Origin of the sequence: Roseburia yibonii (assembly GCF_014297335.1) — a bacterium.
Lineage (GTDB): Bacteria > Bacillota > Clostridia > Lachnospirales > Lachnospiraceae > Roseburia_D > Roseburia_D yibonii.
This window is the reverse complement of the sequence record NZ_JACOQH010000006.1, coordinates 115,344-169,874: the sequence shown is the minus strand read 5'-3', so window position 1 is coordinate 169,874 and position 54,531 is coordinate 115,344. Positions and strand designations below refer to the sequence as shown.

Below are 54,531 nucleotides of genomic sequence, written 5' to 3'. Positions count from 1 at the left end.
CTGTAGCTTGTCGATCGGTTTGTACATTGTTTTAGTCCCTCGTATGCTCAAAATCTGTAAAAAACTGCAAGAAAAACGATTTGTTTTCGTCAAAATCCTTGCTATCATTATACCAGAAAGTGGGGCAAAAGTCAGTAAAATCAAGTGTTTGCGGCTTGATCAGCAGACACTAAATAATTCTTCCTCGGAAAATGTCTCAAGTGCTTCCATCACCTTTTTATGGGAATCCTTAAATCTGGCAAGCGCTTCCTCTTCCGTGATCTTCTGACATCTCCTGTAGAAGATCATATTCATGTCGCCATAGGTTTTCCAGTTATATCCCTCCATCAAAAAAGGCTTATTGCTTCCGTTCTCCCGGTTCCTGATCCACTCCAGAAGCAAAAGGTGCCATTCGTTTAAATGCATCAGCACATCCCTGAGATTTTTATCACGCCTCCAGTGCGCTTCCTTTTTCTTCTCATCCGTTGAAAAATCATACGCCGTCTCTTTTTCCGCGTCTGTCCGGTTTTCGATCATGGCAAGAAGCTTTTCATAACCCGTATTCGCTGCTGTAATCAAATCTTTTTTATTCTTCGGTCTTGGCATAATTCTCTCCTTATATCCAGTCTGTTTTTATGATACTTTTCACTTACCGAATGATCATACCACTCTAAACACGACAGCTACATGTCATGTTTGTTGTGAAAAATCATCTATGCATCTTTTACTATTCTGCACAAATTCTATTCTATTTTCTGTTCTTCGCCATCCTGCTGCTGAAGATAAAACATTGCCTTTTGAGTTTCAATCTCTGCTTTCAGTTCTTCTTTTGTCGGCAGATACAATTTATATTTTGAAGCAAATAACTGTTCATTGCCATGCATAACAGAATAACGGGCAATATCATCATCTGTATCGGAGCAAAGTACAATACCGATTGTCGGATTATCGCCCTCACTGCGTTTTAATTCATCATACATCCGGATATACATATCCATCTGTCCTACATCTTGATGCGTTATCTTCTCTGTTTTCAGGTCAATAAGAACAAAGCACTTCAGTATGTAATTGTAAAACACAAGGTCAATATAATAGTCCTGCTTCTCCGTATGGATATGCTGCTGCCTTGCAACAAAAGCATAGCCTTTTCCAAGCTCTTTTTTCTGTGTCCCCAGCATACGGTAATAATACTGAGAAGAAATGTTCCTCTGTAAAGTACGGACACTCCAAGCCTGTTCTGCGGCTTCTTTCTCATACCAGTCACGAGCTTCAGGGTCTTTGACCTGTAATAATGTTCTATAATGCGACCACGAAAGCAGAATACCGGATTGTCTACACGCCGTGTCGACAATTTCAGGAAAGGTTTTATAAAACTTCAGACAATGATATAAATTACTTCTATCATATCCTTTTCCTGCATATCTTCATCGACTCTTTTAGTCATCTGTCTGTACTGTTCTTTTACCATTCAACTACTGTACCTTCTGATGATTGATATACGCATTGAACTCTTTAAAGCTGATACCGACCGGCACTTCATAAAACTGTGTGGTCGGACTTTTTTTCCCGCCGCGCAATTCGACATAATAATCTTCGATTGTCTTTAACGCCTCTTCCTCTGTCGCATATTCATAGATCCCCTTCTTTTCCGGATTCGGATGCTCCAGATGATAGATTTTTCCGTCTCTTTCAAACAGCACAAAGCAATGCATATGTTCGTCTTCTTCCAGATTTCCATAATCATCCGGTTCGTAAATTCTGCAACAGTACATCTTGCTCTTTATCTGTATCTTATCCAGCAGAAAATGCATGACAGCGACCTGTTCTATGCAGGTTCCTATTTTTTGTTTCATGCTTTCTTCCACAGACATGGTCCGATACTGCTTTCGAAAATCCTTCATTTCTCTTATGTGTCTGTTTCCCTCGGTATCCAGCCAGCCATACTCCACATTTTCTTCCATCCAGTTAAAAATATCTTCCGGACATGTTATCTCATCTGTTTTTTCCATTATACATCGCTCCCCAAAATAATTTTTAAAAGCATTTTATCCAGCATGATCGTCCGGTTCCATGGATTGATGATCACGCCGCTTATCCCATTTTCTGAAACTGCTGCCGTAAAGAGCTCCTCCATGTCGCTTAAAAATGTTGACATCACGCTTCCGGAGCCTTTTACTTCTTCCTCAAAGCTGGTAAACGCCGTCCACCAGGTCTGTCCGTCCTCGGTCGTAACCGCCTGTACCAGGAACTGTCCGCCACCCGCCGGTGGTTCGACCGCCAAAATGAGCTGCCCTTTTTCGTTCATGCGTCTGCGGATCACCGTCAGGGTATGCGCTAACATCTCCTCGGACGGTTCTTTTTGTAATGCCGCAACCGCGCTTTCTATCTTCTCATTTCCCTGCAGTCCTTCATCTGTTTTTTTATTTTTTTCGTCACTCATCTGTCGTTCTCCTTCTGAAAGAAAAAAAGTGTTCAAAGCCTCACCTTTCACACATTCTGTGATGTGCCGTATCTGCGGCGGTGCTTTGAACACCCGATATCGCTGCTTTTTGGCAGAGATCTCATTTTTCGACTTTTTTATTTGTTTATCGTATCATACGAAAAAGAACGATGTCAATACTGCGCTCACATCCGCAGACGGATCCAATGCTAACATGCACTTTTTATGCCCTCTCGCAGTAGATCCGGATCGCTTCTGCCGCGAAATCTGCCGTTCCATCTCCTCCGGCATGATCGATGTTCTTTTTAAACTCGCCATCTGCCGCATACATCTGTCCAAGTCCAGCTAAGATTTCATTCGTGCAGTGGTAAAAATGCTCTGAAATATAATCCTGAAGTTTTTTCACCTGTGCCTGCGGTTTATTCTCATCCGCAGCCATTTCCTTCATTCCGCCAAACTCCACAAAAAGCTCCAACAGTCCATGCATAACGACATTTTCCTCTTTCGCGCTTCTGTGTCCGTTCTTTTTTTCATATTCCTGATAGGCGGGTGTGTCGCCCCACTGCGCTTTCGCTCTTTCTTTATATTCCTCGATCTTTTTGGTATCAAATGCTGTAAAATCCATCTTGATTTCTCCTTTTTCCTTTACTTCACGGGCAAAAGAAATCAGCTGTTCCAGATGTTCCTTTTTTAACAGAAGCAGTTCGATCTGCTGATCCAATGCTTTTTCCCTGTCAAAACCGGGACTGGATAAAATCTTCGCGATTTCCTTTAAGGGGAATTCCAGCTCTTTTAACAGTAAAATCTGCTGCAGCGTTTCCAGGGCTGTATCGTCATACAGTCTGTAACCGGATGCTGTGTACCCCGAGGGTGCCAGCAATCCCATCTTGTCGTAATATTGCAGAGCGCGTATACTCACTCCGGTCAGTTTACTTACCTCATTTACTGTTCTCATCTCTGGTTTCCTCCTTCCGTGTAAGTACAGGATAGTCTATGACGTAACGTAGGAGTCAATAGATTTTTTCACATTTTTCTATTTTTCTTAATCTTCGATTTCTCCGTTCTTATGGCGCACAAAGAAATGCTTTGTCTCTTTTACGACCACACCGCTTAACGCAAACAACGCGATCATGTTTGGCAGAGCCATCAGCCCGTTAAAGATATCCGCGATCGTCCATACCGCGCTTACGGTCATATACGGTCCGATAAATACGGCAAGGATATAGATCCAGCGGAATGCTTTGACGCATCCCATCTTTCCGCCGCTCAAATACTCAAGACAGCGTTCACTGTAGTAATCCCATCCAAGGATCGTGGTAAACGCGAAAAATACCAGACACAGCATCAGTACAAAGGAGGATACCTCCGCCGGAAACGGAAGCCCGTGCTGGAATGCGTAAGTTGTAACCTGCACGCCTTCCAGTCCTTCCACCTGCCACGCTCCGGTGAGCACAATGGAAAGTCCGGTCAGGGTACAGATCACGATCGTGTCAATAAATGTTCCGGTCATGCTGACCAGTCCCTGACGCACCGGTTCCTTGGTCTGAGCTGCTGCCGCTGCGATCGGGGCACTTCCGAGTCCCGCCTCATTGGAAAAGATACCTCGCGCAACACCTTTTTGCATTGCTACGATCATACTTCCGACCGCACCACCGGTCACTGCCTTCGGTGAAAATGCTGCCTTTACGATCACTGCAAACGCCGCCGGCACCTCCGTGATATTGCAGATCACAAGTACCAGTACGAATACAACATAGATCACCGCCATAAACGGCACAACGATCTGACTTACACTTGCGATACGCTTTACGCCGCCGATCAGCACCGCTGCCACGCAGAAGGAAAGCACCAGTGACGCAATGACCACCGACCAGGAATAGGATCCGAGAAATGGCAGGATCTTCACGCTGTGCGCATTGTTTGGATCAAAGAAATTATTGACCGCGCTCGAAATTCCGTTTACCTGGCTGAACGTTCCGATTCCGAAAAGTCCTACACATACGCCAAAAAACGCAAATATTTTCGCAAGCCATTTCCATTTCGGACCCATGCCCTGCTCAATATAATAAAACGGTCCGCCGAGGCTGTGTCCGTCCTCCGCGACCACTCTGTACTTGACTGCCAGAAGGCCTTCGGAATATTTGGTCGCCATCCCGAAAAATGCTGCCACTACCATCCAGAAAAGCGCACCCGGTCCGCCTGCTCCGACCGCAGTTGCCACACCGACGATATTTCCGGTACCGATCGTGGCACTGAGTGCGGTACAAAGCGCACCAAAGCTTGAAATCTCACCGTCGCCGCCCTCTTCGTTTTTTACCATCCATTTGAGCGCCAGCGGAAGCTTCCGTATCTGAAGAAGTCCAAGTCTTACCGTAAGCAGGATTCCACCTGCCATGATAAGCACCATAAGCGGTACGCCCCAGACAAAATTATCCACTACACCGAGAAAATGATTGATCGTTTCCCACATAAAACTGCTCCTGCCTCTCTTTTTCTTTTGTCTTCCATATGAAATTTTCTAAAACTCCTGAAAAAGATGCAGGACTGCATCACTGACTTTAAGATAGAATGTTAGATATTCTTCTCTGTCCTGTTGCCTGAGAGATTCATACGATCCGTATGTTGCACCTTCGGCCCCCGGTATACGGGCGTCTCCAGAGAGTCGATCCATTTACAGTTGCACCGGTTTTCCGGCACCTGAGAGTTTTACTCCTTCGGTAGACAATGTCATTTTCCTGCAAACTTCATCTCGAAAATATACATATACTTTATAACAAGTTTTACCATGTATGACGTTTTACGTCAATAGGTTTTCATAACCCAGATCCAAGTGATCCAAGTCCGGCAATATCCAGCCTGTATATGGTATTATCCAGTTTTGTATTATCCAGAAACATGATCATATAAATCGGCATATATACCCTTTTATCATTTACTTCTATATTTCCCTCAGAAAAAATATATGCCTCCGAAATATTATAGTCCGCATTTTTTAAAACATTGTTTAACGCAGAATGCCGCTTATAATCCTTCCCTGACTTAATTTCTAACGGAACTGCCTTTCCATCAAGTTCCACAACAAAATCGAGTTCTCCCTGCTTCTTACTGTTGAAATAATATTCCCTGTGTCCTTTTGTCAACAATTCCTGTGCAACAACATTTTCAAAAAGTGCTCCATTATTGATGGATCTGTCCTTGTTCAGGATTGAAATTTTGACCTGATTCGAATAGCAGCTTGTAAGCAGTCCGACATCAGAAAAGAACAATTTAAACAAATTTCGGTTTTCGTTTATCACAAGCGGAAGTTTCGGTTCACTGACGTTATAGACAGGAATCACCACTCCGGCATCTTTCAGCCACAGGAAATCATTCGCTACTCTGTCATAGCTGATTCCCTTTTCTATACTGTTCAGTTGAAAACGCTTATTTTTCTGATCCAGCTGCCCTGGCATCGCATCATAAATTTCCCGGAGTTTCAGTTTATATCTCACTTCATATTTTGAAAAATCTTTCTTATATAAACGGATTATTTTTTCATGTACCTGCGCCACTTTTGCCAGATCATTTGTTTTCACATAGGTATCTACCGCCTCAGGCATTCCTCCGATGATCAGATACAGATAAAATACATCTAACATCTTTGTATGCACATAGTCATCAATCGGAATTCTATTCTTAAAATTATTCTCTAACAGTTCAAGAATATCTGTCCCAACACCTACCGCCCTTGCAAATTCTTTAAAACCAAGCGGATACATATCATATATTCTCATATATCCTACCGGTGCCGAACGAAGATCATTTAATTCCACGCCAAGCAGTGAACCGCTCATAATATAGCGAAAGCTTCCTTCTTCTACAAGAAATTTTATTCTGGTAACAATATCCTTAAACTCCTGAATTTCATCCAGAAAGATAATTGTTTTTCCCTTTTCAAGCGTTTTCCCGGCAACAAGGCTCAATCTCATTAATAATTCCTTTGCATTCTTGGCTCCGGAAAATATCTCTATAAGCTCAGGCTGCTCAATAAAATTAAGTTCAAGATAAGGATACTCATTTTCTTTTAAGCATTGCCGGATCAGATATGTCTTTCCTATCTGTCGCGCGCCTGTAAGCAAAAAAGCGTCTTTTCCATTAGAAAGCCATTCCTTAACTGCTGATTTTGCAGATCTTTCAATCATTTCTTTCACCTCTGCTCTATATTATGCGACTTTTCCAACCCGATTATACATTAATTTTTCAACTTTTCCAACCTGTTTTTCATTACTTTTTGCAACTTTTCCAACCCATTTTTCATGTTTTTTTGCAACTTTTCCAACCTCAACTTTTATCTTCACACAAACAATCTTGCAAATATTCCATTTCTGTCCCGTCACCGCTCATTCAGCGAAATAATGCTCTGACGCATAGTAAAACTCCTCATTGAACCGGTGCGCCGCCCGTTTACTTACCTCCCACCCGGGTCTTAGCATATCAAACGCATGTATATCCATGTCATAAATATCGATCCGGGCCGAAATGCCACATTTTTTCAAATTTTCTATATACGTTTTGGTTTCTGCCAAAAACGGCTCTCCGGTCCCGACAAAGGTATACGCCGGCGGAAGATCGCAGTAATCGGTCTGTCTTGCCGGTGACGCATACGGTGACACGTCCGTCTTTGCCCTGTCCCATTTTATGGACACATGGGTAACGTCAATGCCCGCAGTTTTTCTCATCCGAGTGACTCCTTATCTTTCCGTATTTCCACAAAACTATTCTTCCAGTCGATATATTTCAGACGGGAATTCCACACTTCCATCATGTTTCGCATAAGTAGATTTCCGGTCAAACGTAAGTCCCAGGTGCTGCATGACTTTTGCACTTGCAATATTTTCTGCCGCGCATTCCGCTTCAAAGATATGTGCCCCGTGCTTTTCCCTTACAAAATCCATGATCGCCCGTGCCGCCTCGGTCGCGTATCCCTTTCCCCAGTCATCAAACCGGATATTATAAGCCAAACTCCAGATATCTGTCTCAGGATCCCGGAAAAATCCAACGGTCCCAACCGCATGACCATCTGTTTTTTCATGCAGGATCGTAATATAAGAATCCTCGGAACTCTGATCCAGACCTTCCAGCCATGGGATCATGTCCTCCGACTTCTCCAATACATTGTGCAGCAGGTATTTGTTGACCCTTGCGTCCCCGCTCCATGCAAATGCCTCTTTATAATCCGCAGGTGTGATCCGGCGGATCGTCAGCCTTTTCGTTTCTAACATCTTACGTCTCCTCCACTGCCGTTTTATTCCGCCTTTACTGCCCAGCGCATCTTTGTGGAACGCGCTCTGCCGTTTTTTACACATTCCTGTGCGGATGGCCGCACCACATCTTTGGCGTAATCCGCATAAATACCGGCTTTATAGCCTTCTTTTAACGCGCGCTTTACTAACTTGTCCTCGCCGGAATGAAAGGTCAGGATCGCCACACGTCCGCCCGGCCGCAGCGCATCCGGCAGTTTTTCCATAAATTCATACAAAACCTCAAATTCCCGGTTCACATCGATCCGAAGTGCCTGAAATGTCCGCTGACAGGTCTTCTTTATGGTATCCTTCTTTTCCTTTTCCGGCAGAAAATCCAGTGTTTTCTCGATCACCGCCCGCAGTTTTGTTGTCGTGTCGATGCGGTTGCCTTTCCGGATCTCGTCTGTGATCGCTTTCGCGAGTTCCTCACAGTACGGTTCATCCGAATTTTCATAAAGCATGCCCGCAAGTTCTTCCCTTGTGATCGTATCGAGGCGTTCCGCCGCGCTGATCCCCGCCTCCTGATTCAGACGCAGATCCAACGGTCCATCCACTTTAAACGAAAAACCGCGCTTCGGATTGTCGATCTGCATGGAAGACACGCCAAGATCCGCCAGAATAAAATCAAAGCCGCCGACTTCCTTTGCGATCTCATCGATCGTGCAGAAATTTTGCAGGCGAACGGTAAGTATCTCTTCGCCAAAGCCCAGGTCCGCCAGTCGTTTTTTCGTCTTTGCGGATTCCTCCGGGTCAACATCCGTCGCGTAGATGTGTCCCTGTCCTTCAAGGCGCTCAAGCATGGCCTTCGTATGTCCGCCGTAGCCAAGCGTCGCGTCAAATCCGATCTCACCCGGTTTGATCTGCAGAAAATCCAGGATCTCTTTTACCATGATCGAAATGTGCATGCCCGCCGGTGTATTGCCCTTTTCAATGACATGCGCGATCGTGTCCCCGTATTTTTCCGGCTGCAGTTCCTTATATTTTTCCTCAAATTTCTTTGGATATTTTCCTTTATAATGTACACGCCTCTTGTGCGTGGTCTGTGTCTCCTGTTCCATCTGCCTGCTTCTCCTTTTTCCTTATCAAGTGACGTCATTATACCATTTTACCGCTGTTTCGTATACTGCATTTCCCGGATCATGCGGTTTGCTTTTCGTATTTCCTGAAAAAAGGACACATAATAAACGATGGCTCCGATCACATACGGCACCGTGACAGAGAAAAACAGATCCAGATACCCGCTTTTTGTGATCTCTGTAAGCCCCAGTCTGTCCGCAAGGAAAACACAGCCAAGCACCAGCCCGATGACTACAAGATACTGCCCGATAATGACCGGGATCAGCGGAAACTCCTGCAGTTTTCCATAGGAATCTAACACAGCAGTCGCAAGACACGCGATCAGAAACATGATCAGAAAATTGGTTCCATACGATCCGTCCAGCCGCCCCGTCACATTTTCCAGGATCACCTTCCCAAGCACCAGACATGTATACACGACACAGACCGTTTTGAGATAACTCTTTATTTTTTCTTTTCCCGGCTTCATTCTATTTTCCCCGCTTTCTTACAATATTCCCCGAGCTTCTGATAAAATGCTTTCTTATAAGCCCGATTCATGATAATCTCTTCCTCATTGCAAAGCTGCAGCCGTATCCGTGCATTGATGTCACTCGTAATGCTCTTTACTTTTCCGATATTGACTGCCATCGACTTTGTCGTCCGGACGAACCCGTATCTGCCATATGCATCCACGACCTCCTGCAGACCGCTATCGAGCTGCCAGACTTCGTTTTCCAGATACACATAGAGCCGCCGGTCTACCACCTCGAGATAAAACACATCCTCCGGTGCTATGAGCCGCGACTCATTTTCCTGTCTCCCAAGCAGCAGACTTTTTCCGCCGAGGAGCCGTTCGACCTCCTGCGCCTCAGCATCCATCGTCCGGTAATGCAGTTCCACATAATTTTCCGCAAGTTTCTCTTCTCTGGTCTTTTTAAATTTCATCTTCCGATTCCTTTAATTCTTTTTTCGTTTCCTGATCCCATCCACGATCCGGCTCACTACTGATATTATAACAAAAAGACCGGTATAATTGATAAAAATATCGCGATACGCATGTTTTGCAAGCGGATCGATAAACCCGCTTAAAAACACGAGAAAAAACACCAGTCCCATTGTTGGCACATAAATCACCAGTGCCTTTAAGAACGGCTGCCGGATCGGCAGGCTGCATGCGAGAAGCCAGGCCATGATCCCGATCAGCACGATCACCGCCCGGGTCAGTTCATGCCAGTTTCCGCTCGGATCCTCATAGATCCCATTTGCGAGATATAACACACTGTTTAAGATCGTTACCACCGTATAGATGACGCAGTAAAGAACTGCTGCCTTTTTTATTTTCTGTTTCATTTCTGATACCATCCTCTCTTCTCTTTTTAAGAATTGCCTTTAACGGTATCATAGAAGCGCAGTTCCCTTTGCGCAACCTCTGACTGCGCAACCTGCATGTTACGATGTCCATGTTGCAGCGGCGGGCGTCAAACGGAAACCTGTACAGGCATGGCATCCATTTGCCCCATCGCCATGACACATGACACAAAAATCGCGCAGACCATCACATCAGGCTTGCGCGATTTTTCAAAAGAAGGATCCGGCCTTATGCCAGGAACTTCTCAAGGTTTTCATTTAATTTATTTGCCAGTTCTGTAAGATCGGACGTTAAGGACGCAAGACCTTCCATCTCGGCAACCATCTGCTCTGTCATGCTCTCCGCATTCTCAGAAACTGCCGCACTGTCCTCCGCAGAGTCTGCAAGACCTGCGATCAGCTGTGACATGTTTTCTTTTGCCTGTGTCATGTCTCCGACATTCTTTTGCATATCGGATTCTTTGCGGTTTACATTGATAATACTCTCGCTCAGTTCGTCGAAAATTTTCTTTGTCTGATCTACGCTTGTCTCCTGGGCCTTTAATGTGTCACCGATCATAGCCATGGCACTTACGATTCCCTCGGTCTTGTTGACCAGTTCCTGAATATTTTCACCGATCTGCGCCGCAGAGTTGTTTGACTGTTCCGCCAGCTTCTGGATCTGCTGCGCAACAACCGCAAATCCCTTGCCCGCATCTCCGGCTCTTGCCGCCTCGATACTTGCATTTAACGCGAGCAGGTTCGTTTCTTCCGCGATGTCTGTAATGTATTCCGTCACGCTCTTGATCTGCTGAACAGACTCATTGGTGACTGCCACCTGAGCGCTGATATCTTTTGCGGTCTCCTGCGAAACTTTGCTGCTCTCCAAAAGTCCCTCTAAGATACGCTGGCTTTCTTTTGCGGAGCGCTCCATCTCATTGGACAGCTCATCAATATCCTTGATCTGATCCAGCATAAGGTTGATCGCCTGATTCGACATTTCCACATCTTTTGTCGCGTTCTTTGTCTCGTCTCTCTGTACATTTGCCGTGGTGTTGATCTTCTCAACATTGGAGCTTGTCTCTTTCGCCGCGGAAATAACCTGATCTGACGTGACATTTAAGCGTTCTACCGCTTCTTTTAATTTGACGGTGCCAAGCTGCGTCTCGGATAAAAGTTCTGATATCTTGATCCGCAGTTTTTCGGTTCCCTGTGCAAGTTCCCCGAACTCGTCCATTCTCTTTGTTTTGATCAGACGGTCATCCGAAAGATCACCCATGGAAACTTTGAGCAGGACACGTCTCACATCGTGCAGCACTTTGGTCAGCGCGCCGATGTACCAGAAAATGAAGATGATAACCGCAAGTAAGATCACTAAGGAAACCGCAACACTGATAAAGATATAACGGTTTACAACCTGGTTTAATTCATCTGCCGACTGGGATGCCATGATCGCGCCGATCACGCTTCCGTCGCTGGACTGTGTGATCGGGATAATATAGGCATGGCACATTTTGTCATCAATGACAATGTTTTTGTACCAGAGCTCCGCGCCCTGCGCCAGGGTATAGTTTTTGATATTGTCGCCCGCCTGCATTCCCATCCATCTCGCATTGTCCTCATTGGTGATGGAGGTCATAACTGCCGTATCCTTATAAAAGAATGTAATATCGACGCCGGTCTTTTCTTTTAAGCCGTCTACGATAAAGGTTTCCGTGGAAACATCAAAGTTCATTCCACGCCAGACATTTCCATCGTCTTTTAACGCGTAATCGCCGTATCCCTGACTGTCGTAGAGATTTAACGCCGCGATCGCGCTGGAATGCAAACTGTTTTTGGTCTCCTTATACATACCGTCTTTAAACTGTATCAGACCGATCACCACAGAAATAACGGTAAGAAGTACTAACGGCACACAACACAAGGTCAGCATCTTCTGCTTAAATCTGAACTTTGCCTTCATTCCGATCTCCTCCTTACATTGCGTCTTTTGTGATTACGGTAACACCGGTATCTGTCTTTGTATTTGTATCCGTATATTCTCCTTCTAATGCCTGGATCGCGATCTCCAATCCGTCATGTCCCATTACTTCCGGATTCTGCTGCATGGTTGCGTAAACAACGCCATCCGATACCAGAGAAAGAACTGCGTCCGAAGTATCAAAACCAACGACATTGCTCTCAGTACCGGCATCCTTTAACGCGTCACCGATCGCTACGGTCGTTCCCTCATTTGTACCGAAGAATCCTACATAACCGCTGCCCAGTCCGTCTGTGACTGCTGCTGCGACTTTGCTCGCATCATCCTCCATGTATACCGTATCCGCCAGTGTGTAACCGGTTCCCTCAAACGCCTCACGGAATCCCTGTTCTCTGGCAACACACGATGCGGTATCCTGTGTTACGCCCATGATGCCGATCGTACCGCTCTCAATACCATTGTCCTTTAAATCCTGTATCATGGTTTCTCCTGCGGTCTGTCCTGCTTTTTCATTATCGGTAGCAAGCGCTGTCACACAGTCAAAGCTTGCGGCACTGTCCACATATACGATCTTGCAGCCGGCATCCGCTGCCGCCTTTAAGCTGTCATTGACACCATCCGCGCTGTTTGCCGCGATCAAGATCGCATTCGCTCCATTTGCCACCGCTTCATCGATACATGCGCTCTGCAGTGCATCATCATGTGAATCCGGTCCGATCCATTTATAAGTAATATTTCCGATCTCTTTTGCTGCTGCCTGGCATCCGTTATCGATGGACTGCCAGTAACTGTCTGTCAGATCCATCGTGATCAGATAGACGGTATAACTGTTTCCAGAGGTTGTTGTCTTTGACGCATCATCGGATTTTGCCGTATCGTTCGTCTGCGCGTCACTTGCCGTACTTGCTTCCGCGGCAGCTGAAGCCATCGGTTCATCCGGCATAATGATCTCCGGTGTTGTCGTTGCACCGCATCCCATCAGCATAGTTCCTACACATATTCCGCAAAGTATTGCCAATTTTTTTCTCATCTGTATTGCCCCCTTTACTTTTCGTATATTATACACTATTTGGTCTGGAACTGTCAAAATTTTGCAAAAATGGTGTATATTTTGCAAGAATCATTGTATATTTTTTCACATTGAAAGCAGGAGCATATAACATGCTGTCCCCGCGATGATACTTATGAATGTGTTATATTTCCATTTATAGCTGAGTGCAACCACTGCCACCGCGATCAGCTGGCAGATCCCCTTGCCTCCAAAATCGGTACGGACATCCTTTAAACAGTATACGATGAGCGCCGGGAAATGATCCTTCGCCTTCTCCCACTGATCGATGAAAATGATCACAAACAGCGCTGTCATGCAAAAATCAATGCCCTCCAGTTCAAACGGAATGAGCGATCCGAGCACACCGCCCGCCACGGCTCCGATCATCCAGTAGCATCTCGAAAATAGCGCGACAAAAGACAGGCTGTAAAATAAGTCCCTTCATTCTCATTTTTATTATACAATGCTTTCATTTGATGTCCATCAATGAAGCGATAGTGCACTTTTTTTAATTTTTTTCGCAGGTTTTTACTCTCTGTTTTTCAAAAATTCTGCCGGAACGATCTTGCCGAGCCGCCTTACCAAAAGGTAATTGATGATAAAATATAACACTAAGATCGCCACATAGATGTCGGCGTAGATCTGCCAGGACAGACCAAGATCCAGACCGCAGGCAACATTGGACACCAGGTACGGGTACATCGCATTCATCACGATCTTGGAAACCGGAAGGCAGATCGCCGCTCCCACCGCGACCATATAAAAATTCCCATTCAGATAAAGTTTCTTTAATTCTTTCCCGCGGTAACCAAATACCATAAGAAGTGATATTCCATAGGACGACCGGTCGATCATGACTTTCATCATCAGATACATGACCACGAAAAATATGAACGCAGACACGCCGATCATCATGTAGATCATAGGCATCATCATCCTGGTAAATACGCCAGACGCTTTTTCGACCTCTGCCCGTGTCGTGGTCGCATAGAGTTTTCCGGCATCGATGGAGAGCGCATGGTCGGAAAAGACCACATTGTAATATTCCTTGTCCTCCCCGAACAGCTCCCGCATCTGTTCAATGTCCATAAACACATAAAATCCAGGTGTATACTTTGTGATGCCTGCCACTTCAAACGCATAATCCATATCGGTATCTTCGTCCTGCAAGACGAACACATCGCCCTCTTTCAGTCCATATTTCTGTGCCATGGCTGACGCGAGCACAACTTTATTTTTTTCATCCGGCACTGTCACATCAAAATATGGGTTATTTTCCTCGAGCCCAAGTACCGTGACATCCAGATTGTATCCCAGAACCTCTTTTTTTAAGGTTTTCGCGTATGCCGCCTCACCGCCATCCGGGACTGTCTCATCCGGATATTTGTAGGTGTACATGTACTCGTATTTTGTATCCTCGATGCTTCCGGTTCTGACATGTTCGCAAAGCGCATAGCAGTCCACGCCGATCATTAAGATCAGCAGTGAAATGAACATCCCGAGGATGACCGCAAATCCGCTCCGGTATTCACGCAGCATCTGACGGATGCGGAACCGGCTCACAAAGCCCATATTTCCAAGGTCGAGATTTTTGATCCTGCTCTCTTTCTGCTCTTTTTTCAACATTGCGAGCACCGGTCTGGAAAGATGTTTCCAGATGGCCAGACAGTTGACAATAACCGCGACCAGACTCGGCATGATCAGGCTGTATACCAGAAGATACGACGGGAATACGACCGGCATCTGTGGTACGGAAAAATAGTTATAGCAGTCCTGCATCTGTACCGGAACGCCCCACTTGCTGAATCCGATCACCGTACCGATGAGCCCGGATAAAAAGGTCACCATTACCGGAAGCGAAAGGTAATGAAAGATCAGATCTTTTCTCGTCACGCCAAGCGCATAGAGCGCTCCGATCACGCTGCTCTCCTTTTCGATCCCATGGATGATAAACACGGAGATCACATAGGTGAACAGGATCATGATGATGACACCTGCGACCAGTCCCGCGAATTTGTTGATCTGCTGATCGTCCGCCGCCGCACCGATTCTCGGATTTTCATCAGCGGAAAGGAAAAATGTGAGGTTGTTCGTTTCTACCTTAAAATAAGTATCAAACAGTTCGTCGGACTGCTCTTTTAATTCCGAGATCCCGTCTTTTAACTCGGTACTCCCGTCCGCAGTCTCTCCCACCGCGTCAGTATAGCTGACAACTCCATCCTTATAGGATTTTAATGCCTTTAACTCATCCCGTATGGAGTTCAATTTCAGACGAAACAGCGCATTGTCTGAATCCGCCTTCATATCTTCTAACACTTCTTCAAAATTATCCTCGGTCAGTGTCTTTGGCAGACCATACGGCAAAAGCCCGCTGTTTGCCTCTTTAAGAAACGCGTCAAAGATCTCGCCCGCGCCATCGGTAAGATCCTCATTGTGCGCTGACAGCTCCACAAGCGCGTCGTTTAATTCTTCCGCACCCGTAAAAAGATCCTGGATGCCGTTTTCCATATCCTCTTTTTTCCCTGCGGTTCTGTCCCAGTACTCTGTAAAATACGGATCCTCCACTTCCTCTGGTGTAAACGCAAGCTTCTTTACCTTTTCTTTGAATACGTCATCCGTCATTTTCCCATTTAACCGGTAAGCATACTGATACTGTTCCGCCTTTTCGCTCTGCCCGGATCTTTGCAGTGTCTCATAGGCATCCGCCGTTACAAATGCCGTGCCAAACTGACTGCTCTCTACACTGCTGTCCGACAGATTGCGGTATGGCGCGTCATAATCCGGTGTGGAACCGATGCCCACCACCTGATAGGAAGTTCCCGCGATCTTTATCTTATCTCCTACATGGATCTCATTTTCCTCACAGTATCTTTTTTCCAGAACCACTTCCCCGGCTTTTTTTGCCAGATTTCCATCATCCAGTTCCACCAGATCGATGTTCTCGCGGTTTTTAAATACCCGGAGCGTCCCCTTTTTCCCTTGCGAAAAGTCCAGATAACAGATAGGCTCTATGTCCACACCCTTTTCTCCCAGTTTGTCCAGTTCGGATGCGGTGAGCGGTACAAACACGCCAAATTCCCCATCTTCCAGATGATTTTTTTCGGCAATGGATGCCGTCTGTTCAATGATAGTCTCGGCAGCGCCAACCAGGCTAACGATCAGATACATGCCCAAAATGATAAGGACACCAAGCGCCAGATACCGGAACAGATTTTCTTTCAGATCCCGGATGATCCTTTTTCGTAAAATCTTCTGCATATTACAAATCCTCCAATTCTGCTGCCGGGATCCGTGTCTCGTTGCAGTATTCCCGGCTGATCTGTCCATCTTTTATCATAATGACCCGGTGTACCATGTTTTTGATGGAATTGTTATGCGTGACGATGAGCATGGTCGTGCCGTACTTCCGGTTGATCTCCTCAAGCAGTATCAGAATGTCTCTCGATGTTTTAGAATCCAGCGCTCCGGTCGGTTCATCACAGAGCAGGAGCTTCGGATTTTTGATCAATGCCCTTGCGATCGCGCAGCGCTGCTGCTGTCCACCGGAAAGCTGCGCCGGGAACTTGTTCTGATGCTCGGTGAGCCCCAGTGTCTCCAAAAGGTCGGAAAGTGAAAGCGGCTGATCTGTCAGATACTCACACACCTGGATATTTTCCTTTACGGTCAGATTCGGCACAAGATTATAAAACTGAAAAATGAATCCAAGATTTGCCCTGCGGTATTCCGACAGCTCGTTTTGCTTTAATCCGACGATCTCTGTCCCGTCCACGCAGATAGAACCGGACTCGACCGTATCCAGACCGCCAACACAGTTTAAAAATGTTGATTTTCCGGAACCGCCGGTTCCCTGGATGACGCACATCTCACCCTTTTCTACTCCTGTTGAGATTCCTTTCAGCACCTGCATGTAGCTGCCCTTTTCACCATAACTTTTTTTCAGATTTTTCACTTCTAAGTACATAACATCCTCCTCATTCCCTTATTTATAAAAATTCTCATTAACATAACAGCGTTATGTTGGCTTCAAAAAATTTCAGGCATGTTCAAAATCCGAACGCTCTGCCTGATCTTTTTCTTGTTGCCACTGTTATTTCGCAAACAGTGCCACCCAGCCTGCGATCATAAATTTGATGATACTGCTCATATGGCGTATCGCCGCCGCCTCATCTTTTTCATGGGTACACAGATGCACAAAGACATCGACCTGCAAATGCGAGATCCAGTGGATCATGTAGTCTTCGATCCTCGGAAGCCCCTGTTCATTTGTGATCCGATCCGCAAGCACGCGGTAATGGTGTTCTGAGATCTTTACAAATTCATCCAGACAATTCTCATACCGTGAACCCTGCGCCTTCGTCAGGATCACCTGAAACTCATCATAATACTGATACAGGACATGGATGATCTGTACGGTCGCGTTGATATCCGTCTCATCCACTTCGCCATCACTGATCTGTCCCTCTCCGTGTGTGATCTCATACGCGTAATGCTCCTCCATGATCTCACGGAGACATTGCAGCGGCTCTTCCACGACCGCCGCAAACAAATCTTCCTTATCCTGGAAGAAGAAATACAACGCACCGGTCGTGACACCCGCGTTTTTGCAGATATTGCGCAAAGAAGCCTGAAGATAGCCCTTTTCCACGAATTCTTTTTTTGCACTGATCAAAAGCCGTTCTTTCGTTTCCTTTTCTTCCTTCATGACTGCTCTCCTTCTTGTCGCGTAACAGCGTTATGTAGATAACACTGTTACGTTACTATAATTTATATTTTCTGTCAAGAGGGGAACTGTCAGTTTCCCTCTCTGATCTTCCAGACCATCTCATGCCATTCTTCTCCACCCCAGGAAGAGCCGGAAATGCCGCGATCCAGAAATCCCATCTTCTCATACATTTTCACCTTGCCATCCAGACAGGTTAAGATCAGCATATCCCGGTTGTTTCTGCGCTCTCTTTCCAGATAGCCACGCACAATCTCCGTTGCCAGTCCCTGACCACGGTAATCCGGGAGTACATCAAGCCCCAATAACATCACATTTTTTCCATTCGGGTCATACAACGTGATATCCGTGAAAAACTCATCCCGGAAGATTTCCTCGTCAGTCGCCAGTCCGTTTAAAAATCCGGCGATCTTTCCGGTCTTTTTGTCCACCGCAACGAAAAATAATTCTGGTGCCTTAACGACCCGTTCCATTATACGCTCTCTCGAACACGCCTCATTCGGCGGAAAGCAGATCTGCTCGATCTCTGCCGCCCACTCTGCTTCTTCGGGACGTACCGCCCGAAATTCAAACCGTTCTGCCAAATTTGTTTTCTGTTCTGTCATTCTTTTTAACTCCATGTTCTTTTTTATTTTTCTGTTTATTTTCTGTTTTATATTTTTTTATTTTACTGCATCACACAGCTTCTTCTTCCCGGCATGTCGTCGTCTTTGACATAACGCGCATTGAATTCCATGTTGATCTCCCGCAGCTCTTTTTTGCCGTCAATGTAATCCTGATACATTTCCGCGAGCCCGCTCATGCAGCCGTCACAGGCTGCCTCGATATTGCCGAGGGACTCCGCCACGATCTGTTCTCTCTCTTCTTTTGTTGTGTCTTTGATTAAATATCCTGCCATAATACTACGCCTCTTTCTTTTTCTTCTGATTTTTATCTGACCATCAATCCAAAAAATCCTCTGATATAAGGTCTGCTATCTTCTCTTTATATTTCATAATATCTGCCACATTTCCATAAATCAGTTCCGAATACGGCATTTCACTGCTTCTTACTTTTTTAAAAATCAAATCTACCTCTTTCGCTTTTGTTGTTTCTAATTTGTTTCCCTTTAGCAAAGATTTCGGACGACCAGAAACTGCAAATCCCAAGGTATATTTATTTTCCGCTGTTGCAAATGCACATTCAATTTTATTCTTTTTGAAATTATCTTCTGCATATAATTTCTGTTCAAATAATCTAACCATATATGGTAAAACATTTACCTTCTCTCTTACAGAACCCTTTACGGATTTCTCCGATTTATTTGGTTTTATAAAATCAAAATCCTCCTCTTTTAACTGCCCATCATAACATTTATCAAAAAAATCCTCTGCTGTCAAATTTGTATGTATTCCAATCAGATGCAAATAATTTCCCTTGTCCGACTTTATTATATGATAAAGATCGTCAAAAGCTTCTGAGCAAATTAAATATTCAAAATTGATAAAATTTGCTTCATACAATCCTGCATTTGCTATCGCTTCATTCTTTACCCTTTCCTTAAAACTTACGATACACATTTCGCCTCCTATGTAAAAAGAGGAATGACAAATGCCATTCCTCTTTCGATTTTTAGTAGTTTTCTCTACACTCGAATGGGTTTTAGGTCTCCAGTCCGACCACACGGTACGGTTTTCTGTCTCATACCCGACATATATGATTCTTCTTTATAAGAAACAATATTCTATAATATTATAATATGTCGGATTTCCAAATTCGTCAACACTAAAATCCGTCTGCTCAAAAGTTACTCTTCCTCACCAAATCCCTGCGCCCGCATCCGGTTCCACGCCGCATTGGTACTCTCCATCTCCTTTTTCTGCATAATGCGGTTCCGGTCACTTAATATCGCAAGCATTTCATCCGCGATCTCTTCCAATGGAGGATGGTCATAATGGGACAGATACCCGATCATCCGTCTTGCCGTAAAATCCGTATTCAGATTTTGGGTCACGATGTCGCAGAATTCCTCCGGATATCCGCGCCGTTCCATGAGCCGGTAAAGTTCCATGCTCTTTTCTGATCTTGGTTTCATATTTTCTCCTGTGATTCACATACCTGTTTCAGATAAATTCCGCGCCTGCCTGCTGCAGTTTTTCAAAATACTTATCCCTCTTTTTACAAAACATTGTTCCGATCCCGTTTTCATTCACGATCACTTTATATCCCGCGTCAATCGCTCCCAGTGCAGTCCGTGAGACACAGGCTCCACCGTCAACACCTATGACCTCAACACACTCAATTTCATGTTTTTTTAGCAGCGCATCCAGTTCCGGATTTGTAAACGCGTCACTTTTGTATTTGATACATCTGTGATCCGACACAACATGAAGCCCCTCTGCTAATTCCGCCTCCTCGGTTCCTACATAGGACTGGAACGGCATGAATTTATTGACGAAATTCCGCTTCATTACATTCTGGATATAAACGACCAGATTTTTTTCATTCGCGTCAATGATCTTATTTACTTTCCGGATCAGTTCCCTGCTATTGTATTTAAAATATGCCGCATGCTTTTCTCCAACGCATACATTTTGCATATCGATCACTAATAATGCTTTTTTCATTTTTTCTCCATCCTTCTTTTTTCGATAAACGCTCCGATCTCTTCGATATCGGCGAAATGAGCACATTGCGGAAATCTTCCTGATACGCAAATCCGGAGTCGATCATCTTTTCAAACACTTTCTTTAACGGCTGATAAAATCCATCCAGATCATAAAGTACACATGGCTTTCCATCGATCCCAAGCCGCGCCAGCGCAATGACATCCGAGATCTCATCAAGCGTCCCCGGTCCGCCCGGCAGCGCGACATACGCATCGGCGATCTCCATCATCTTCGCCTTCCGCTCTGCCATATCTTTTGTCTCGATATACGCTGTCAGCCCCGGATGACGTCTCTTTTTTATCGATTCCACATCGGGCAGCACTCCGGTCACTTTTCCATCATTACTTAAAACCGCATTGGCGATCGTTCCCATCAGTCCGCCCTGGGCTCCGCCGTACACCAGCGTGTACCCACCCTCCGCGATCCATACGCCAAGCGCGACTGCCCCGATAGTAAATGCCTCTCTGTTTCCTGCTGTTGAACCGCAATATACTGCTATCTTCATTTAACACCCTTCTTTTGTATGATTCTTATCCTTATTATTAAAATTCCAAACTATCCGCATTAAGCAGAAAATATTTCATGCCCATGATTACAAAACCTTCCTCATTTCTCCACGGCTTTTTCGTTCCATTTACTATAACGATCTTCTTAAAGGAATCCGGAATATTTCTGAAAGAATGAAACTCCTGCGTCTGCTTTTCCTCTGTAGTCATATCATAGGCTACCTGAATATAATATCTCTGACTGCCCTGGTTGGCTACAAAATCAACCTCTAACTGCTTATGGACTCTCTTTCCTTCACGATTCTTTTTAAAAACATCTACAATCCCAACATCCACATTATAACCTCGGATAAGCAGCTCGTTGTACACGATATTCTCCATAATATGAGTAGGTTCCTGCTGTCTGAAATTCAGCCTGGCATTCCTGAGTCCTATGTCCGAAAAATAGTATTTCAGATTTGCCCCCACATATTTTCTGCCTTTAATATCATACCGGTTCGCTTTAGAGATCAAAAATGCCTCCGCAAGATAATCTATATGATTGGATATGGTTTTATTGCTGTAATTGATACCTCTTTCACTTTTAAAGGTGTTTGATATTTTAGTCGGATTGGTTGGGGCTCCTATTGCAGAAGCAAGAATGTCTACCAGGGTTCCTATTTCATCAACATTTTGAATCCTGTTTCGCTCTACTACATCCTTGATATAAACATTGGTAAAAATATTTTTCAAATACTCTGCCTTCTGACGTTCAACAGAAAACTGTGCCACCTGCGGCAGTCCACCATATACCATGTACTCCTCCCAGGCATCTTCATAATCTCCACCCAAAGCTGCATAGAACTCAGCAAATGATAACGGATAAATTCTTATCTCATCGCCTCTGCCTCTGAACTCAGTTACTATATCACTTGATAAAAATTTAGAATTGCTTCCGGTCACATATACATCAATATTACTGATACGAAGTAAACTATTCAGTACTTCCTCAAATCGAGGCATAAACTGTACTTCATCCAAGAGCAGATAATAGTTCTGTTCATCCTTCATTGCATCCTTGATATACTGGTAACACTTTTTCGGTTCTCTCAGTTCCTCATTTTCAATACCGTCCAATGCAATCTCAATAATGTGGTCATGATCTACACCACTCTCCAGCAAATATTTCTTAAACAATACAAACAGCAAGAATGATTTTCCACATCTTCTGATTCCTGTGATAATCTTTATCATGCCATTATCTTTTCTTATCTTTAACTGTTCAAGGTATGAATCTCTTTTAATCTCCATATTGTCATTCCTTATTTTCGTGCTTTGCACTGATTTTGGTAATGTTATTCTACTATTAAATTATTTTCATTTCAATATCCATTACTATATTTTGTGCATTTGCACATTTTTATATCACCACCCCATTACAATGATCTATTTCATGCTGTATGATCTGTGCGGTAAATCCACTGTATTTCCCGTGCTGTGGTTTAAAATCCACATCCAGATAATCCACCTCGATCTCCTGATAACGTGTACATGGGCGGACTCCGTCCAGGGAAAGACATCCCTCTTCCGTCTCATAGCCTCCGGTCTTTTTCGTGATGACCGGATTGACCATTGCAAACTGAAACGGTCCTGCCGCCACAACTATAACCGCCTTCTTCACACCTATCATATTTGCTGCCATGCCAACGCAGCGGTCCAGATTCGCCCTTAATGTATCGAGAAGATCCGTGACGACCTGTTTGTCTGCCTCCGTCGCCGGTTCGGATCTCTGCGCCAGAAAGAGCGGATCCCTTACAATCTTTTTTACCATAATATCCCCCTCTCAGTAAATTTTTTCTATCTCTTCCATAATTCCATACTGACTCCGAAACGCCTCCAGATCTGCTGCTCCCCGGATGAGCATCACTTCCTCAAATTTTCCGGTATGGATATCCTTAAATCCGGCAACCTGCTCGCCATTGCAAATGCTGCATTTGAGCACCGGCTTTTTGTTTTCTTTGTCATACGTTTTCTTTTCCATTTTCTTTTTAAATAATCCCATGCTCTTCCCCTGACATCTTCGCCTTTTTTGCGCTTAACTTTTTTAACTTCCGCAGAACTGCTGTGATCTTTCCCCGTAATAGTGATCGATGTGATGCCGCAGTGCCGTTACCCGGTCCATATAGATTCTGCTGTGATCCGGCATTCCCTCCCGCCTGCATGCCTCATATGTGACAAGTGTGGAAATAAGGGAAACCTGATCCGCCTCTTTCGGAAACGATTTTTTGATCAGGCTTTTGTCTGCGCCAAGACTGTTCTTTACCGCAAAATCGATCTCAAGCTTTTCGATTTCTTCCGCTGTTGTTTCATTTAAAGCCAGGATCAGTTCCCGAAGCGCATTTATGTAGATCTCTTCTGAAATTTTTTCTTCCAGCATCGGAGCGACAAGCTTCGCCGCGTCATCCAGCTTTTCCAAGAGTTTTTCCATTCGCAGCCTCCTTTGAAAATATATACATACCATACCACATTCCGGGCGGGAACTGCACATTTTTCTTATCTTTTCCTTCGTTTATCCACTTTTATTCGGCCACCACCGATTCGGTTTCAACCGAACTACTTTTTTACACTGTTCTTTTTCACATAGCGATTGCATGTCTCCGGACAAATGAATATACTATTTGTATAGGAACACGGATACTTTTCAAAATAAGGATTTCAGGTGATCGTATGGTTACATTAAATGACTATTTATACTCCGGAGATACGGTGCTTCGAATCTTACAAAAATACAAAAAGGATCTGCATGAGGACGCGATCGCGCATCACAACGAGATCGATCTTGTCCACTGCAATTTTCTTTTGCAGATCGAAGAACTTTTAGAGCACAATGATTTCCTTACAGCGCAGTCCCAGAAGCTCCGTGAATTTTATAATTATATGGTGGGCGAATATCCGTATCTTTCCTTTACGTTTAAAGGGCGGATCAAGTCACTCATCCGCGCGGAAGAAAAATTTAATGGCTATATTGTGGAATTTATTTATGATTATTATACAAAAAACAAGTGCTACCCTTCCATTTCAGAGCTGAAAAACCGGCTCAACTGTTTCCGCGATCTGATCGCATACCGGATCGTGATCTCTGTGCCCCGCTGCCATCTGGCGCACCCGGAAGACCGTAAAACAGAGGAGATCGATCATATTTATAAGATCGCCAATATCCTGCCGGAATTTTTGGAAGAGCGTGGCTTTACCGTGGAGCCGACCGGCGGGATCGGCGCAAGCAGTTCCCCGCTTCTTTCCGACTCCGTGCGCCCTTATTACCGGGACTACATCGCAAGCGCGACCCCAAACGGATATCGTTCTCTGCACATTACTTTTTATGATAACAGCGCCAGATGCTACATGGAAGTGCAGCTTCGCACCAAGGAAATGGATGATATCGCGGAGATCGGTTCCGCCAATCATCTCGGTTATGAAAAGAAGCAGGAATACGACCGCGCAAGAAGAGGAGCTATCCCAACGGGCGAATGCCTGTATTTTGACGAGGCTTATGAGCGCGGCATGAAATTGCAGCAACTCGAATTAAAAGATCTGGATGTCAATATGTTCGCTGCCGCAGACAACAGCCTGATCAACGACGGCTGCGGTCTGTACCGCGGCAGACAGATTCTCCCGTATGAACATTTGTCAAGATTTCAGAGTGATTGATGGCTATTTTCCATACTTTGATGCAGGTCAGCCATTCTTATTCTGCGAGCAGTTTGCTGCATCGATCGCGATAACAAGCATCAACGCCATGATCTCATCCGCCGGATTTAAAATATCGATCACATAGGTATCACCCCAGCGGAGAAGCTTCTTTGATATGTGTACAACCGCGCTGCAGCCCGAATACACATCATAATTCCACGCCATAAAATCTCCCTCGCAGCGCCATCCATTGTAATTGAGATCATACTTTGGTTTGAAAAAAGTGAACTGCTTCTCAATCGCGCCATATGGTCTTCCACCTATTTCTACCTCAAAGCGCGGTATGAACAGTGTAAAATTCTGTTTTATCATTCCAATCTCATTGCCCTGCATATCGCTGACATGAATTCTGTGAAGCAGAGAAAGGATCTCGTTTTTGACAAAATATTTCGGATTGCCATTCTCATCATAGACATCGTAAGTGTCTGACCACGAAAAAACACGTTGTTTCATCAACAGCTTCATCGCATACGCCTCCTTAGTAATATTCTTCTGAAAAATAGTCACTGTCGAGCTGCTTGATCCGATAGGTATACTGGGTGGAAACACCAAGTTCATATTCTATCATTAATTCCGCCAGACGGGTTCCATCGATCAGTACCAGTTTGTAATTTAAGTTCTTCTCCACAAAGGAAATCGCTTCTTTTGTATAAGTCGAAGTCGTGATAAAAATCCCTTTCTGCGCGCCCTGTCCTGCCAGTGCACCTACAAATTTCTGTATATCCGGTCTTCCCACCGGAGTTTCCCGGAAACGCTTTGCCTGAATATATATTGAATCAAATCCAAGCTTATCCGCTGTTACTATGCCATCAATTCCCTCATCTCCTGATTTTTTTGTTGCATGGCTCTCATATTGCAGACGTCCGTATCCCATTTTTATCAGTAATTCTACTACTAATCTTTCGAAGCGATACGGATTCATCTCACAGATTTCCGCTAACAGATCATTTGCCAAAGACTGGTTCAGTTCCCTGTATACACGATCCAGTGTCTCCTGCGGTGTTTCATCATGATCCGCAGCCACTTCCGTCATCGTATTCCCCTGTGCCTCTCCACCTGTAAAATCAAGAAAAGACTGAAACTGTCTTAACACGTTATTATCTATAACTTCATTCTCCTTATAGGTTTTTATCCCTGATTCCGTTATCCTATATTGTCCTCTTGCCGGGCTTTCAATAAGTTGTGCTTTTTTGAGATATGTTCTGCACCATCCGATTCTATTGTCGAAAATCGCCTGTCTGCCACTTGGCAAAAGCTCTGCCGTCTCCTCTACTGTTAAATGGAAATCATCTATTACCTGTTGTTTTTCCTCTTTCATCGAGTGAATGTTTCCATCCATAAGCACCTTTAAAAAAGATCGATACATCTCATAATACTTAGGTACCGCCATTTTTTCACTTCCTTGTCTTTACTTTATACTTTGCAACAAATTTCTCTGTAACCTGTTTTTATACCTAAGATTAAGTATAACAGACTCTTTCCTCAACGCAAGCCTCGTCGCCATGACAAAAAAACATCTGCCTTTGTGGGTCACCCCAGCCACCTCACCTTGACAGATGCTTTTTAACCATATCAATTATTTCAAATATCCTTACCGCATGCTTACTGTCTTTTTTCCAGCATGATAACAACAACGATCTTCGCAATGACCGCATACAGCACACTTAATGCGCACACCGAAAGGTTATGATACACCGCGCTATAATCACTCGCAGTCGCCATGATCATAACAAAGCTGATCAATGTGCCCACCATGCCAACCGGGACCAGAACTTCCTTTAATACGTTTAAAACTCCGACCAGATTCCTTTTCCCGGAAAGAAGCACTGCTGCACCGGAAAGCAGCGCAACAACCGCGAAACTTCCCATATCCACATAATACGTCGGGTTCCCGCTCTGGGTCATTGCAAACATAAATGCAAATGCTGCAACCGCCAGTACAATACCTATGATCATATCTCTTATATTTTTCTTTTTGTTTGTCTCATTATCTTTCATTAAAGCCATGATTGTCTCCTCCGCTTTTCTGGGATAATCATCACCAGATAAACGCTCTCCGGACAAAAGCTCATTCACATTGATCTGCAATATCTCACACAGTTGTTGCAGATACCCCAGCTCCGGCATACTTTTTCCCGTCTCCCATTTGGAAATCGTCTTATCGCTCACGCCAATTTTTTCTGCCAGTTCGCGCTGCGTCATATGCTGCTGCTTTCGTACTTCCGCTATAAAATTTCCGATCTTTATCTGATTCATAATGATCCCCTTTTTCTCTCTGTTTACATTCTAAGAAGGCATGCACTTCATACTAAATATCCTATCAGAAAGCGTCGTAGAATCAACCCACAATCGTAGAATGCGCTCTACTTATCGGAGAAATTGGTGGACGAATATGTATTTTTACTCTGTTTTGGCGTTTTAACGCTCACATTACCTATAATATGAAATTAATCACTTTCTTTTTCGTATCTCCTTATTTTTTTCAAAAATTCTGGAATGCGTACTTCCAATTCTTCATCACGACAAAAATCTCTTCTCATACAAGACATTACCTGATTCGTAACCTGATAATTCAACCGAACTCCTTTCGCGTCATTTTTATATTTCACAGCATGATTGGGACGAATCCCTATTTTCTCCGCTTCTGTAACTGCATCCATATTGGCCCCCATAAACAGAAATTGCCATCCGTATTCCTGCTTCTGCCCAATCATTTTTTTAACCATATTGGCAGAATATTCCTGACTGGCATTTTCTACTCCATCTGTTATAATTACGATAATCACTTTTTCTGCCTCGCAAGCATTCCATTGAAGCCTCCAATCGTATCACTTTCCAGACCTCCCATAGATCCGCTGCTTCACCAATCTTCCTTTACTATTCATAGCTTAATAAACTCAATATAATTCCAACAACACTAATGCAATTGCTTATTGATTGGCTTATTCCTAGAAATGCAAATAATGCATTAATATAAAACGGTGCAAGCATAACAAAAATGCAAACAGTTAATTTTTTCAATATTCTTGGTTTCATAATTATTCGTTCAATAAATGACCTAACATATTTTGTGGACACAATTGCAAAAACCAATCCTATTTCACTAATAATGTTATCAATGTATGAATTCCCTTCACCAAAGTAATCTCTTAATAATGCAAAACAACCTATTGTCACCGAAATAAGAATTATAGCTACCACAAATAAAAAAATTGATACTCTATCTGATAATGAAATTTTATCTTGATTAATTTTTCTGTATTTTCCGTCCTTTCCTAAAATTCTATGATTTTTTTTAATATATGTACAATCTTCAATTGTTATTTTATTCCCCAATATACACTCAGGTCCCTTAGCTTCAATAATATAATGCTTTTTAGCCATCTTCCATTCCTCCATATTAATATACATTATTATGAAACTATATCTGTTAACAATTTGCCTATTTTCTTCCCCGTAAACTCAGAAAACTCTAATATGTTGCTTATAATATCATCAACAAATGTATAATCCCCCACCCTATATGACAAAACAGTTGCTTTTTTCTTAATCATCTTTATTGTTCCATCTTCTTGCATCTTCGGAAATTCAACTTATTTGTTTTTTTGAATTATATAATTATTTGAAACTGTAGATGGTCCTGTATAATGAGCAAAAGAATTCCTATATTTCTCCGCTTTTTGATACAACGCACTATTTAGTGTCTGCTGATTAAACTGCTTCCAGCTCAAAATCAGCAGACACTAAATACTTTAATTTATTGGTGGAAGATGTCTTCCATGTAGAAGATTGAGTCGGAGCAGCAATCCGGCTCTCCTTCTATTTTAGACATCTTTTCATATCCTTATCAACAACAACGATAAAATGCTACACAGTTATTAACAACCATGTACCGTCTGTGCTTCAGCCAAACGATAGAACAATCCCTTTTGATTCAGAAGTTCCTCCGGCGTTCCCGTCTCTGCGACGCGGCCCTGTTCCAGGACAACAACCTTATCGACGTTTGCAATCGTCCGCATACGGTGCGCAATAACCAGTACAGTTTTCCCCTGCAGCAACACGGACAGTGCCTGCTGAACCAAGTTCTCATTCTCCGCATCCATGGAAGCTGTGGCTTCGTCCAAAATAACTACCGGCGCATCCTTCAGGATCGCCCGGGCGATAGAGATACGCTGCCGCTCGCCTCCTGAAAGGGCGCAGCCATTCTCACCGATATTGCTGTAATAGCCGCCAGGCAGACGGGAAACAAACTCCTCGCACTGAGCTGCCCTGGCTGCCGCCAGCACTTCCTCATCTGTCGCCCCCGCCCGACCAAGGCGGATGTTCTCCATAACGGAATCGTCAAAAAGGGTCACATCCTGAAAGACGATGGCATAATTCTTAAACAGCGTTTCCGGCTCCACAGTCGTCACGTCCACGCCACCCAGCAGTACCTGACCGGCATCTGCATCCCAGAAACGGGCTGCCAGACGGGAAACAGTAGATTTTCCGCTGCCGGAAGGGCCTACAAGCGCAGTGATCTGCTCCTGTTTCGCTACAAAGGAAATCCCATTGAGTACAAGCTCATCATTGTACGAAAAGGAAACATCCTTAAACTCAATGTCGTACCCATTGTTCTTACAAACAGGCTGACCAGTCTGCTCCACTGTCGCTTCCATCTTCTTCGTCCGCTCAATGCTGACAAATGCAGAAAACAGTTCCGCCATCAGCATAAAGCAGGAACCAAAGGGTTCATAAACACGGCCTGCTACCAACAGATAAAGAATAAACATATTGACGGACAGCATATTTTGAGCTACCAACAGACCTCCAACCAGCAGAACTGCCACCAGCCCAAAGCGTACTGTCAGCTGCGCCAACGTCACAGCAGTACCTGGAGCCAGCTCATTACGAAACGCACACTTTACCACATAATCCAGTTTTTTCTCAACTCCATCCAGGTATTCCTGTTCCAGATCGGCGGAGCGAAGCTCCTGTATGGTATCCAGATATTCCTGCACCCCATCATAAGCGGCACGGTGAGCGTCATAATTGCGGCTTTCCGCTTTTGTCTGGGCCTTTCTGGCCGCTATCAAAATAAGCGCAGCTACCGGTACCGGCAGAACAATGCACAGCCCCATGCGCCAATCCATGATCAAAAGCCCCACGGACACAATCACAAACATAATGACTGTTCCAAAGAGACTGGGAACCGCATTGGAAAAAATTCTTTCCAGTTTAGAGCAGTCACCCATCATGGTTGTTGTCAGATCAGACAGATCACGCTGACCGAAAAATGCCAGTGGGAGCCGCCGCAGCTTTTCCGCCAGGGTAATTCTCCGGTTAGCGCTTTCTTCGTAAGCCACTTTATAAGTCAGGTTATACTGAACCCATTGGGTTATGAAGATCAAAAGTAAGAGAACCGCCGCCATCAGAACTATCACTCCTGGCTGCATTGTCAGTCCAGTCTCCCCGCAGAGCCTGTTCAGAAGTCCCATGGTCACCAGCATCAAGAGGGAAATGGGAGCCATGATGCACAAATGTCCTATCGTAGTTGCCACAATCCCGTGCTTTAATTCCCGTTCCCCCTGATCGCTTAATGCGAATAATTTCTTCAGCATGGTTTCACCTCCTCTTTCCGGTCAATCTTCCAGGCGATTGCCTGATTGTAATCTGCCCACATATGGGCATACTCGCCATTCTTACCAAGCAGTTCCTGATGCGTTCCCTGTTCTACCAGACGCCCTGCTTTCATTACCAGGATCTGATCCGCATCCTGAATGGTGGACAGCCGGTGCGCAATCATAATGACTGTTTTTCCCTTTGTCAGTTCCTTCAGGGCTGCCTGAATCTGTACCTCATTTTCCGGGTCGGCAAATGCCGTGACTTCATCCAGAATGATGACCGGTGCGTCCTTCAGAATTGCTCTGGCAATAGCCACCCGCTGTACTTCTCCTCCTGAAAGATAGACGCCTTTCCCGCCCACGATGCTCTCAATGCCCTCCGGCAGCTTTGCCAGAATATCATCACACTGTGCCAGACGGGCTGCCCGCAGGATATCTTCCCGGCTGGCATTTTTGCAGCCGCCGCGGATATTTTCCTCCAGTGTTGTTTTCAGTAATTTGGGATTCTGGAAGACAAAAGCAATCTTTCCCATGACTTCCTGTCGGGAAATCTCAGAAAGTTCCACGCCGCCCAACGTAATACGCCCCTCCTGCACATCATAAAAGCGGGGGACCAGGGTCCCGATGGTGGTCTTGCCGGAGCCGGAATGTCCCACCAGTGCCGTAACGGTTCCGGCTTTTGCTGTAAAACTGACATCTGAAACCGCAGGCTGTTCGCCTGTGGGATAGGTAAAGGTCACATGCTCAAAGCTAATGTCGCTGCCCTGTGCCATTTGTGGCTCCTGTGCCTCTGACTGCTCTCTGGCAAGCAGAATTGCGTCAATCCGCCGCATAGATTCCATAGCCTGCATCTTATAGTTGCTCATGTACATGATCTTGTTGAGAACAGATGCGCATGCAGGTGCAAAAATCAGATAAAACAGGAAATTCTCTATAAAGGCAGTCAAATCTGCCGCCGAAGTCATGCCTATGAGTGCGGCAGGGATCAGCACAAGAAAAGCGGCATTGACCACAGTATTGAAGCCCACATATCCGGGCTTGCAGGTCATAGTAAAGGCCAGTGCGTCATCCCGATAAGCATTGATCGCTTCCTTGAAGCGCCGTAACGAATGTACCGACTGTCCAAATACCTTTATCACGGAGATTCCCCGGACATACTCCACCGCCTCGTGGTTCATTTCCTCCTGAGCGTCCTGATAGCGCTTCATGAAATTCATGGTTTTTTCGCCCATCATTGTCATCTGGCAGGCAAAGCTTGCAAGCATCAGAACGATCAGTGGAAGGCCAATGCGCCAGTCCATAGCCAGCATCAGCACAAGGCTGGCAACCGTCGTGACCTGAGCGCTCACCAGATCCGGCAGCTGATGGGCAAGGTAAGTCTCCATTTGGGCGCTGTTTTCATCAATGATTTTTCTTAGCTTTCCGCTGGGATTTTCCTCAAAATACCCCATTGGCATCCTGGACAAATGACGGAGCGCTGCCATTTTTAAATTCTTTTCTGTATGAAAAGCTGCGGTATGGGAGCACATAAGTGCCGCAAAATTAATGATCAGCCCGGCCAGTTCCAGCGCCAATGCCCACACGCCCCACTGCACCAGGGACGAGATAACAAAACCTCCTCCGGTCAGTCCGGTTAAAAGCACACGGGCCGCAAAATAAACACACACAAACGGTCCCAGAAGGAACAAGGCGCTGATGCCGGACAACAACTGCGCAGCGCCCAGTAGGGGACGATGCCGTCCTGTAAACTCTAGCAGGCGCGGAATACCGGTTTTCTGCGGCTTCTTTGTCTGCGCATCCTCTCCAAATACCTTCTTCATATAAATCACTCCTCTCTCATCAAGCGGTATAAATTTCTTTACTTCCCCTGCGTGGATATGCAGAATATGGGTCGCACAGCGCAAGATCAGCTCCGGATCATGTGTCACGATCAGGGTACTGGCTGCCTGTTTATTGGCTGCACGGATCAGCTCCGCTGTCCGCAGCAGATTTTCTCCATCCTGACCGCTGGTCGGCTCATCATAGAGCATTAGTTTTCGCTTCATGCAAAGAGCTGTTCCCAGAGAAAGCCTTTGTTGCTGACCTCCGGAGAGGGAGCCAGGGTGACGGTTCTCCATACCATTTAAGCCCAGCGCTGTCAAAACCTCTTTGCCCTTTTCTTCTGACAGTGCCGGATTATTCAAGGTCAATTCACCCAATACCGTATCGCTGAACAGTTGATGTCCTGCCTCCTGCATGACCAGGTAGACCTGCTCCGGCAGCTTTTTATGCGCGATCTTCTTGCCGTCGATCCGTACTGTACCCGTATGTTTCAAAAGACCTGCCAAGCAAAGACTGAAAGTGGATTTTCCGGCACCGTTTTCTCCGATCACCGCTACGATTGCCCCTGACGGTATTTCTAAATGCGGCACATTCAGTACCTGGCGCATCTGGCGGCTAAACTGAAGCCCATCTATTTCCAGCCCGATACTCTTTTGTTTTATCAGCCCCATATCGGGCCTCAGTTCATAAAGCTGCTCCCGCTTTACTGCCCTGAGTCCCAACGCTTTGCGCTTCTCCAGCGAAAGATCTGCCGCTGCTTCCGGCGTAAATTCCTGCCTGATCCGGCCATCCTCCAGCAGCACATAACGGTCAGCGATTCCCTCCAGATACCACAGCCGATGCTCTGAAATCAGCACAGTTCTTCCTTCATCTTTCATCATGCGGATCAACTTCTGCAGTTTTCGGATGCTCTCCATATCCAGATTAGAAGAAGGCTCATCCATAACGATGACCGACGGTAAAGCCGCATAAACGAAGCCGCAGGCGATCTGCTGTTTCTCGCCGCCTGACAGTTCAAAAATATTCCGGTCCATCAGCTCCTGCAGGTTCAGACGATAGGACACCTCCTCCAGACGCTTCTTCATCTGCGGGCGGGGGACATTCTGATTTTCCAGATTAAAAGCCATCTCTCCGGTCGTATCCAGATGGAAAAACTGGGTACGGGGATTCTGGAAGACACTTCCCACAATCCGGGACGTTTGGGGCAACGGTGTCTGCTGCATTTCCTGTCCGCCTACAAGGACATTCCCCTCCAGTTTCCCGGCATAAAAATGAGGGATAAGACCGTTTACCAGGCGAAGCATGGTCGTCTTCCCACATCCGCTTTTCCCACAAAGTACCACACATTCTCCGCGTGATGCCTGAAAGCTTACATCAGACAGCACCTGCATTTCATTTGCTTCCCCGTTCTGGTAAGAAAAGGAAACATGATTCAGTTTGATCAAAACATCTCCTCCCTTCCTCAGAAACAAAGATTCCAGAACAGCAGTCCGGCAGAAACAGCTATTATACACCAATCCAGAGCCTTCATACGAACCTCCGCATAACTGGTTCGCGGCATATTTTTGTCAAACCCCCGCGCCATAACAGCAGCTGACATCTCATCCACGATAACCGAGCACTGCAGCAAAAAGGGAACCAGCATATATTCCATCATCTGCAGCGGACGACGAAGAACATTTTTCCATGTCAGCGCCATCCCTCTTAAACGGAGCGCCTGATTCACCATCTGCCATTCTTCCTGGATAGTCGGGACAAAACGGAGCATCACCGCCAGAGGAATGATGACCTCGTTTGGCAGATGCATCTGAGTAAATGCACTGATATATTCCCCAATCCTAGAAGTCTGTGTCACAATATAAAAGGCTGCAAACATCGGTAAAATAAACCGGCAGAAATGACATGCCAGCATGATGATATTCTGCAGTATCCCTGACAATCGCGGTGCTAGAAACAGATCGCATAAAAACATAACTGCAAAGATAAGACCGGTATAAAAAGCCCTCTTCCATTTCTGGCACAGAAGCGTTATCCCCACACACAGGGCAAGAAGGACAAATTCCTGCGGATGTGTCAGCCCGGAAAATGCCGAGAGGCAGGCGGCAATAAATACTGCCAGCTTACTTCTCGGATCCAAAAGACCTCTGGAAATCTTTTCGCAGTTCACGCTGTAATACCGGCTTTCACAAAATGTTTTTTCAGGATCTTTCTTCCAAACAGACCGCCAAGCAATCCGCCCACCAAAGCCAAAGCAATCAGCACAAGAACAATCCAGCTGGGCGTCAGCTTATCCAGCGTTGCGATATATTCTTCTCCATAGTACCCTGCACAACTTTCTAAGAAGGCGTCCTTTGCCAGAACAAGGGCAAAGAAGGGACCCATAGAAGTCAGGTTGAACACACAGTAGCTGACTGCCAGCGCACCTGCGGATTTGCGTCTTTTTGCGGTAATGAGTTCAGCGATTAATCCCCATACAACTGCAAAAATCAGCGGATAAATGGTTGTCATGGACGTAATCAGCCCCACCAGGATCGCCAGCACCAGGATCGCACCGGTGCGCGGCACCTTGGTGGCATACAGCATATACACAGTTCCCAGTATGATGCCGGCAATCAACGGCGTTGCCAGAAAGAGGATTGGAACAATTGTCAGGACTGAAGACAACACCGTGAGCAGCACTAAATAAATTGCGCCAAAGGCGCCCGCGGTAATTAAATCCTTTGTGGTAAGTTTTGTTTTCATATGTATTTCTTTCCTTTCTGCATCTTTGGTTAGTCTGCGCTAACTCATACATATTACCATGTGAAAGATTCTTTTACCACTCTGAAAAGCCATGTCTTGTGCATAATGCTCCAAAAAGCCAAAAAATGACACCTCCATCTGGAAGGTGTCACTATGATTTTCTTCTACTTTTTTTCCTTTCGATAGACACTTGGTCTGCAGCCTATCACCGCATGGAATGCCTCTGAAAATTTGCTTGGATTCTGATAACCCATTTCCAGCGCAATTTCGCTGATTTTTTTATCTGACTGGCGCAAAAGCTGTGCCGCCCGATGCATTTTGTAACTACGCAAATATGCATAAGGTGATTCGCCATAAATTTGCCTGAATCCATCTTTTAACTGAGTCAGACTTAAATTGTGCTCCAATGCCAGTTCCTTCAGATTGGTCCGGTGCTCCATATCCTGTACCAGATGCTCCCTGACATGCTTGATCCGCTCCACAGTCACTCCCGAAATATAGTCCTGGTTCTCCTCAAAAAGAGTTTGTCTGAATTGGAAATGATAAAGGAGCTCCAAAATCTTCAGCCGCAAAAAGGGCAGAGACGGACGATCCAGATGTGTATACAGTTCCTGATATACATGCTCTATTTCCGCATTGCGGCGAAATACCGGGGATCTTGATTCAAGAGAATATTTCTCTGTGATTGCCTCCGCACTGATTTGAAAGGTCTGAAGCTCCGGTACATCCTTCATGACCTCCGGAAACAAAATAATAGTGGACCCATAAAAGCAGTTCAACGGGAAGGAAGACGCGATTGGCGGGTGCATCTGGCTGTTCAGGGTAATATCGCCTTCTCCCATATAGAGATAATTCCGGCTGTCAAACGCACATTCAAACCGCCCCTTCCGGCAATGATTGATCCCGATTACATTCTGCTTTTCACCGCTTCGGAAACAGCTCTCAGAAGAAAAATCTACAACCATGAGCTGTACTCCCGGAAAAATGTCATACAGCCACATATCGGCGGTGCCATCCTTTACCTGAAAATCCACATAGGTCACAAAGGATTCCTTCCCCAGTATTTTTTTGTCCTGTCTTAAATAATTCAATTCCTCCATGGCTGACGCATCTCCTATGACAAAGCTGAATGGCGTTTATATCTATCCTATTTTCTCAGTATTACCAGCTTGTTAGAAAGGTTTTTAACAGGCTGTATCCATCCCAGCAACTTATAGACAGGATACAGTTCCTTCATCCCTTCGACCAAACTCACATCCTCGGCCCATGTAAGCCCCGACACCATGTTCTCCAGTTCCTTCCCGCTTTTCAGACCCCAGGTAAAACGAGCCTTACTGGCCTCAATCGATTTCTCCTTCATGTGCCGCATGATAAAAGGATTCATAATCTCCATAATGATCTCCGCATGTTCGAACCGGCTACAGATAATGAATAGAATTTTCTTTACATCCGCCTCGGTTAAGTACATGACCAGCCCTTCGATCACAACAAGCACTTCGCCCGTCGGATCTTCGATTTCCGCTGCCCAGCTCTCATCCATAGCGGACTTGGCGATCATGGAGATACGCCCATGTTCGTTCAGAAAACGCCGCCGGATGTCGATCACCTCCGGCAGGTCCAGATTGTACCAACGAACCTGTCCATTATCCAGCCGGTAGACCCGTGTATCCAGGCCACAGGCGATATTAACAACAGTTGCATCCGGATGTTCCTCTAAAAAGGCACCCACCATCTGATCCAACAGAATGGTGCGGGCAATCACACCGCTGCTCATGGCAGCATCCTTCTCCGCCTTGGAAAAGTCATAGTCCAGCTGCTTCACGATTTCTATAGCCTTCGCATCATAAAATTTATGTTCCTTCTTCTGAGAATGGGCCGCCCGGGCAAACAGAGTCTGCAGCATAGTTTCCGGGACGCCATGAATCTTTACTTTTTCCATATCTGTCATGTATGAGCGCCCTCCTTATGGTTAGTCAAAGCTAATCATAGTTTACAACACCACCCCGGAAAAGTCAATTTGTATTCCTTTTGAGCTTTCGATATAAATCTTCAAACTGAAATAATTGCTTGTGGATGGAGCACAAATACTTAAATAAGAAATCTCCTGTCACTTCCATATGAGCCAATTCCGCCTGTCGTATCTCCATAAACAACCTTTCTTTTGTGACAAAATTCCCCATCAGCAAGCACTGATGGGGAACATTTACAAACTATACTATTTTTATCCCACCTGTATAGCAAGTGGCTTCATTTACAAACTGAATTATTTATATCCCGCGCCATCAGCAAGCGGCAAACATTTACTTCTAGTACAGCTTCGCACCCGCCGGGATATGGTTATCCACCATCAGAAGATGGAGCTTCTCTTCGCCCTCTTCCTCATGCACTGCGGAAAGTAACATACCACAGGAATCAATGCCCATCATCGCTCTTGGCGGAAGGTTCGTGATCGCGATCAGTGTCTTACCAACCAGTTCTTCCGGTTCGTAATATGCATGGATTCCACTGAGGATCGTGCGGTCTGTGCCGGTTCCGTCATCCAGTGTGAACTGTAACAGCTTCTTGGACTTCGGTACTGCAACACACGCTTTAACCTTTACTGCACGGAAATCTGATTTGCTGAAAGTATCGAAATCAACGGATTCCTCGAACATCGGCTCAACCTTTACCTTGGAGAAATCGATCTTCGCATTTGGTGTGAAAAATCCATTGTTGCCGCCCGCAGCATTTGCAGATCCGTCGGAAACTGCCTTTGCAGCTTTCTTGTCGGAATCCAGACTCTTCATCGTCGGGAAGAGCAGTACATCGCGGATCGCCGGTGAATTTGTCATCATCATGACCATACGGTCGATTCCGAATCCGATTCCACCGGTTGGCGGCATACCGTGGCTCAATGCATTTAAGAAATCCTCATCGGTATGGTTTGCCTCTTCATCTCCGGCTGCAAACAGTTCTTCCTGTGCAGCAAAACGTTCTCTCTGATCGATCGGATCGTTTAACTCGGAGTACGCGTTTGCCATTTCCCATCCGTTCATGAAGAACTCAAAACGTTCTACATAATCCGGATTCTCCGTTTTCTTTTTGGTGAGCGGAGAAATTTCGATCGGATGATCCATAATAAATGTCGGCTGAAGCAGATGCTCCTCTACAAATTCTTCGAAGAAGAGATTTAAGATATCGCCCTTCTTATGTCTCTCTTCATATACCACATGATGCTCGTCTGCCGCTTTTCTTGCTTCCTCTAATGTGTGGATCTCGTTAAAGTCCACGTTTGCGTATTTCTTGACCGCATCGATCATGGTCAGACGCTCGAACGGCTTGGAGAGGTCGATCTCAAGATCTCCATAATGAAGTATCTCGGATCCGGTCACTTCTTTTGCCACATGACGGTACAGTTTCTCGGTCAGATCCATCATGCCGTGGTAATCGGTATATGCCTGATAAAGCTCCATCAGCGTAAATTCCGGATTGTGTCTGGTATCAAGTCCTTCGTTACGGAATACACGTCCGATCTCATAGACACGCTCCATGCCGCCGACGATCAGTCTCTTTAAATAAAGTTCCAGGGAAATACGAAGATGCAGATCCTCATCCAGCGCATTAAAGTGTGTATTAAACGGTCTTGCCGCCGCGCCGCCTGCGTTCTGCACAAGCATCGGAGTCTCAACTTCCATGAATCCCTCACCGTCTAAGTAATGACGGATACTGCTGATGACTTTAGAACGTTTTACGAAAGTCTCTTTTACATCCTGGTTCATGATAAGATCCACATAACGCTGACGATAACGCATATCGGTATTGGTCAGTCCATGGAACTTCTCCGGAAGGATATTTAAGCTCTTCGCAAGCAGTGTAACCTCTGATGCATGGATGGAAATCTCACCGGTCTTGGTTGTAAACACTTCGCCCTTGATACCGATGACATCACCTACATCATATTTCTTGAAATCCTTGTAGGATTCTTCTCCGATGCTGTCTCTTGCAACGTATGCCTGGATGCTGCCCTTTAAATCCTGCACATTGCAGAAGGAAGCCTTTCCCATCACGCGTTTGAACATCATACGTCCGGCAACGGAAACCGTCTTACCCTCGAGGTCATCATAATTATCCCTGATCTCTGTGCTGTGATGTGTCACATCATATTTTGTGATCTGAAACGGGTCTTTGCCGTTTTCCTGAAACTCTTTTAATTTATCCTGACGCACCTTGATCAGCTGATTTATATCCTGTTCCTGTACGTTCTTTTGTTCCGCCATCTTCATTCTCCTTCATTTTTATTTTCCAGCCACGGAAGTTGATCCTGTCATAAAATCAGATTCTGACTCCGGATCTTTCCGGCTGCTTTCTAGTTTGAGCGCTGGATCTCAAGTACCTTATATTCCAGCTCGCCCACATGGGTCTCAACCTTTACGACATCACCGATCTTTGCGCCGAGCAGTGCCTTGCCGACCGGAGACTCATTGGAGATCTTGCCTTTTAAGCTGTTTGCCTCGGTGGAACCGACGATCTTGTATTCAAGCTCCTCATTTTCTTCCACATCAAGGATCTTTACCTTACATCCGATGCTGATCTTATCCAGCTCTACCTCTTCTTCTACAACGACTTCCGCGTTCTTTAAGATCTTCTCGATATCTTCGATACGCGCCTCAATGTCACGCTGCTCGTCTTTCGCTGCATCGTACTCCGCGTTCTCGGACAAGTCACCCTGTTCTCTGGCTTCTTTGATCTTCTGCGCTACTTCTTTTCTTCTGACTACTTTTAAGTTCTGTAACTCTTCTTCCAGTTTCTGCAGTCCCTGATAGGTCAAAATGTTTTTCTTATCCATGCTTGCTTTCTGTCCTTCCTGTTTCTTCTTTCTATTGTTCCGAAAATCCCGCAAAAACATCCTTGGAACTTCCGCTTTCTTCTCTTAGGTCTAGTCCTTTAACAATCACAGTATTATACCCGATAGGCACCAGAATGTCAAGGTTTTCGCCGCTTTGCCAGGGTATTTTATAGATGGGGATATAGCAGTATCCGCCCGTTTTCTCCGGTGTGCAAAAATGTCCGTTCCGCTCAAAATCCAGGATCACATTTCCGGGAAACAGAAACGGGGATTCCGCTCCCGCATGCCGCTTCTCCCTGACCGAAACCATAAGCCCGTATTCTTCTTCCATCCGCGCCGCATATGACGAGAAAAAATCCGGACGTTCCGTTAGGATCGTAAGCGCGTTTAAATCCCGCTCCAGCTCGTGCAGAACGGTGACAATATCTTCCTCCATCAAAAGGAGCTCCGGCTTTTCTTCATCAATACAGACCGGCGCAAAATCGCGGTAGCTTATCCCACGCTTTTTTAATACCTGCTCCATGATGTTCCGAAACTGCGGCAGATAGGGATTTTCCGCCCACATCTCCGGTTCCTTTGCCGCACTTCCGATTCCTTCTTTCTTTTTTCGTCTTTTCTGTCTCCACTTTTTCAAAAATGCACCGATCGCGCGCCATCCCATATCCACACGGTCATCCGCCATACGCCGTACCTGCTATCCGTTTTTCTCATTATATGTCAAAAAGCGCCCGAATAATTCCTCTAACTGTTCATAGCTTTCCACTTCATTGATGGCACTGCGCAGGCGTGCCGCATTCGGATAGCCCGCCGTATACCACGCCGCATGTTTGCGGATCTCGCGTATCCCGGTATAGTCTCCCTTGAACGCAAGCTGCATTTTCGCATGGCGCAGCATCATTTGTACCATTTCCTCCGCCGTCGGTTTTGGCAGATGTTCTCCGGTCTTAAAATAATGCAGGATCTGCGCAAAGATCCACGGATTCCCCTGTGCGCCGCGCGCGATCATAAAACCGTCACAGCCGGTCTGTTCTTCCATGCGGATCGCGTCCTCCGGCGTCAGGATATCGCCGTTTCCGATCACGGGGATCTTTACCGCTTCTTTGACCTGTCTTATGATGTCCCAGTCCGCCCTGCCCGAATAGTACTGCTCTCTCGTGCGCCCGTGGACCGCGATCGCTGCCGCGCCGCTTGCTTCTGCCACTTTTGCCATTTCCACCGCGTTGATATGCGCATCATCAAACCCTTTGCGGATCTTTACCGTCACCGGTTTTTTGATGGCACGCGCGGTCTTTTCTATGATCTTTCCCGCAAGCACCGGATTTTTCATCAGTGCGGAGCCGTCGCCGTTGTTTACGACTTTCGAAACCGGACAGCCCATATTGATATCGAGAATGTCAAAAGGCCTTTCCTCGATCTTTTTTGCCATCTCACTCATGATCTCCGGATCCGAGCCAAAAAGCTGCAGGGAAACCGGATGCTCCCTCTCATCGATCGCCAAAAGCTGCTCGGTATTTTTATTGTTGTAATAGATGCCCTTGGCACTCACCATTTCCATGCACAAAAGTCCCGCGCCCTGCTCTTTGCAGAGCAGACGAAATGGCAGGTCTGTCACGCCTGCCATTGGTCCGAGCACCAGATTGTTTTCTAAAGTCACATTTCCGATCTGTAATGTTTTCATATTATTTTCCGCCGTCTGCCTGTCCCTTTTTTTGTCTCTCATAAATAAAACGCATTCCCTGAAGCGTCAGTGTCGCGTCATAAATATCAATGCTTTTTGTCTCTTTCGCGATGATCTTTCCGAGTCCTCCGGTCGCAACCACTTTGATCCCGGCAAGATCCGCTTCCTGTTTCATATGTTCCACGATATATTCTGTCTGGCCGATCTGACCGTATACAAGTCCCGCCTGTATGCTGCTTATCGTCTCTCTTCCAAGGATCGATGCCGGCTTTTTGATCTCGATCTCCGGCAGTTTCGCGGTTCCCTGGGAGAGTGCCTTCGCAGATACCCGGATTCCCGGCGAGATCACGCCAGCCAGAAATACGCCGTTTCCATCCACGAGATCAAACGTTGTCGCTGTTCCAAAGTCAATGACGATGACCGGTCCGCCATAAAGCTCATACGCGCCGACCGCATCCACGATACGATCCGCCCCGAGCTGTCTCGGATTTTCTGTCGCGATGGAAAGCCCGGTGGTAATACCCGGTTCGACCAAAATCGGCGTGACATTGAAATATTTGATCACCGCACTCGTCAGTGAATGCATGATATCCGGCACGACCGATGAAAAGATCGCGCTGTCGATCGCGTTCGGGCTGATCCCGTTGTTGGCGAGAAGTCCACGGATCTCGGTTCCGTACTCATCCGAAGTACGCGGAAGATTGGTCGTCATCCGAAATGTCGCGACCAGCCGTTCCCGTTCAAACGCTCCGAGTGTGATATTGCTATTTCCCACATCAACTGCTAACAGCATATCTATTCCTCCTTCAGTCCTTCGCCCAGGAAAACTACCCGGTAATACATCTGCAGTGCCTCGAGCAGCTCCTGCTTTTCATTCCGCAGCTGCTTGATCTTCAACACGCTTCCGATCTCATCATAGAGCAGATCGCCCTCTTCCACTTCCGTCCGGAATTCCAGATTGCCCTCGGCGTCAAACACCAGCTGCAGCGTTCCGCCCACATCCTCGGTAAACAGCACGCACATGATCTGCAATTCTTCTTTGATTGCCTCCGGAAGTCTGGAAAAATCACGGTTTAAATAAAATTTTCTCGTATAGGAACTTGATCCGCATAATATCACTTCATTTTGAAACATTGTAGCTTACCTCAATCTGTCTTATCCTGTTATCGTTTTATCCGATCATACATAGCCATATACGCCGCGCACGGACACTTCTCCGGCGGCCACCAGCCGTCTTGCCTCCCAGGTATCCACGATCAGCTCTCCGCGGTCGGTGATGCCCATCGCCTTTCCCTCGTACGGCTCTTTCGAATCTAAGACACGCACTTTCTGTCCCCGGTTGACCAGATAACTGTCGTACTCTTTAACCAGGCTGCTCAAATCCTGTGTTTTCTCATAAAGTTCATAATAATCTTCAAACTCTTCCCAGATCTTTTCGATCAGCATGGCACGGTTTACATGTTTTCCACTCTCAAGATAGATCGAAGTTGCCACATCTTTGATCTCCTCCGGGAACTCCTCATTGCCCACATTGATCCCGATCCCGATCACAATGTAGTTTACATAATCCATCTGTGCGCTCATTTCCGTTAAAATACCACAGACTTTTTTGCCGTTTATCACGATATCATTCGGCCATTTGATCTGCACCGGAAGATCCACCATATGCTCAATGCCTTTCGCGACCGCCAGTGCGGAGACGAGCGTAAGCATGGAAGCATTCTGCGGTTCGATCTCCGGCCGGAGCAGAAGGGTCATGAAAATGCCGGTTCCCGCAGGGGACTCAAAGCTTCTGCCCCGTCTGCCTCTGCCGCTCTCCTGCTTTCCGGCAACGACAAGCGTACCGTTTGGCGCATCTCCCTCGCCCAGACTTTTGGCCTGTGTGTTGGTCGAATCCGTCACATCGAAATAACAGATCTCCGTACCGACCCACTTTGTCTTTCGTATGCTGACAAGCTCGTTTTTGCTTAAGATATCCGGTGTCTTTACCAGGTGATAGCCCTTGTTTTGTACCGATTCGATCTCATAGCCTTCTTTTTTCAACTGGTTCATCGCTTTCCACACCGCAGTGCGGGAAACGCCAAACCGCTCACACAGTTCCTGACCGGACACATAGCCGTCCGTATCTTTTAATATCGTTAATATCTCTGCCTTCATATCCGTCCCCTGACTCTTCTTTCCCTCCGGGTTATCAAACCGCTTTATGCCAACGTCGCGTACATGACCGCCTTGATCGTATGCATGCGGTTCTCTGCCTCGTCAAATACCACGGACTTTTCGGATTCAAACACTTCATCTGTCACTTCAAGCTCGGAAAATCCGAATTTTTCATAGACCTGTTTTCCGATCTTGGTCTTTAAGTCATGGAATGCCGGAAGACAGTGCATAAAGATCGCCTGCTCACCCGCAATGTCCATCAGCTTTTTGTTGACCTGATACGGCATCAGATCTTTTAAACGTTCTTCCCAGATCTCATCCGGCTCACCCATGGACACCCAGACATCGGTATAAATGACATCCGCGCCCTTTACTGCTTCTATGTCCTCGGAAAGCGTGATGCTTCCACCGTTTTCTGCCGCTACTTTTTTACAGTAGTCCACAAGCTCCTGCTCCGGGAAATATTTTTTGGACGTACATGCGACAAAATCCATACCGAGTTTCGCGCAGGTCACCATCAGCGAATTTCCCATGTTATAGCGGGCATCTCCCATATACGCGAGTTTTACGCCCTTGATACGTCCCAGATGCTCACGGATCGTTAAAACATCTGCCAGCATCTGTGTCGGATGGAACTCATTGGTCAGTCCGTTCCACACCGGAACTCCCGCATATTCTGCCAGCTCTTCCACAATGTCCTGTCCAAATCCGCGGTACTCGATCCCGTCGAACATTCTTCCAAGGACGCGCGCGGTATCCGCGATACTTTCTTTTTTGCCGATCTGGGAACCTGACGGATCCAGATAAGTCACATGCATTCCGAGATCATGTGCTGCCACTTCAAACGAGCAGCGGGTTCTTGTACTGGTCTTCTCAAAGATCAGCGCAATATTTTTGCCAGTCAGTGCATCATGCGCAATCCCTTTTTTCTTTTTGTCTTTTAATTCCGCTGCAAGATCTACCATGTAAAGAATTTCTTCCGGGGTAAAATCTTTCAGTTTTAAAAAATTACGTCCTTTTAAGTTCATTTTTCTGCTTCCTTTCTATGTAGTCATTACAACAATCGGGCTGTCAAATTTTTCGACAGCCCGTTCTTTATTTGTTATATTACCAAATGCTTCTTCGCTTAGCTTTCCTTTGCTACTTCCACAACGGATTTCGCAAGTCCCGCGATCCCCTGGATCTCGGACGGGATGATGATCTTGGTCGCTTTTCCGTCGGCTGCCTTTGCAAATGCTTCAATACTCTTTAACTGCAGTACATTTGCATCCGGTCCTGCCTCTTTTAAGAAACGAAGTCCGTCGGCGTTTGCCTGCTGGATCTTTAAGATCGCCTGCGCCTGACCTTCCGCCTCGCGCATGGTCGCTTCCTTCTTTGCTTCCGCGCGTAAGATCGCTGCCTGTTTTTCCGCTTCTGCTTCGAGAATCGCGGATTCCTTCTTACCTTCCGCAACAAGGATCGTAGATTTCTTCTCACCTTCTGCTCTGGTAACCGCCTCACGTCTCTCACGTTCTGCTTTCATCTGTTTTTCCATGGCATCCTGGATCGCTTTCGGCGGAATGATGTTCTTTAATTCCACACGGTTTACCTTGATTCCCCATGGATCTGTCGCGACATCCAAAGACGCGCGCATCTTGGTGTTGATGGTCTCTCTTGAAGTCAGTGTCTCGTCAAGTTCGAGATCACCGATGATATTACGGAGTGTTGTCGCGGTCAGGTTCTCGATCGCCATGATCGGATTTTCCACACCGTAGGTAAATAACTTCGGATCTGTGATCTGAAAATATACAACAGTATCGATCTGCATCGTAACATTATCTTTTGTAATAACCGGCTGTGGCGGGAAATCCACTACCTGTTCCTTTAAGATCACTTTTTTTGCAACACGGTCTAAAAACGGCATTTTAAAGTGAAGTCCTACGCCCCATGTCGCCAGATAGCCTCCGAGACGCTCCACTACCATCGCATGTGCCTGCGGCACGATTTTAATACAATTCACTAAAATAATTAACACAACTGCCAGAAGAATTACTACTGCAATGAATGCACCCATCTGTCATACCTCCCTGATTTTGTTCGATAGATATTTTATCAATAGAATTATCTTACTATATTTCATTTGAGAATACAACAAAAATTCCAAAAGAAAAAGACCATAGAAAGGGGCTTTGCACCATCCCTCACATATGGTCTTCGCAATTTTTATTATTTATGCATCGATGTACTTAAAAGAATACATGATTTCCAATCACAACACCCGCGCGTCCGGAACTTGCGCGACGGAACGATACGCATCCGCCGGTATTGTCGCTTCCGTTTATCGCTTCCTGTGCTGCCTGCATACAGCTTCCGCTGACGCCGCTCGCGATCACACCCTGTACACTGGATGCTGTTGTAAACTGGCCGCCCTGATAGATGACACCGGAAATGGATCCCGGATATCCACCGCTTCTGACACGGTTCATAACCACCGCTCCGACTGCCACTTTTCCTTCGTAGCACTCAGAACCTGCCTCTAACTGGATCAGTGCCGCAAGAAGTGTCACATCATCTGTGGATGCCGCTGCCGCAGCCTTCTGTGTGGTCGTCACACCGCTGCTCTCGCTCGCTTTCTTCTCTGCTTCCGCAGCCGCTGCCGCGCGCTCTTCCTCGATGGAGATCGCGTCTCCCACGGAAATATCAACTGTAACATACGGTGCCGCTACATATGCGAGCTTGTCATCATACTCTACCGCTACCCAGCCATCGGTACTTGCGGATTCGGTATCCACGGTAAGCACCTGACCTTCGTATACCGCATCGATAACAGTCGCATTCTCATTCGGCTCTGTTCTTAATCTGAGTCCGCCGGTCATAACCTTTGCTTCTGTCTGACAGTCTTTCTTTGCCAGTTCATACGCATCCATGCCAAACGCACAGTATGCATTTAATACATATCCGTCTACGGAACCGGATCTTACATGTGTCCAGGTATCGCCCTGTTCCACGATCTCTGCCGCATCACCCTTGTAGAGCTTTCCGACCACTTCCGCATTTTCATCACCCGCCGCACGAATATTCAGATATTCGTTGACACTCGGCATCAGACGGTTCTCCCACTCTGCCTGCTCCTGCTCCAACTGCGCGGCAACCGCGTCTGACTGGACGTCATTTGCCGTATTTTCAACAACTGTCGCCTCGCTCGAAGCATTGGCATCTGCCAGGTCTTCCTGTTCCTGCATGGCTGCTTCATCCTGCCCCGCAAGCGCTTCTTCTGCCGTTTCTTCCGTCTCCACTACGTCCGCATTCTGCTGTTCTTCTACCTGTGCGTCCTGCGCGTCTTCGGATGTGTCTGTTATATTCTGTGAATCCTCATCAGTAATCTCCACCGGCATACTCTTTGTCTCATCCGCCGGTAAAGTCTCAGCCAACCCTGTCTGTGCTGTCTCGTCTGCACCGCCTTCCTCGGAAGCCGCCACCAGCTGCGCGTCGGAATGTTCCACGCTCACTTCTGCTCTGCCCGTCTCTACCAGCGCCATCTGTCTGGTAATGCCTGCTACCGCGGTATAGTTCTCATCTGCGGTAACCACTGTCTGGACTGCAGCCGTTGCCTTTTCATCCGAAACAACCTGACTTGTAACTGATGTGGCCGTTGTCATTACCACCAGCATTCCTGCTACGATAGAACCCTCGACCACTTTCCTGTTTAAATTCATATTTCCCTCCATATTTTGCATAGTGCTAAATTATTGAAATAGTATTACACTCATATGATGATTTATGCAATTTTATTACATTTGTTACGAATTTGTTACAAATGGGATTATAGCAAAGAATACGGCTTTTGTCAAGCGAGCGGCTTTTTCCCTTGGGAATACACGGTTTTCCGGACATTTTTACCGATTGTTTTTCGGGCAAAAAGAAAAGAACCGTCCCGGTCTTCCGAGACAGTTCCCTCTTTTGTATGACTGATTATTTTAATCTGTTTAATAACGCTTCTCTTGCGTCTTCATAACCCGGTTTTCCAAGCAGTGCGAACATATTCTTCTTGTAGCTTTCTACACCCGGCTGGTTGAACGGATTGATACCAAGCAGGTATCCGGAAACACCACATGCGAACTCGAAGAAGTAGAATAATTCTCCTAAATAGAATTCGTTCTGTTCCGGGATCTTTACCATGAAGTTTGGTACATTTCCGTCTGTGTGCGCAAGGATCGTTCCGTTCATTGCGCTCTTGTTTACGAAATCCATTGTCTTTCCTGCGAGATAATTGAGTCCGTCAAGATCCACATCTTCTTTCTGGATCGTCACTTCACATCTGGATTTTTCTACATTCATAACGGTCTCAAACATGATTCTGGAACCATCCTGGATGAACTGTCCCATGGAATGCAAATCTGTGGTAAGATCTACGGATGCCGGGAAGAGACCTTTCTGATCTTTTCCTTCGCTTTCACCGTACAGCTGTTTCCACCATTCAGATACATAGTGAAGGCTTGGCTCATAATTTGCCAGAATTTCTACGGATTTTCCTTTTCTTAACAGGATGTTACGAAGTGCCGCATATTTCAGAGCGTCATTCTCTTCAAATTTCTGCTCTAACGCCAGCTTTCTGCCCTCTGCAGCACCTTCCATTAATTTGTCGATATCTGCTCCGCTTACTGCGATTGGAAGAAGTCCTACTGCGGTAAGAACGGAGAAACGTCCTCCGACATCATCCGGTACTACGAATGTCTCGTATCCTTCTTCTGTCGCAAGGTTCTTTAACGCTCCCTTTGCCTTGTCGGTTGTCGCGTAAATTCTCTTGGCAGCTTCTGCTTTGCCATATTTTTTCTCAAGCATTTCCTTGAAAATACGGAATGCGATCGCCGGTTCTGTTGTTGTTCCTGATTTGGAAATGATATTTACGGAGAAATCTCTGTCGCCAACCACATCGATCAGACCCTGAAGATAAGTTCCGCTGATGCTGTTTCCGCAATAATAGATTTCCGGTGTTTTACGGATTTCCTTGGATACATTGTTGTAAAATCCGTGTCTTAAAAATTCGATCGCAGCTCTTGCTCCGAGATAGGATCCGCCGATACCGATCACGATCAGCACTTCGGAATCTCCCTGGATCTTTTCTGCTGCTTTCTTAATACGTGTAAACTCTTCCTTATCGTAGTCTACCGGAAGATCGAGCCATCCCAAGAAGTCATTGCCTGCACCGTTTCTGTCAAGAAGCTGCTTTTTCGCATCTTCTACCAGTTTGCTCATATAAGTAACTTCTTCATCGCTGATGAAGCCTGCTGCTTTTGAGTAGTCAAACGTAATTTTCTCCATTTTTAACACTCCTTCGTTTATCCCTGCCATCTGGCATTTCTTTTCATCGTGTCAATTTTAGCAAAATTGCCGCTATTTATCAAGGGAAAATTTCCTGTAAGACCGCATCAAATACGGCTTCCTGCTCTTTTTCCATCTTTTGCTTTTCCGCTTTCGCTAAAGCCTCCCTTTCAAGCTTTCGCTCCTTTGCTTTTTCCGCCTCAAACTGTGCCTTGCTGTCCATCATCTGCTCAAAATGAAACGCCATATTCTCGTTTATGACGTCCAGCTTTTTTTCCAGTTTCCTGCCCTGTTTTAAGTGCCGGAGCATTGCGACCAGTAAAAGCATACATACCACCAGGATCAGCACTCCGCTGTTCTTTTGTAAAAACTCCGCTGTCTGTTCGATCATCTGCATGACTGACACCTCCTGTTTTCACCTTGCCTCCCCATTATAAAAAAACTCCGCCTCTTTTTAAAGTAGCTTTGTCCCACTTTTCACCGCATGTTTCGCCTTTATCTTTCAGCCTTCCCGCTATTTGTTTCTTTTTTTGCACCAGCCTGTTTTTTTCTTCCCGCCGCGCCGCTTTTTTGTTATCTCAGATTTCCTTGACTTTTTGCCGCAACAGTATAATATAAAAGAGATTTATTTCTATATAATATATGTCTGAAAAAATAACAAAAAAGAAAAAGAGGGTATCGCTATGAAAAAAATCGTTCTGACCGGCGGCGGCACTGCGGGCCACGTCACCCCGAACATTGCTCTGCTTCCGAAATTAAAAGAAAACGGCTTTGAAATCAGTTATATCGGCTCCTACACCGGTATGGAAAAACAGCTGATTGAAGAACAGGGCATTCCCTACTACGGCATTTCATCCGGGAAGCTGCGCCGCTACTTTGATATCAAGAATTTTTCCGACCCGTTTAAGGTCTTAAAAGGATTTGGTCAGGCAGTCGGACTTTTGCGGAAATTAAAGCCGGACGTTGTCTTTTCCAAGGGCGGCTTTGTCTCCGTTCCTGTCGTTTTGGCAGCACGTTTTCTTCATATTCCTGCCATTATCCACGAATCGGATCTGACCCCGGGACTTGCCAACAAGATCGCGATCCCTGCTGCCTATAAAGTCTGCTGTAATTTTCCGGAAACCATCCCGTATCTGCCGGAGGGCAAGGCTGTTTTGTCCGGTTCTCCGATCCGTCAGGAACTTCTGACCGGAAACCGTCTCTCGGCACTTACGCTGTGCAATTTTACGGCAGAAAAGCCGGTTATTCTTGCAGTCGGCGGAAGTTCCGGTTCCAAGGTGTTAAATAACGCGCTGCGCGCTGTTTTGCCAAAATTATTGAAAAATTATCAGGTGATTCACCTGTGCGGAAAAGGAAATCTTGACGCTTCTCTCGGAAGTACCACCGGTTATGCCCAATTTGAGTACGCCAAATCAGAACTTCGCGATATGTTCGCGCTTGCGGATATCGTAATTTCAAGAGCCGGCGCAAACTCCATCTGCGAGCTGCTTGCACTGCGAAAACCGAATATCCTGATCCCGCTCTCCGCAAACGCCAGCCGCGGCGACCAGATCTTAAACGCAAGATCCTTTGAGAAACAGGGATTCAGCTATGTGTTAGAAGAAGAAAATCTTACTTCCGATACGCTGCTTGATGCCATAAAGCAGGTAGAAACCAACAAGCAGGTTTACATAGATGCCATGGCAAAGAGCAAACAGCTCGACTCCATTGACACCGTGATCGGACTGATCAATGAAGCTGCCGCATCAAAAAGCAAAAAGTAAGACCAAAACTCCCGGAGAAAACATCTTGAAAAAGCAAAGACATTTCCTCCGGGATTTTTTTTACATTTTTACGGTATCTAATATTTTTTTCATCTCATCCTCTGAAAAATCTTCGTGTGTCCACTGGATGATGTCGTCATTTTTCGCGCCCTGATAACGCGGGATCACATGGACATGGAAGTGGAACACGGTCTGTCCTGCGGTCTCCTCATTATTCTGGAGCACATTCACCCCATCACAGCCAAGCACCTTTTTCATGTGGATCGCAAGCTTCTTTGCGAGCTTCATGGAATCTGCCGCAACATTTTCATCGATCTCATACAGATTTGCATAATGCTGCTTTGGAAGGATGAGCGCATGGCCTCTTGTTGCCGGACTCGCATCTAAGATCACCCGAAATTCCTCATCCTCATACACCGTATTGGTCGGGATATCCCCATTTGCCAACTTACAGAAAATACAATTTTCGTCTTTCATTTCTCTACATCTCCTTATTTTTTGTCGATTTTTTGCGGTTACTTTTCATTGAATTTGCATGAAAGTAGTGCTACACTTAGCATATTTCAAATTTTAAAACACTTCCGGGAGGTCTTTTTCATGCTGACAACACTTGACTATATGAAAATTTTTCACGAAACCAAAAACTCCGTCACACTGATCAACAGTTCACTCCAACTGATCGAGAAAAAGCATCCCGATGTTGCAGCTTATCCCCTGTGGAAAGATACCATGCAGGAGGTAACTTACCTGAAAAACCTGATCGCCGAGCTTTCTTTGAGCCGCACCGGCTATCCGTTAAACCTCTCACTGGTCGCTCCCGCTGATTTCATCCGGGAAATCTCAGACGCGATCCATAATCTTTCTTTTTCCCAGAATTTTGTCTGTAAAACAACTCTCGAAGAAAATCTTCCTCCCATTTTCATCGATTCCCTGCGCTTAAAACAGGCTCTGATCAATCTCTTAAAGAATTCCTATGAAGCGATGGGCGAAACCGGAACTGTCATTTTAAATGTCTTTCGTAAAGATGACTTTATCGACATCGAGCTCACCGATTTCGGCGGCGGCATCCCGGACACCACGAAAGACAATCTGTTTGAGATTTTTACCACTTCCAAAGAATATGGCACCGGACTCGGTCTTCCTATCGCCCGTCAGATCATCGAAGATCACTCGGGCAGATTGCTCTTTGAATCCCGTCCCGGTGACGGATGCACCTTTTCGATCCTGCTCCCGGTCAATCCCGGATCCTGATCTTACTCAAAGATAAAAATCTCATCCAGCGTACGAAGTGTCTTAAAGTTTCCTTTTGCCGTCATGTCTCCTGTCATAAACGCGCCCTGGAACGTAGAACGACCGGCAAGGATATTTTCCATAACTTCGGAAGAAAGCTTTGCCGAAACATCCGCTTCCTCAAAATCCGCTTCTTCTTTCGCCTTATATTCGCAGGTCAGTTCTCCTGCCTGGATCTTTGCGATGAGCGCCTGGCTTTTTCCTTCTATATCAAAGCGGTATACCGCGTCAAGATCCTCTTTTTTCACATAATGGGATTCCAGTTTTACAATATAATCTCCGGAATTTTCCTCTTTCGTCTGTCCAAGCATATCCTTAAACATCGACGCAAGTTCCTCGATATCTTCTTTTTGCTTTTTCACATAAGTATCATCCGCCACATATTTGGATAACTGCTCGGTCTCCTGCGGGGTCAGCTCCATCTGCTGTGTACGGAGCACGGAACGGGTCACCGCCTGATTGCTGGTCGGCAGTCCTTTCACCTTCTGAGAGATGGTTCGATACAGATTTTCCGCCTTCTTTTCAATGATCGAAGAATACTCCTCATTCATTTCAAATGAAACCAGATCCTCGACATACGCGCAGATCCCGTTGCACGGAAGCCCACCCAGAATATCCCACGCGTTTGAAAGTGTGATCTCTGCTTCCCGCTCTCCGTATGTGGTTGACATAACTACCGGCTGCATGTACATATTCTGTAACTTCTCCTTGTCCCCGTATAGCCAGCAGGCATCCAGAAACTGCTGCATATAGCCACCGATTCCGAGCCATTCCACTGTTGTTGCAAGAATAATGCCATCCGCTTCCTTTAGTGTCTGCGGCAGGGTGGAAATGCTGTTCTTGTATTCATGGATATCATAACGCTCCACGTTCACACGAAGTTCCTGCAGTACCTCCTGCATCTTATTTATTACATAAAGTGTCGGATCATCCAGCAGTCCGCGTCCGCCATAGTAAATATTGACTTTCATTCCTTATCCTCTTTCCTGCTTATTAAAAAATATCTATACCCAGTATATAAATTTTTACCGCTAAAATCAATCTTTTCTCGGATTTCCGCGATAAAGCAGTACCGCAAGCAAAAATCCCATCACCAGGCCTCCAATGTGACACCAGTTATCCACCCCTGTTGCCGTAAATCCGTAATACAGACAGAGCGCGATCATTAAGACCAGTCCTCTTGTCGTCAGTGTCCCGATCCGCCCTTTGTTTCGGATCACCAGATACAGCAATGCGCCGATCACGCCGAAAATAGCACCGGACGCACCTACGGAAACTGCCATATCGCCTGTTTTTAACATATAGACCATAGAGAGCAGACTCCCGCCAAGCCCGGAAAGCAGATAGATCAACAGATATTTCACTTTTCCGATCTCGCGTTCCAGCCGGTCGCCGGTGAAAAACAGTACGATCATGTTATTGACCAGATGCGGAAATCCTATGTGTACAAACATACAGGTAAACAGCCGGTACCACTCATGAAGCGAGACGACCAAAAGCGGATACATCGCCCCATGCTCCAGCAGATACTGGGAATCCTCTGTATTTCCGAACAGTTCCATAACGATCCACACAAGGATATTGACCGCCACAAGCCCGGTGTTTACCCAGGTCATCCCGCGCCAGTCGATCTGTAACGCGTGTTTTTCTCTTTTTGGGGCACGCGCAGAGGTCTGCTCCCCGCACTGATCCAGAAGATTTAATAGCCGCTTTTGCAGTCCGTAAAAGTCTCCGGGCTGATTTTCATAAATGATGAGCCGTTTTGTCCCCGCCTCCACCAGCCAGATACCGCGCATTTCATTACAGAGCACACGGTATTTTTCCACCTGATCCGTGATCGCAAGACAAAGGATATCCACCTGATAAACCGGCATCTCCTCCGTGATCCCCGGCACTCTGCCATGCGATAAGAAGAACAGCTCTCTGATATGCTCTTTCATGCTCGCGCAGACTGCCGCATTCATCTGAAACGCACTGTGATCCAAAAGTCCCAGAATAACCTCTACTGTCCCATTCTCATATCTGTAATAAACACCCGCTTCTTCCGGCTGCACCTTCAAAAAGCGGTAGCCTTCCGCCTTTAACATCTGATCGATCTCTGCTATCAAAAAAGCACCTCTTCTCCTTTTTAATACCAGAAACAATAGCACTTCTATTTTTTCATGTCAACTGAAAATATATTCTTCATCCGCGAATCGGATTCTGTCATTTTTCTTTAATTTACGACGCTCTTTGTAATTTAACAGCTCGCCGTCTACCCATGTCCCGTTTTTGCTGTTTAAATCCTCGATCAGATATTCCTCTCCTTCCCGGACAATACGCGCGTGAATGCGGCTCACCGCCGCCGATTTCAGGCAGGCATCCACTTCATCCTCCCTGGTTCCGATCTTAAAATTCTCCGACTGGATGAGGAAATCAGCTTCTCCGTTTCTTCCATTGTAATTTAACTTTCCGATCACGCCGGAAATATCGGAAAGCAGTACCGTCGGGTGCATTGCCTCTTCCACCTCCTCGTCATCCGGTTCAAAGGATACCTGGATCGGCTGACTTTCTTTTTTACTTCTGTAAAACGGCTCTTTTAATTTTGCAAGCGCTCCCCGCAGCTTTTC

59 protein-coding genes, 1 pseudogene and 1 riboswitch (1 of these 61 cut by a window edge) are annotated in these 54,531 nt (G+C 45.8%); of the genes and pseudogenes, 3 read left to right on the top strand and 57 right to left on the bottom strand.

Annotated elements, in window-relative coordinates; translation table 11 throughout:
* Positions 1-159: 159 nt before the first annotated feature.
* The 30 genes and pseudogenes from H8Z76_RS09825 to H8Z76_RS09690 all read right to left on the bottom strand — a co-directional run bounded on the left by H8Z76_RS09825 (position 160) and on the right by H8Z76_RS09690 (position 23,480).
* Entirely contained in the window at positions 160-585 is a 426-nt protein-coding gene (locus H8Z76_RS09825; RefSeq protein ID WP_186982382.1) for a ClbS/DfsB family four-helix bundle protein, read from the bottom strand.
* A gap of 137 nt (positions 586-722) precedes the next feature.
* Positions 723-1,382 (bottom strand): annotated as a pseudogene (locus H8Z76_RS13900) (PDDEXK nuclease domain-containing protein); the annotation flags it as partial.
* A 69-nt stretch (positions 1,383-1,451) separates the two neighbouring features.
* On the bottom strand, positions 1,452-1,988 hold the full coding sequence (locus H8Z76_RS09815) for a transglutaminase domain-containing protein (protein ID WP_186982381.1): 537 nt from the start codon (positions 1,986-1,988) through the stop codon (positions 1,452-1,454).
* Positions 1,988-2,419: an SseB family protein gene (locus H8Z76_RS09810; RefSeq protein WP_186982380.1), complete on the bottom strand. Its 432-nt coding sequence runs from the start codon at positions 2,417-2,419 to the stop codon at positions 1,988-1,990. Before H8Z76_RS09810 ends, H8Z76_RS09815 begins: the two co-directional genes overlap by 1 nt.
* A gap of 223 nt (positions 2,420-2,642) precedes the next feature.
* A complete protein-coding gene (locus H8Z76_RS09805) occupies positions 2,643-3,374 on the bottom strand; it encodes a MerR family transcriptional regulator (protein WP_186982379.1) in 732 nt (243 codons plus the stop codon).
* 87 nt (positions 3,375-3,461) lie between these two features.
* The gene (locus tag H8Z76_RS09800; RefSeq protein WP_186982378.1) at positions 3,462-4,889 is read right to left on the bottom strand and encodes an alanine/glycine:cation symporter family protein; all 1,428 of its coding nucleotides are present in this window, start codon (positions 4,887-4,889) and stop codon (positions 3,462-3,464) included.
* A 105-nt stretch (positions 4,890-4,994) separates the two neighbouring features.
* Positions 4,995-5,087, bottom strand: a riboswitch (glycine riboswitch).
* 145 nt (positions 5,088-5,232) lie between these two features.
* Positions 5,233-6,600 carry an ATP-binding protein gene (locus tag H8Z76_RS09795; RefSeq protein WP_186982377.1) on the bottom strand — a complete coding sequence of 456 codons (1,368 nt, stop codon included), beginning with the start codon at positions 6,598-6,600 and terminating at the stop codon, positions 5,233-5,235.
* 21 nt (positions 6,601-6,621) lie between these two features.
* Positions 6,622-6,756, bottom strand: coding sequence for a hypothetical protein (locus H8Z76_RS13785; protein WP_279287697.1), 135 nt, complete (start codon positions 6,754-6,756; stop codon positions 6,622-6,624).
* Between the two features lie 42 nt (positions 6,757-6,798).
* Positions 6,799-7,137 carry an alpha/beta hydrolase fold domain-containing protein gene (locus H8Z76_RS09790; protein WP_186982376.1) on the bottom strand — a complete coding sequence of 113 codons (339 nt, stop codon included), beginning with the start codon at positions 7,135-7,137 and terminating at the stop codon, positions 6,799-6,801.
* A gap of 36 nt (positions 7,138-7,173) precedes the next feature.
* Positions 7,174-7,680 (bottom strand): GNAT family N-acetyltransferase, encoded by a 507-nt coding sequence (locus H8Z76_RS09785; protein ID WP_186982375.1) that lies wholly within the window; start codon positions 7,678-7,680, stop codon positions 7,174-7,176.
* Between the two features lie 23 nt (positions 7,681-7,703).
* A complete protein-coding gene (gene rsmH / locus H8Z76_RS09780; RefSeq protein WP_022515704.1) occupies positions 7,704-8,759 on the bottom strand; it encodes a 16S rRNA (cytosine(1402)-N(4))-methyltransferase RsmH in 1,056 nt (351 codons plus the stop codon).
* A 47-nt stretch (positions 8,760-8,806) separates the two neighbouring features.
* Entirely contained in the window at positions 8,807-9,247 is a 441-nt protein-coding gene (locus H8Z76_RS09775; RefSeq protein WP_186982374.1) for a DUF6608 family protein, read from the bottom strand.
* Positions 9,244-9,705 carry a LytTR family DNA-binding domain-containing protein gene (locus H8Z76_RS09770; protein WP_186982373.1) on the bottom strand — a complete coding sequence of 154 codons (462 nt, stop codon included), beginning with the start codon at positions 9,703-9,705 and terminating at the stop codon, positions 9,244-9,246. Before H8Z76_RS09770 ends, H8Z76_RS09775 begins: the two co-directional genes overlap by 4 nt.
* A gap of 12 nt (positions 9,706-9,717) precedes the next feature.
* Positions 9,718-10,110: a DUF6608 family protein gene (locus tag H8Z76_RS09765; protein WP_186982372.1), complete on the bottom strand. Its 393-nt coding sequence runs from the start codon at positions 10,108-10,110 to the stop codon at positions 9,718-9,720.
* A gap of 247 nt (positions 10,111-10,357) precedes the next feature.
* Positions 10,358-12,070: a methyl-accepting chemotaxis protein gene (locus H8Z76_RS09760; protein ID WP_186982371.1), complete on the bottom strand. Its 1,713-nt coding sequence runs from the start codon at positions 12,068-12,070 to the stop codon at positions 10,358-10,360.
* Positions 12,071-12,083: 13 nt separating this feature from the next.
* Positions 12,084-13,118, bottom strand: coding sequence for a substrate-binding domain-containing protein (locus H8Z76_RS09755; RefSeq protein WP_186982370.1), 1,035 nt, complete (start codon positions 13,116-13,118; stop codon positions 12,084-12,086).
* A gap of 105 nt (positions 13,119-13,223) precedes the next feature.
* Positions 13,224-13,526, bottom strand: coding sequence for an AzlD domain-containing protein (locus H8Z76_RS09750; protein WP_186982369.1), 303 nt, complete (start codon positions 13,524-13,526; stop codon positions 13,224-13,226).
* A gap of 141 nt (positions 13,527-13,667) precedes the next feature.
* A complete protein-coding gene (locus H8Z76_RS09745; RefSeq protein ID WP_186982368.1) occupies positions 13,668-16,397 on the bottom strand; it encodes an ABC transporter permease in 2,730 nt (909 codons plus the stop codon).
* A gap of 1 nt (position 16,398) precedes the next feature.
* Complete coding sequence (locus tag H8Z76_RS09740) at positions 16,399-17,100, bottom strand: ABC transporter ATP-binding protein (RefSeq protein WP_186982367.1); 702 nt, start codon at positions 17,098-17,100, stop codon at positions 16,399-16,401.
* A gap of 126 nt (positions 17,101-17,226) precedes the next feature.
* Positions 17,227-17,841 carry a TetR/AcrR family transcriptional regulator gene (locus tag H8Z76_RS09735; RefSeq protein WP_022515711.1) on the bottom strand — a complete coding sequence of 205 codons (615 nt, stop codon included), beginning with the start codon at positions 17,839-17,841 and terminating at the stop codon, positions 17,227-17,229.
* Positions 17,842-17,930: 89 nt separating this feature from the next.
* Positions 17,931-18,464 (bottom strand): GNAT family N-acetyltransferase, encoded by a 534-nt coding sequence (locus H8Z76_RS09730; protein WP_243240520.1) that lies wholly within the window; start codon positions 18,462-18,464, stop codon positions 17,931-17,933.
* 62 nt (positions 18,465-18,526) lie between these two features.
* Positions 18,527-18,757, bottom strand: a complete 231-nt coding sequence (locus H8Z76_RS09725) for a hypothetical protein (RefSeq protein WP_022515713.1) — start codon at positions 18,755-18,757, stop codon at positions 18,527-18,529.
* A gap of 43 nt (positions 18,758-18,800) precedes the next feature.
* Positions 18,801-19,418 carry a PBECR4 domain-containing protein gene (locus H8Z76_RS09720; protein WP_186982365.1) on the bottom strand — a complete coding sequence of 206 codons (618 nt, stop codon included), beginning with the start codon at positions 19,416-19,418 and terminating at the stop codon, positions 18,801-18,803.
* A gap of 227 nt (positions 19,419-19,645) precedes the next feature.
* Positions 19,646-19,933 (bottom strand): hypothetical protein, encoded by a 288-nt coding sequence (locus H8Z76_RS09715; protein ID WP_022515714.1) that lies wholly within the window; start codon positions 19,931-19,933, stop codon positions 19,646-19,648.
* 28 nt (positions 19,934-19,961) lie between these two features.
* Entirely contained in the window at positions 19,962-20,465 is a 504-nt protein-coding gene (locus H8Z76_RS09710) for an isochorismatase family cysteine hydrolase (RefSeq protein ID WP_243240519.1), read from the bottom strand.
* The gene (locus H8Z76_RS13665) at positions 20,395-21,012 is read right to left on the bottom strand and encodes an LOG family protein (RefSeq protein WP_243240518.1); all 618 of its coding nucleotides are present in this window, start codon (positions 21,010-21,012) and stop codon (positions 20,395-20,397) included. Before H8Z76_RS13665 ends, H8Z76_RS09710 begins: the two co-directional genes overlap by 71 nt.
* 37 nt (positions 21,013-21,049) lie before the next feature.
* Complete coding sequence (locus H8Z76_RS09705; RefSeq protein WP_186982363.1) at positions 21,050-22,303, bottom strand: ATP-binding protein; 1,254 nt, start codon at positions 22,301-22,303, stop codon at positions 21,050-21,052.
* Between the two features lie 109 nt (positions 22,304-22,412).
* Positions 22,413-22,823, bottom strand: a complete 411-nt coding sequence (locus H8Z76_RS09700; protein ID WP_186982362.1) for a peptide deformylase — start codon at positions 22,821-22,823, stop codon at positions 22,413-22,415.
* A gap of 12 nt (positions 22,824-22,835) precedes the next feature.
* Positions 22,836-23,054 carry an aspartate dehydrogenase gene (locus tag H8Z76_RS09695; protein ID WP_186982361.1) on the bottom strand — a complete coding sequence of 73 codons (219 nt, stop codon included), beginning with the start codon at positions 23,052-23,054 and terminating at the stop codon, positions 22,836-22,838.
* Between the two features lie 42 nt (positions 23,055-23,096).
* Positions 23,097-23,480: a hypothetical protein gene (locus H8Z76_RS09690; RefSeq protein WP_147618987.1), complete on the bottom strand. Its 384-nt coding sequence runs from the start codon at positions 23,478-23,480 to the stop codon at positions 23,097-23,099.
* 239 nt (positions 23,481-23,719) lie between these two features.
* Between H8Z76_RS09690 and H8Z76_RS09685 the strand changes: the two genes are divergently transcribed.
* Entirely contained in the window at positions 23,720-24,700 is a 981-nt protein-coding gene (locus tag H8Z76_RS09685; RefSeq protein WP_186982360.1) for a nucleotidyltransferase family protein, read from the top strand.
* 27 nt (positions 24,701-24,727) lie between these two features.
* Here H8Z76_RS09685 and H8Z76_RS09680 read toward each other — a convergent pair whose 3' ends face one another.
* The 23 genes from H8Z76_RS09680 to H8Z76_RS09570 form a co-directional block, all read right to left on the bottom strand.
* A complete protein-coding gene (locus H8Z76_RS09680) occupies positions 24,728-25,207 on the bottom strand; it encodes an LURP-one-related/scramblase family protein (RefSeq protein ID WP_243240517.1) in 480 nt (159 codons plus the stop codon).
* A gap of 13 nt (positions 25,208-25,220) precedes the next feature.
* Positions 25,221-26,132, bottom strand: a complete 912-nt coding sequence (locus tag H8Z76_RS09675; protein ID WP_022515723.1) for a restriction endonuclease — start codon at positions 26,130-26,132, stop codon at positions 25,221-25,223.
* Positions 26,133-26,344: 212 nt separating this feature from the next.
* A complete protein-coding gene (locus H8Z76_RS09670; protein WP_186982358.1) occupies positions 26,345-26,998 on the bottom strand; it encodes a helix-turn-helix domain-containing protein in 654 nt (217 codons plus the stop codon).
* A 191-nt stretch (positions 26,999-27,189) separates the two neighbouring features.
* The gene (locus H8Z76_RS09665) at positions 27,190-27,528 is read right to left on the bottom strand and encodes a hypothetical protein (RefSeq protein WP_243240516.1); all 339 of its coding nucleotides are present in this window, start codon (positions 27,526-27,528) and stop codon (positions 27,190-27,192) included.
* Between the two features lie 91 nt (positions 27,529-27,619).
* Positions 27,620-28,126: a hypothetical protein gene (locus H8Z76_RS09660; RefSeq protein WP_186982357.1), complete on the bottom strand. Its 507-nt coding sequence runs from the start codon at positions 28,124-28,126 to the stop codon at positions 27,620-27,622.
* Positions 28,127-28,620: 494 nt separating this feature from the next.
* Entirely contained in the window at positions 28,621-30,342 is a 1,722-nt protein-coding gene (locus H8Z76_RS09655; protein WP_186982356.1) for an ABC transporter ATP-binding protein, read from the bottom strand.
* On the bottom strand, positions 30,336-33,611 hold the full coding sequence (locus H8Z76_RS09650; RefSeq protein ID WP_186982355.1) for an energy-coupling factor transporter ATPase: 3,276 nt from the start codon (positions 33,609-33,611) through the stop codon (positions 30,336-30,338). Before H8Z76_RS09650 ends, H8Z76_RS09655 begins: the two co-directional genes overlap by 7 nt.
* A 17-nt stretch (positions 33,612-33,628) precedes the next feature.
* Complete coding sequence (locus H8Z76_RS09645; protein ID WP_186982354.1) at positions 33,629-34,333, bottom strand: energy-coupling factor transporter transmembrane component T; 705 nt, start codon at positions 34,331-34,333, stop codon at positions 33,629-33,631.
* Entirely contained in the window at positions 34,330-34,908 is a 579-nt protein-coding gene (locus H8Z76_RS09640) for an MptD family putative ECF transporter S component (RefSeq protein ID WP_186982353.1), read from the bottom strand. Before H8Z76_RS09640 ends, H8Z76_RS09645 begins: the two co-directional genes overlap by 4 nt.
* A gap of 164 nt (positions 34,909-35,072) precedes the next feature.
* Positions 35,073-36,008, bottom strand: coding sequence for a helix-turn-helix domain-containing protein (locus tag H8Z76_RS09635; RefSeq protein ID WP_186982352.1), 936 nt, complete (start codon positions 36,006-36,008; stop codon positions 35,073-35,075).
* A gap of 47 nt (positions 36,009-36,055) precedes the next feature.
* The gene (locus H8Z76_RS09630; protein ID WP_243240515.1) at positions 36,056-36,856 is read right to left on the bottom strand and encodes a class I SAM-dependent methyltransferase; all 801 of its coding nucleotides are present in this window, start codon (positions 36,854-36,856) and stop codon (positions 36,056-36,058) included.
* Between the two features lie 358 nt (positions 36,857-37,214).
* Positions 37,215-39,164 carry a lysine--tRNA ligase gene (gene lysS, locus H8Z76_RS09625; protein ID WP_186982351.1) on the bottom strand — a complete coding sequence of 650 codons (1,950 nt, stop codon included), beginning with the start codon at positions 39,162-39,164 and terminating at the stop codon, positions 37,215-37,217.
* An 89-nt stretch (positions 39,165-39,253) separates the two neighbouring features.
* Positions 39,254-39,733 (bottom strand): transcription elongation factor GreA, encoded by a 480-nt coding sequence (greA, locus tag H8Z76_RS09620; protein WP_147619321.1) that lies wholly within the window; start codon positions 39,731-39,733, stop codon positions 39,254-39,256.
* A 31-nt stretch (positions 39,734-39,764) separates the two neighbouring features.
* The gene (locus H8Z76_RS09615) at positions 39,765-40,415 is read right to left on the bottom strand and encodes a hypothetical protein (RefSeq protein WP_186982350.1); all 651 of its coding nucleotides are present in this window, start codon (positions 40,413-40,415) and stop codon (positions 39,765-39,767) included.
* 12 nt (positions 40,416-40,427) lie between these two features.
* Positions 40,428-41,411, bottom strand: a complete 984-nt coding sequence (gene dusB / locus H8Z76_RS09610; RefSeq protein WP_186982349.1) for a tRNA dihydrouridine synthase DusB — start codon at positions 41,409-41,411, stop codon at positions 40,428-40,430.
* A gap of 1 nt (position 41,412) precedes the next feature.
* The gene (locus H8Z76_RS09605; RefSeq protein ID WP_186982348.1) at positions 41,413-42,204 is read right to left on the bottom strand and encodes a type III pantothenate kinase; all 792 of its coding nucleotides are present in this window, start codon (positions 42,202-42,204) and stop codon (positions 41,413-41,415) included.
* Between the two features lie 2 nt (positions 42,205-42,206).
* On the bottom strand, positions 42,207-42,545 hold the full coding sequence (locus H8Z76_RS09600) for a DUF6145 family protein (protein WP_022515536.1): 339 nt from the start codon (positions 42,543-42,545) through the stop codon (positions 42,207-42,209).
* Between the two features lie 45 nt (positions 42,546-42,590).
* Positions 42,591-43,568 carry a biotin--[acetyl-CoA-carboxylase] ligase gene (locus H8Z76_RS09595; RefSeq protein WP_186982347.1) on the bottom strand — a complete coding sequence of 326 codons (978 nt, stop codon included), beginning with the start codon at positions 43,566-43,568 and terminating at the stop codon, positions 42,591-42,593.
* 44 nt (positions 43,569-43,612) lie between these two features.
* Positions 43,613-44,596 carry an ornithine carbamoyltransferase gene (gene argF, locus H8Z76_RS09590; RefSeq protein ID WP_147619317.1) on the bottom strand — a complete coding sequence of 328 codons (984 nt, stop codon included), beginning with the start codon at positions 44,594-44,596 and terminating at the stop codon, positions 43,613-43,615.
* Between the two features lie 98 nt (positions 44,597-44,694).
* The gene (locus H8Z76_RS09585) at positions 44,695-45,621 is read right to left on the bottom strand and encodes an SPFH domain-containing protein (protein ID WP_022515539.1); all 927 of its coding nucleotides are present in this window, start codon (positions 45,619-45,621) and stop codon (positions 44,695-44,697) included.
* 172 nt (positions 45,622-45,793) lie between these two features.
* Entirely contained in the window at positions 45,794-47,263 is a 1,470-nt protein-coding gene (locus tag H8Z76_RS09580; protein ID WP_186982346.1) for a cell wall hydrolase, read from the bottom strand.
* A 256-nt stretch (positions 47,264-47,519) separates the two neighbouring features.
* Positions 47,520-48,869: a glucose-6-phosphate isomerase gene (locus tag H8Z76_RS09575; RefSeq protein ID WP_147619315.1), complete on the bottom strand. Its 1,350-nt coding sequence runs from the start codon at positions 48,867-48,869 to the stop codon at positions 47,520-47,522.
* A 79-nt stretch (positions 48,870-48,948) separates the two neighbouring features.
* On the bottom strand, positions 48,949-49,266 hold the full coding sequence (locus tag H8Z76_RS09570) for a hypothetical protein (RefSeq protein WP_186982345.1): 318 nt from the start codon (positions 49,264-49,266) through the stop codon (positions 48,949-48,951).
* Positions 49,267-49,552: 286 nt separating this feature from the next.
* On the opposite strand from H8Z76_RS09570, the gene H8Z76_RS09565 reads away from it, so the two are divergent.
* Entirely contained in the window at positions 49,553-50,632 is a 1,080-nt protein-coding gene (locus H8Z76_RS09565; RefSeq protein ID WP_022515543.1) for an undecaprenyldiphospho-muramoylpentapeptide beta-N-acetylglucosaminyltransferase, read from the top strand.
* A 60-nt stretch (positions 50,633-50,692) separates the two neighbouring features.
* Here the strand turns inward: H8Z76_RS09565 and H8Z76_RS09560 are convergent, their stop codons facing one another.
* Positions 50,693-51,109 (bottom strand): HIT family protein, encoded by a 417-nt coding sequence (locus H8Z76_RS09560; RefSeq protein ID WP_147619312.1) that lies wholly within the window; start codon positions 51,107-51,109, stop codon positions 50,693-50,695.
* Between the two features lie 120 nt (positions 51,110-51,229).
* Between H8Z76_RS09560 and H8Z76_RS09555 the strand changes: the two genes are divergently transcribed.
* Positions 51,230-51,883 carry a sensor histidine kinase gene (locus tag H8Z76_RS09555; protein WP_186982344.1) on the top strand — a complete coding sequence of 218 codons (654 nt, stop codon included), beginning with the start codon at positions 51,230-51,232 and terminating at the stop codon, positions 51,881-51,883.
* A gap of 2 nt (positions 51,884-51,885) precedes the next feature.
* Here the strand turns inward: H8Z76_RS09555 and H8Z76_RS09550 are convergent, their stop codons facing one another.
* From H8Z76_RS09550 to H8Z76_RS09540, 3 genes are all read right to left on the bottom strand, one after another.
* Positions 51,886-52,893, bottom strand: a complete 1,008-nt coding sequence (locus H8Z76_RS09550; protein ID WP_022515546.1) for an SCP2 sterol-binding domain-containing protein — start codon at positions 52,891-52,893, stop codon at positions 51,886-51,888.
* 66 nt (positions 52,894-52,959) lie between these two features.
* A complete protein-coding gene (locus H8Z76_RS13660) occupies positions 52,960-54,030 on the bottom strand; it encodes a rhomboid family intramembrane serine protease (RefSeq protein WP_243240514.1) in 1,071 nt (356 codons plus the stop codon).
* A 57-nt stretch (positions 54,031-54,087) separates the two neighbouring features.
* A protein-coding gene (locus tag H8Z76_RS09540; RefSeq protein WP_186982343.1) for a DUF6382 domain-containing protein crosses the window boundary here: on the bottom strand, positions 54,088-54,531 show its 3' end. It continues 636 nt past the right edge of the window; only the last 444 of its 1,080 coding nucleotides appear in the window; its start codon lies beyond the right edge, outside the window — the gene reads right to left on this strand; the stop codon is at positions 54,088-54,090.

Bases quoted from the DNA above. Each gene is read 5' to 3' on its own strand.
- H8Z76_RS09825 (WP_186982382.1), bottom strand. From the start codon at position 585: ATGCCAAGACCGAAGAATAAAAAAGATTTGATTACAGCAGCGAATACG.
- H8Z76_RS09815 (WP_186982381.1), bottom strand. From the start codon at position 1,988: ATGGAAAAAACAGATGAGATAACATGTCCGGAAGATATTTTTAACTGG.
- H8Z76_RS09810 (WP_186982380.1), bottom strand. From the start codon at position 2,419: ATGAGTGACGAAAAAAATAAAAAAACAGATGAAGGACTGCAGGGAAAT.
- H8Z76_RS09805 (WP_186982379.1), bottom strand. From the start codon at position 3,374: ATGAGAACAGTAAATGAGGTAAGTAAACTGACCGGAGTGAGTATACGC.
- H8Z76_RS09800 (WP_186982378.1), bottom strand. From the start codon at position 4,889: ATGTGGGAAACGATCAATCATTTTCTCGGTGTAGTGGATAATTTTGTC.
- H8Z76_RS09795 (WP_186982377.1), bottom strand. From the start codon at position 6,600: ATGATTGAAAGATCTGCAAAATCAGCAGTTAAGGAATGGCTTTCTAAT.
- H8Z76_RS09790 (WP_186982376.1), bottom strand. From the start codon at position 7,137: ATGAGAAAAACTGCGGGCATTGACGTTACCCATGTGTCCATAAAATGG.
- H8Z76_RS09785 (WP_186982375.1), bottom strand. From the start codon at position 7,680: ATGTTAGAAACGAAAAGGCTGACGATCCGCCGGATCACACCTGCGGAT.
- rsmH (WP_022515704.1), bottom strand. From the start codon at position 8,759: ATGGAACAGGAGACACAGACCACGCACAAGAGGCGTGTACATTATAAA.
- H8Z76_RS09775 (WP_186982374.1), bottom strand. From the start codon at position 9,247: ATGAAGCCGGGAAAAGAAAAAATAAAGAGTTATCTCAAAACGGTCTGT.
- H8Z76_RS09770 (WP_186982373.1), bottom strand. From the start codon at position 9,705: ATGAAATTTAAAAAGACCAGAGAAGAGAAACTTGCGGAAAATTATGTG.
- H8Z76_RS09765 (WP_186982372.1), bottom strand. From the start codon at position 10,110: ATGAAACAGAAAATAAAAAAGGCAGCAGTTCTTTACTGCGTCATCTAT.
- H8Z76_RS09760 (WP_186982371.1), bottom strand. From the start codon at position 12,070: ATGAAGGCAAAGTTCAGATTTAAGCAGAAGATGCTGACCTTGTGTTGT.
- H8Z76_RS09755 (WP_186982370.1), bottom strand. From the start codon at position 13,118: ATGAGAAAAAAATTGGCAATACTTTGCGGAATATGTGTAGGAACTATG.
- H8Z76_RS09750 (WP_186982369.1), bottom strand. From the start codon at position 13,526: ATGATCGGAGCCGTGGCGGGCGGTGTGCTCGGATCGCTCATTCCGTTT.
- H8Z76_RS09745 (WP_186982368.1), bottom strand. From the start codon at position 16,397: ATGCAGAAGATTTTACGAAAAAGGATCATCCGGGATCTGAAAGAAAAT.
- H8Z76_RS09740 (WP_186982367.1), bottom strand. From the start codon at position 17,100: ATGTACTTAGAAGTGAAAAATCTGAAAAAAAGTTATGGTGAAAAGGGC.
- H8Z76_RS09735 (WP_022515711.1), bottom strand. From the start codon at position 17,841: ATGAAGGAAGAAAAGGAAACGAAAGAACGGCTTTTGATCAGTGCAAAA.
- H8Z76_RS09730 (WP_243240520.1), bottom strand. From the start codon at position 18,464: ATGACAGAACAGAAAACAAATTTGGCAGAACGGTTTGAATTTCGGGCG.
- H8Z76_RS09725 (WP_022515713.1), bottom strand. From the start codon at position 18,757: ATGGCAGGATATTTAATCAAAGACACAACAAAAGAAGAGAGAGAACAG.
- H8Z76_RS09720 (WP_186982365.1), bottom strand. From the start codon at position 19,418: ATGTGTATCGTAAGTTTTAAGGAAAGGGTAAAGAATGAAGCGATAGCA.
- H8Z76_RS09715 (WP_022515714.1), bottom strand. From the start codon at position 19,933: ATGAAACCAAGATCAGAAAAGAGCATGGAACTTTACCGGCTCATGGAA.
- H8Z76_RS09710 (WP_243240519.1), bottom strand. From the start codon at position 20,465: ATGAAAAAAGCATTATTAGTGATCGATATGCAAAATGTATGCGTTGGA.
- H8Z76_RS13665 (WP_243240518.1), bottom strand. From the start codon at position 21,012: ATGAAGATAGCAGTATATTGCGGTTCAACAGCAGGAAACAGAGAGGCA.
- H8Z76_RS09705 (WP_186982363.1), bottom strand. From the start codon at position 22,303: ATGGAGATTAAAAGAGATTCATACCTTGAACAGTTAAAGATAAGAAAA.
- H8Z76_RS09700 (WP_186982362.1), bottom strand. From the start codon at position 22,823: ATGGTAAAAAAGATTGTAAGGGATCCGCTCTTTCTGGCGCAGAGATCC.
- H8Z76_RS09695 (WP_186982361.1), bottom strand. From the start codon at position 23,054: ATGGGATTATTTAAAAAGAAAATGGAAAAGAAAACGTATGACAAAGAA.
- H8Z76_RS09690 (WP_147618987.1), bottom strand. From the start codon at position 23,480: ATGGAAAAACTCTTGGAAAAGCTGGATGACGCGGCGAAGCTTGTCGCT.
- H8Z76_RS09685 (WP_186982360.1), top strand. From the start codon at position 23,720: ATGGTTACATTAAATGACTATTTATACTCCGGAGATACGGTGCTTCGA.
- H8Z76_RS09680 (WP_243240517.1), bottom strand. From the start codon at position 25,207: ATGAAGCTGTTGATGAAACAACGTGTTTTTTCGTGGTCAGACACTTAC.
- H8Z76_RS09675 (WP_022515723.1), bottom strand. From the start codon at position 26,132: ATGGCGGTACCTAAGTATTATGAGATGTATCGATCTTTTTTAAAGGTG.
- H8Z76_RS09670 (WP_186982358.1), bottom strand. From the start codon at position 26,998: ATGAATCAGATAAAGATCGGAAATTTTATAGCGGAAGTACGAAAGCAG.
- H8Z76_RS09660 (WP_186982357.1), bottom strand. From the start codon at position 28,126: ATGGCTAAAAAGCATTATATTATTGAAGCTAAGGGACCTGAGTGTATA.
- H8Z76_RS09655 (WP_186982356.1), bottom strand. From the start codon at position 30,342: ATGCTGAAGAAATTATTCGCATTAAGCGATCAGGGGGAACGGGAATTA.
- H8Z76_RS09640 (WP_186982353.1), bottom strand. From the start codon at position 34,908: ATGAAAACAAAACTTACCACAAAGGATTTAATTACCGCGGGCGCCTTT.
- H8Z76_RS09635 (WP_186982352.1), bottom strand. From the start codon at position 36,008: ATGGAGGAATTGAATTATTTAAGACAGGACAAAAAAATACTGGGGAAG.
- H8Z76_RS09630 (WP_243240515.1), bottom strand. From the start codon at position 36,856: ATGACAGATATGGAAAAAGTAAAGATTCATGGCGTCCCGGAAACTATG.
- lysS (WP_186982351.1), bottom strand. From the start codon at position 39,164: ATGGCGGAACAAAAGAACGTACAGGAACAGGATATAAATCAGCTGATC.
- greA (WP_147619321.1), bottom strand. From the start codon at position 39,733: ATGGATAAGAAAAACATTTTGACCTATCAGGGACTGCAGAAACTGGAA.
- H8Z76_RS09615 (WP_186982350.1), bottom strand. From the start codon at position 40,415: ATGGCGGATGACCGTGTGGATATGGGATGGCGCGCGATCGGTGCATTT.
- dusB (WP_186982349.1), bottom strand. From the start codon at position 41,411: ATGAAAACATTACAGATCGGAAATGTGACTTTAGAAAACAATCTGGTG.
- H8Z76_RS09605 (WP_186982348.1), bottom strand. From the start codon at position 42,204: ATGCTGTTAGCAGTTGATGTGGGAAATAGCAATATCACACTCGGAGCG.
- H8Z76_RS09600 (WP_022515536.1), bottom strand. From the start codon at position 42,545: ATGTTTCAAAATGAAGTGATATTATGCGGATCAAGTTCCTATACGAGA.
- H8Z76_RS09595 (WP_186982347.1), bottom strand. From the start codon at position 43,568: ATGAAGGCAGAGATATTAACGATATTAAAAGATACGGACGGCTATGTG.
- argF (WP_147619317.1), bottom strand. From the start codon at position 44,596: ATGAACTTAAAAGGACGTAATTTTTTAAAACTGAAAGATTTTACCCCG.
- H8Z76_RS09585 (WP_022515539.1), bottom strand. From the start codon at position 45,621: ATGGGTGCATTCATTGCAGTAGTAATTCTTCTGGCAGTTGTGTTAATT.
- H8Z76_RS09580 (WP_186982346.1), bottom strand. From the start codon at position 47,263: ATGAATTTAAACAGGAAAGTGGTCGAGGGTTCTATCGTAGCAGGAATG.
- H8Z76_RS09575 (WP_147619315.1), bottom strand. From the start codon at position 48,869: ATGGAGAAAATTACGTTTGACTACTCAAAAGCAGCAGGCTTCATCAGC.
- H8Z76_RS09570 (WP_186982345.1), bottom strand. From the start codon at position 49,266: ATGCAGATGATCGAACAGACAGCGGAGTTTTTACAAAAGAACAGCGGA.
- H8Z76_RS09565 (WP_022515543.1), top strand. From the start codon at position 49,553: ATGAAAAAAATCGTTCTGACCGGCGGCGGCACTGCGGGCCACGTCACC.
- H8Z76_RS09560 (WP_147619312.1), bottom strand. From the start codon at position 51,109: ATGAAAGACGAAAATTGTATTTTCTGTAAGTTGGCAAATGGGGATATC.
- H8Z76_RS09555 (WP_186982344.1), top strand. From the start codon at position 51,230: ATGCTGACAACACTTGACTATATGAAAATTTTTCACGAAACCAAAAAC.
- H8Z76_RS09550 (WP_022515546.1), bottom strand. From the start codon at position 52,893: ATGAAAGTCAATATTTACTATGGCGGACGCGGACTGCTGGATGATCCG.